Raw genomic sequence first — 55,053 nt, forward strand, 5'->3', positions numbered from 1 at the left:
GAGTCGGTCGCTGCCAGGTCTGCTAAACGCAACATAAAATCTTCTCTGATCGAAACTTCGGCCCAGCCGAAAACATCGGGCCGCGCAAGCGGCCTTTTGCTTTTGCTGGTTCGAACATACAGAATGAAACTTAGACGCACCTGGCGTATAATGGTGCGTCCCTTACAGGAACAAAACCCAAAGGGTTTTGCACTTGGCGCGGGGTGGAGCAGCCCGGTAGCTCGTCAGGCTCATAACCTGAAGGCCGCAGGTTCAAATCCTGCCCCCGCAACCAAACTTTCTTTCCAACAAAGACAAAATATCTAGACCTGAACGGACACGATTGTATCGACCGACACCGTTCCCTCGACCACGCCTCGGCGTAAATCCCGCCGGCCGTGCTCGATCTCGATCACCGTATAGAGCTTGTCGTCGCGAAACGCGCTCGCCTGCGATGTCGTCACGTCTTCGGCGGGTGATGCGTCGACTTCCATGAAATCAAGCTCCCGGGACGCGGCAACGATGCGCGCGTCGCCGGTGGTGCGAGCGGCAACGGTAATGACGCCATGGCTGGGAGAATTGACCCAGCGCGGATCGTTGGGCGAGGCGATCGGTTCCAGCCGGTAGATGTTCATCGCTTCACCGGCTCCGACATCGGGCGCGCCCAGTTGCGCCGCATCGGCGATCTGCGCCTGGCTTTCCACGGACCGTCCGAACCGGTTCGACGTGGTTGCAGTGTTGGCGGCATCCTCGCCCGTTCGCACGACATTGGACATTGCTCGTCCTCCTCGACCTTGCATGTTCCTGATCATGACATGTTGCTGATCATGTATCGGAAAACGAACATCGTGCGATGTCGTTCCAATATCGGTGAGGATGGCGGCGCTCAGTTGCCGGTGGAGATCAGGGACTGCTGCTGGAGATCGCCCTGCAGCGTCTGATCGGCCGTGGCCGGCTTCTTCTTCTGCGGATGCATCATCGGCGCCTCGATGATCGTCGCCGGGACCGCCACCGCGGTGGCCGCCACGGTACCGATATTGGTCACCGTCCCCCCAACCACCGCCGTGATGCCCTGGCCGAGCGTGACATTGCTGTCGGTGAGCGGCTGGCCGGTCATCAGGCGTTGGCCGATCAATTGCACGATCTCGGGGCTCTCGGCGAACTTGCCGTGGTTCAGCCGGTCGTTGCTGTTGACCTTGGTGAGGTCGATCGCGGTGATGCCAGCCTCTTCCAGCTTGGTGCGATAGGGTTCGACCGTTGGGTCGATCGCGCCCAGGCGCGAAACGCGGCCGGTGATGAAGCTCGAGAAAGCCAGCGCCCGGTCGTCCTGCGACACGAAGATCGTGAACTTCGGGCGCGGCGTGCCCATCTCGGCATATTGCTTGGCGAAGACCTGGATGTCGATATCGGGCGAGGCCAGGATGACGTCGCGGATCTTGCTGTTCAGATGCCCGTCGCGAATGCCCATCTGACGCAGCGATTCCATCGTCAGCCACGTGCCCATCGAATGCGCGAGAATGGTGATGTCCTTGACATTGGGATCGTTGACCAGCGTCCGCAGCGCCTGTTCCAGCGCCGTCCGGGAATAGTTGGTGCTTTCCTTGTCGTATTCATAAGCGGTGATCTGCGCGCGCGACGGCCAAGTGAAGAGGATCGGCGTGGCGTCCATGCCGCTGTCGTTGACGATCTGCGCCAGGCGGAAGACCGAATCCTCGTACTTATTGTTGAAGCCGTGGATGAAGACCAGCGCGTGGCCGTTGTGCATGTGCTGGCTGAGCCAGGCGCGGCCTTCCTTCACAGTGCCGATCTGCTGGACGCCGGTGACGGCGAAGTCGGTGGCCGGGTTCGGCGGCAGGCGCTTCGGCCACTGCACGGTGCCAGATTTGCGGTTCGGCGGAATGGAGACTTCAACGGCTGTCAGCGATGGCTTGGGACTGCGCTCGCCGTTAAACAGCGTCGCCGGATCGCCCGAGGGTTCGCGTGTGGTCGCGACCAGCATGTCGACGCGGGTCGTCTTCGGGGTTGCCGCCGTCAGCGCCACGGGCGTCATCACGCCGCTTGGGTGGCCACAACTGGTCAGCAGCAGCATGACAACGAGAAACCGTACGCGCATGAACCCCTCCGGTCTGATAGAGGCACCATAGAGCAACTCGCGCCGGAGGGAAGCCCGCAAGACTACGCAACGGCCACAGTATGGTGCCTGAGCATGTGATGATATGCGCGCTGTTGCAGGACTCACACGCTTTGCGGGAGGCGGGCGGCCACGATAACGGTCGTGGCCGCCCTTATATCAGCGCTCGATATGGTAGCAGGCGGCCGTCTGGCCGGGCCTGACCTCTTCGCTCGGTGGCATCTCGGTTCGACAGATGTCGGTCGCCTTCCAGCAGCGCGGGGAGAAGACGCAGCCCTTTGGCGGGTTCAGCGGCGATGGCGGATCACCCTGCAGTCGGATGCGCTGGCGCCCGCGCGCCAGTTTCGGATCCGGGATCGGTGCCGCTGAAAACAGCGCCTGCGTATAGGGATGCGCCGGCCTGTCGAACACCGTCGCGCAGTCGCCGGCTTCGACGACCTTTCCGAGATAAAGCACCAGCACGTCGTCGGAGATCAGCCGAACGACCGAGAGGTCGTGGCTGATGAAGATCAACGTCAGGCCGAACTCCTTGCGCAGCTTGCGCAGAAGCGTGATCACCTGGCCCTGGATCGACACGTCGAGGGCCGAGACCGGCTCGTCGCAGATGATCAGCTTCGGCCGTGTTATCACGGCCCGGGCAATGCCGATGCGCTGCGCCTGCCCGCCCGAGAACTCGTGCGGATAACGGTTGATCATCTCGGGCACGAGGCCGACGGCGGCCATGATCTCCTGCACTCGCTCGGCGCGCTGAGCGCGGTTGAGCTTCGGTTCGAACACGGTCAGAGGCTCGGCGATGATGTCGCCAACCGTCATGCGCGGGTCGAGCGACGCGATCGGATCCTGGAAGATGATCTGCATGTCGCGTCGCGCCGCCCGCATCTCCTCGTCCGAGAGGTCGAGCAGGTTGCGGCCCTGCCAGAGGATGCGGCCCTTCTGCGCCTTCAGGAGCCTGAGGATCGAGCGCCCGAGGGTCGACTTGCCGCAGCCCGATTCCCCGACGATACCGAGCGTACGGCCCTCGCTGAGATCGAAGCTGACATTGTTGACTGCCGTCAGCGTCAGCGGCGGCTTGAAGAAGCCCTTGGAGGGCACGTCGAATTGGGTCGTCAGGTTCTCGACCCTGAGAAGTGATCGTTCAGCCATTGGTCAGAACCTCCTCGAGGCGTGGAAAGGCATGGAAGCAGGCCGCGAGATGGCGCGGCGCCTGCACGTCGAGGCGTGGCGCGGCGTCGATGCAGTCGTTCTGCACGAGCGGACAGCGCGGCGAGAAGCTGCATCCTCTAGGCAGATGCTGCAGGTTCGGCGGCCTACCGGGAATGACGGCGAGCTGGTCGACATCCTGGTCCGGGCGCGGGATCGAGGCGTGCAGTGCTGCCGTATAGGGGTGCGCCGGGTTCTCGAAAAGCTCGTCCACCGGTGCTTCCTCGACGATGCGCCCGGCATACATGACGGCCACCCGGTCGGCGAGACCGGCGACGACGCCGAGATCGTGGGTAATCATCACAAGCGCCGTGTTCATCTCGGCCGTCAGATCGTTGAAGAGATCAAGGATCTGCGCCTGGATCGTCACGTCGAGCGCGGTGGTCGGCTCGTCGGCGATCAGGAGCTTCGGCTTCGTCAGCAGCGCCATGGCAATGACAATGCGCTGGCGCATGCCGCCGGATAGCTCGTGCGGATAGAGATTGAAGCGTCTGGATGGGTCGGGGATCCCCACGCGCTTCAGCATGTCGAGCGCCTCGGCAGAGGCCGCGCGCGCGGTAAAGCCGCGATGCACTTCCAGCTGCTCCGTCAGCTGTCGGGAGATCTTGAGCGAGGGATTGAGCGCGGTCATGGGGTCCTGAAACACCATGGCCATATCCTTGCCGCGCACATGATCGAGCTCGCGCGGTTTCAGCGCCAGCACGTCGCGCCCTTCGAGAAGCGCCTGCCCGCTGGTCCGGCCGTTCTTCGCCAGCAATCCCATGATCCCGAGAAAGGTCTGGCTCTTGCCCGAGCCGCTCTCGCCGACGATCGCGATGCGCTCGCCGCGCTTGACGGTGAGGTTCATGTTGGAAACGGCCTTCACCTCGCCCTCGGGCGTGCGAAAGCTGATCGAGTAGTCCTTCAGTTCCAGAAGGGTGTCGTTCTTGATGTCTTTTTGCATGTCAGCGATCCCTTCAACGGTCCCTTGGGTCGAATGCATCGCGCAGCCCATCGCCGATGAACAGCAGGCTGAGCAGCAGGGCGACGAGGAAGCCGGCCGGGAAGACGAGCAGCCAGGGCATGCTCTCCATGGCATCGGTGCCCTCGGAGATCAGCGTTCCCAATGAGGTCAGAGGCTCCTGCACGCCGAAGCCGAGATAGGAGAGAAAGCTCTCCGTCGCGATGATTTCGGGCACGGTCAGCGCCGCGAAGATGACGACAGGACCGACGAGATTGGGAATGATGTGCCGGGTAATGATCTTCAGCGGCTTTTGGCCGGAGGCACGCGCCGCCTCGATGAATTCGCGCTGCTTCAGCGACAGCGTCTGCCCACGCACGATGCGCGCCATGGTCAGCCACTCCAGCGCGCCGATCGCGGCGAAGAGCAGATAGACATTGCGGCCGAAGATCACCATCAGCAGGATGACGAAGAGGATGTAGGGAAAGGCGTACATGATGTCGACGAAGCGCATCATGACGGCATCCACACGTCCACCCATATAGCCGGAGATGGCGCCATAGAGCACGCCGATAACGACGGAGACAAGCGTCGCCGTCAGTGCCACGGCCAGCGATACGCGGGTGCCGTAAAGCACGCGGGCAAGCAGGTCGCGGCCATTCGGGTCGGTCCCGAAATAATGGCCGTCGGCGAAGGAAGGCGGCGAGCGGAAGGCGGCCCAATCCGGATCTTCATAGCCGAAGGGAATGAGGTAGGGGCCGATAAAGGCGACAAGCACGAGCAGCGTCAGAACGATGATCGAGGCCACGGCCGCCTTGTTGCGACAGAGGCGTCGCAGCGCGTCGCGGGTGAGCGACCGGCTGACGGGGCTGAGACCCTCGGCCTCCAGCAGTTCGGCGGCGAGCAGCTCTCTCTTTGCGGGGTTGAGGATCATCGGTTTCTCACTTTCGGATCGAGCCAGGCATAGGCGATGTCGACGAGAAGGTTCAGGAACACGATCAGCACCATGTAGAAAATGACCGTGCCGAGAACCATGCCGTAGTCGCGGTTCAATGCGGCGTTGACGAAGTAGCGGCCGATACCGGGCAGGCCGAAGACGCTTTCGACGACCAGCGAGCCGGTCAAGAGATAGCTGGCCGCCGGGCCGAGATAGGAGACGACGGGCATCATCGCCGGCCGCAGCGCATGGCGCATGACGGTCAGCCGCGGGCCGATGCCCTTGGCCTTGGCGGTGCGAATGAAGTTTTGTCCCATCACCTCGATCATGGACCCTCGGGTAATGCGCGAGATGCGGCCGGCATGCGGCAGCGCCAAAACGACCACGGGCAGCACAAGGAATTTGAGCGATCCATTGCCCCAGCCGCCGACAGGCAGCCACTGCAGGTGAATGCCGAAGACCAGCTGCAGGATCGGCGCGATCAGGAAGTTCGGCAACACGACGCCCACCAGGATCAGCGCGCCCAGAATATAATCCGGCGCCTTGTTCTGGTAGAGCGCCCCAAGACAGCCGACGGCGACGCCGATGATGATCGCGAGCAGAAAGGCCGCGGTACCGATGATGAAGGTGTAGGGCAGGCCGATCATGATCTGCTGCGCGACGGTGAAGTCCTCGGACGCGAAAGAGGGACCGAGATCGCCCTTCAAGAGATCGCCGACGTAATAGAGATATTGCAGGATCAGCGGCTTATCGAGATTGTAGTGGGCCGCCAGATTCTGGAGGATCACGGGTGGCAACGGCCTTTCGCCATCGAACGGCCCGCCAGGGGCCAGTCTCAGAACGAAGAAGCAGGCTGTCACGGCGATCCACATAACTGGGATCGTCGACAGCAATCGACGGAATGCATAATTGATCATGGTGGTGACGGTCTTTCCTGCGCCGGGTCTTTCGCATCATCGCGACCAGTCGAAACTGGTTCGGGCGGATGCGAAGGCAATAGTGTGGGACAAGACCCCTCCCAACCCTCCCCACAAGGGGGAGGGCTTAACCCAGCCGATCCGCCGAAGCGTGATTGGGGCAGGGTTGGCGCGGCAGGTCTTCTCCCCCCTTGTGGGGGAGATGGCCGGCAGGCCAGAGAGGGTCTTTCTCAAGGTGCAATCACCCCCGGGCAGGGTGAAGACAATGCCTCTCTTTATTCCTTGATGGACAGCCAGCGGGTACGGTGGATGTCCTGGATGTTGTCGACGAAGCCTTCGATCTTCGGCGAGACCACGTTCTTGGAAACGTAGTAGTAGATCGGCAACGCGGCGCTGTCGTCGAGTGCGATCTGCTCGGCCTTCTTGAACATTTCCGCCCGCTTCGTCAGATCGGTTTCGGCATTGCCGTCCTTGATCAGCTTGTCGTAGTCGGCATTCGACCAGCGGCCATAGTTCATCTGCACGCCGGTGACGAGCAGGTTCAGGAAGTTGTCCGGATCGTTGTAGTCGGCGAGCCAGCCGGCGCGGCCAACCTGCACGTCGCCGCGCTGCAGCTGGTCGTAATGCACCTTGGTTTCGGCGTTGATGAGTTCGACATTCACGCCGAGCGGCTTCCACATGGCGGCGATCGCAACGGCGATGCGCTTGTGGTTGTCGTTCGTGTTGTACTTGAGCTGCAGGGTGAGCGGCTTGTCGGGTCCGAACCCGGCTTCCGTCAAGAGCTTCTTGGCCTCTTCGACCTTCTGCTTGTAAGGCTCATCCTTCCAGGAGATGTAGGCCGGCTCGCCGTAATTGGCGGTGCCCGGCGGCACCCAGGAGTAAGCCGGCAGTTCGCCGGTGCCGAGGATCTGCGGTCCGATGACCTCGCGGTTGATCGCCATGGAGAGCGCCTGGCGTACACGCTTGTCGGCGGTCGGGCCCTTCTGCGAGTTGATGACGTAGTAGTAGAGGCCGGAGAACGGCGCGACATGCGCCTGGCCCGGCAGGTTCTTCTTCATCCACTCATACTGGTCGGTCGGGAAGTCGGTGAGGATGTCGAATTCGCCGGCGCGGTAGCGCTTCAGCGCGGCTTCCTGGTCTTCAAGCACGAAGAACTTGGCGCCATCGATCTTGACGTTCGCGGCATCCCAATACTTGTCGTTCTTCTTGGTCGTGACGTGCGAGCCTGGAATCCATTCCGTCGGCGTGTATGGACCGTTGGTGACGATGTTGCCGATCTTCACCCAATCGGCGCCCTTGGCGTCCACGACGTGCTTGGGAAGCGGATAGGCCGTGTAGTGCATCAGCGCGTTGAGGAAGTAGGGGGTCGGGTTTTCAAGCGTGATCTCGAGCGTCTTGTCGTCGATCGCCTTGACGCCCAGCTGGTTGAAATCGGTGATCTCGCCCTTGTTGATCTTCTCGGCGTTCTTGATGGTGAACTGCAGATAGGCGTAGTCGGCGGCGTTCTTCGGGTCCATCAGGCGCTGGAAGGCGAACACGAAGTCGCCTGCGGTCACCGGGTGGCCATCGGACCACTGGATGCCTTCGCGCAGCTTGAAGGTATAGACCTTGCGGTCGTCCGAGATCGTCCAGCTCGCGGCCTGGCCTGCGACAGGATTGTCATGCGCATCCTCGGTCACCAGACCTTCGAAGATGTCGCCGGCAATGCGGTTTTCCCAGTCGCCGGAGAGCTTCTGTGGATCCAGCGATTGCGGGTCACCGCCATTGTGAATGTTGATCGTCGCCGCGTGGGCGGAGAATGCCAGCAGCGAGCCAAGCACTGCGGAGGCAAGAATTTTCTTTGTGGGGAAGTTCATGTGGGGGCCCACCTTTCTAGGCTTTTTAGCGCCTTTTATTCGTCGTTGTTCCCTTGGTGACCTGTTACGTGCAAGTCAACGCGCAACCTATCGTAAAGGTCGGCCGTTGCAAGCCCCAAAACGAAAGCTGCGAATAGCGGGGAAAACCGGGTGAAAAGACTGCTTATTAGCCGGTTAAAAGTCGATATATCGCGCCCGTCATAGCGTCGGCACGAAAGATTACCCTCGTCTTCGCCGGTATCTGAATGGCGAGAACTACAATCAGTGATTGAAAGTGGATTCGTTGCGGTAGCAGCATGCCTGGGTTCAAATCTGTCGCCGATGCGATAGATTATTTCGCGTTTTCAAGGGGGCCAAATAACCGCCGGCGACGCGGCGATCTTGTCCTGCAAGTTGAGAGCGCGCCACAAAGCCGCATTTATTCCACCGATCCCCTTCATCTCCGCCCGCCGGGCGCTATCATCTCAACCGGAATCAGGGAGATAGAGATGAGCCAGTTGAATTTGCCGAGCGAGGGTGGCTGCCGCTGCGGTCGCGTGCGATTGAAGATCAGCGCCAAGCCGCTTTTGACCATGGCCTGCCACTGCAACGGCTGCCAGACCATGTCCTCAAGCGCCTATTCGCTGAGCGCCGCGATCCCCTCCGAAGGCTTCGAGATCACCAGCGGCGAACCGGTCATCGGCGGGCTGCACGGCGCCATGTCGCACCACTATTTCTGCCCGCACTGCATGACCTGGATGTTCACGAAAACGGAAGGCATGGAGTGGTTCGTCAACCTGCGCCCAACCATGCTCGACGACGCCAGCTGGTTCACGCCCTTCATCGAGACCTGGACCCGCGAGAAGCTCCCCTTCGCCGAAACCGGCGCGACGCACAGCTACGAGGCGCTGCCGGAGATGCAGGATTACGAAAAGCTGACGAAGGATTATATGGCGAGCACCGTCTAAAAGCCCTGGAAGAGAAAGTCGAGTGCGGCGGTGATGCGGTGGCTTTCCTGCGTGAGATCGGCGACGGCATACCCAAGATCGCTCAGTGGGGCCACGCCGATGAATTGAGTGGCCATCACATAATGTGCGTTGTCGATCGTGAATTGCGGATTGAGCTGACGCACGGTGGTGGTCAGCTCTCTTGGCAATAGCAGCGGCGCCACCATTCGCGTCGTCAGTTCATCAAGTAGGTTCGATTGCAGGTCTAGGACCAATGTCTGTTCATGTCTGAGGCGATAGACATGAAACCGCGCCATCAGAATTGCCGGTACTTGGCCAGAGGCAATCCGTTTTTCTCGACATAAGCGTTGGAAGCCGCGATAGCATCGGCATTTTCGATCCGCCAGAGGCGTTCCCGCTCGGCTTTGACGGCTTTCGCGATGCCGTCTTCAACGGCCTGTGAAATATCGATCTTCAGTTCACGGGCTGCCGCGAGAAGTTCCTCATCGACCGGCAATGTGGTCGGCTTGCGTAGAGATTGCGACATGACAGGTCTCCATCCATGCGCAAATCATAGGCGCATGGATGTCGGCTGAAAAGCCCTCAGTCGTCCTTCATCTTCAGCGCGGCAATGAAGGCTTCCTGCGGAATGTCGACCTTGCCGAACTGCCGCATGCGCTTCTTGCCTTCCTTTTGCTTGTCGAGCAGCTTGCGCTTGCGTGATGCGTCGCCGCCGTAGCACTTGGCGGTCACGTCCTTGCGCATCGCCGAGATCGTCTCGCGGGCAATCACGTTGCCGCCGATCGCAGCCTGGATCGGGATCTTGAACATGTGCCTCGGGATCAGGTCCTTCAGCTTCTCGCACATGTCGCGACCGCGCTTTTCGGCAGCCGTGCGGTGCACGAGCATGGAGAGCGCGTCGACCGGCTCGCCATTGACCATGATCGACATCTTCACGAGGTTGCCCTCGCGGTAATCGGCCAGGTGATAATCGAACGAGGCATAGCCCTTGGAGATAGACTTCAGGCGGTCGTAGAAATCGAACACCACTTCGTTGAGCGGCAGCTCGTAGGTGAGCATTGCGCGCTTGCCGACATAGGTGAGTTCCGTCTGGATGCCGCGGCGATCCTGACAGAGCTTCAGGATACCGCCGAGATAATCGTCAGGCGTCAGGATGGTGGCCTTGATCCAGGGTTCGCGGATCTCGGAAATCTTGACGACGTCGGGCATGTCGGCCGGGTTGTGCAGCTCGCGCTCCGAGCCATCGGTCATCGTCAGCTGATACACGACCGAAGGAGCTGTGGCGATCAGATCGAGATCGAACTCGCGCTCAAGGCGCTCCTGGATGATCTCCAGATGCAGCAGGCCGAGGAAGCCGCAGCGGAAGCCGAAGCCGAGCGCCGCCGAGCTTTCCATTTCGAACGAGAAGGACGCGTCGTTGAGGCGCAGCTTGCCCATGGCAGCGCGCAGATCCTCGAAGTCGGCCGCATCGACAGGGAAGAGACCGCAGAACACGACGGGTTGAGCCGGCTTGAAGCCCGGCAGCGCCGTCGCCGTCGGCTTCTTGTCCTCGGTAATCGTATCGCCGACGCGGGTATCGGCCACTTCCTTGATCGAGCCGGTGAAGAAGCCGATCTCGCCCGGGCCGAGTGAATCCACGGCCAGCATCTTCGGTGTCAAAACGCCGACGCGCTCGACCTGATACTTGGCGTCCGTGCCCATCATGCGGATCGTCATGCCCTTGGAGAGTACGCCGTCCAGAATGCGCACCAGAACCATGACGCCGAGATAGGTGTCGTACCAGCTGTCGACGAGCAGCGCCTTCAGCGGGCCCTTCTCGCCGGCTTCGCTCTTCGGCGCCGGCAGCTGGTGCACGATCGCCTCAAGCACGTCGGGAATGCCGAGACCGGTCTTGGCCGAAATCAGCACGGCCTGGGAAGCGTCGATGCCGATCACTTCCTCGATCTGTTCCTTGATTCGGTCGGGCTCGGCCGCCGGCAGGTCGATCTTGTTGAGGACCGTGACGAGTTCGTGGTTGTTGTCGATCGCCTGATAGACGTTGGCGAGCGTCTGTGCCTCGACACCCTGGGAGGCATCGACGACGAGCAGCGAGCCCTCGCAGGCCGACAGCGAACGCGAGACTTCATAGGCGAAGTCGACGTGGCCGGGCGTGTCGATGAGGTTCAGGATATAGGTTTCGCCGTCATTGGCCTTGTAGTGCAGGCGAACGGTCTGTGCCTTGATGGTGATGCCGCGCTCGCGCTCGATATCCATCGAATCCAGCACCTGCTCCGACATGTCGCGCTCGGCAAGGCCACCGGTCGACTGAATCAGGCGGTCGGCCAGCGTCGACTTGCCGTGGTCGATATGGGCCACGATCGAGAAGTTGCGGATATGGTCGAGGGGCGTGCGGGTCGAATTGGTGCTCATGCGCCGCATATAGCAGCGCATCCCCTTGCCGCAAAGCGGAAAAGCAGGGTTTCGTTTACGATAAGTCGCGCCATCAGGCGGCGAAAATAGCGCTTGATTCCATGATTGAACCATGCATTTCTATTATAGTGGAAATCTGGATCGGATAATGGAACAGGAACTCGAAACCGCGATCGGCATCAGGATTCGCAGGCTGAGAAGCGATAGAAACCTGAAGCTCGACGATCTTGCCACCGCCTCGGGTGTCAGCCGGGCGATGATCTCGCGCATCGAGCGTGGCGAGGCGAGCCCGACCGCAGCCCTGCTCGCCCGCGTCTGCGCCGCCCTCGGCCTGTCGCTCTCGGCCTTCTTCGCGGAAGAGGGCGAGGCCGCGCCGCTGCTGCGTCGGCAGGACCAGCAGGTCTGGCGCGATCCCGAGACCGGCTACATCAGGCGCGCGGTCTCGCCGCCGCGCACCAGTTCCGATGTCGATATCGTCGATGTCGAGTTCCCGGCCGGCGCCCGCGTCAGCTTCCCGCCGCATGCGGCGGCCAGCGGCATGACCCAGCATATCTGGATGTTCGATGGCGAGATGGAGATGACGACAGGCGACAACACCGTGCATCGCCTGCTTCCCGGCGATTGCCTGTTCATGCCCGTGGCCGAAGGCCATGTCTTTCATAATCCCGGCCCGGCGCCGGCCCGCTATTGCGTCGTGCTCGATCGCCGCCGCCACTAATTGATCTCAGGAGCACCCATGACCACCATCCGCCTGCTCGACGCGACAGAGGCGCGCGCCGCGATACCCGATCTTTGCGATGTGCTCGTCGATTGCGTCGAAGGCGGCGCCTCCGTCGGCTTCATGCAGCCCTATACGCGTGAAGACGCCGAACCCTACTGGCAGGCCGTTGCCGAGAGTGTCGCCACCGGAGCCACCCTGCTTTTCGCGGCCGAGATTGAGGGCAAGGTGCTCGGCACCGTGCAGATCGGCGCCGCCCAGATGCCGAACCAGCCCCACCGTGCCGATCTGAAGAAGCTCCTCGTCCATCGCGCCGCCCGCGGCAAGGGCCTGGCGCGCCTTTTGATGCGCGCCGCCGAAGCGGAAGCCGCGCGCCGCGGCAAGACCATTCTCGTGCTGGATACCGCGACCGGCAGCGATGCCGAGGCGATCTATCCGCGATTGGGCTGGGAGCGCGTCGGCGTCATCCCGGATTACGCCTTGTGGCCGGAAGGCGGCTTTTGCGCCTCGACCTTCTTCTACAAGCGCATTGCCTGATCTCGGGCAGGCCCGGCGATCTCAGCCCTTCTTCAGCCGGGGATCGTCGAGCGCGGGATTATAGAACAGCGACAGCGTCAGGCTCCTTGCGATCCGCTCGGCCGTCGCCATGAACCAGGCCTTCGCCTCGTCGGAGGGAGCGATATCGTCAAGCGTCGCGGAAAACAGCGCCAGCCATTGCGGAAAGAGCTCCGGCGTCATGTTGGCCACGCCGACATGCGCCTGCACCGGCTTGCCGCCGTAAGCGCCGCTGCGAAAGGCGACGGATGACCAGAAGCTCTTCATCTTCTCCATATGCTCCGGCCACCGCCCGGAAAGCCTGGCGTCAAACACCGGCCCAAGCGTGGGATGTGCAAGGACACGCCCATAAAACGTCTCGACCAGACGATCGATAAACGCCGCATCGACCCCCATGCCCGCCATCTCCGCCTCGGCCCGCTCCTTGATCGCCGCCGAATGCGCCGCCCGTCCCTGTATCTCGCTATCCATCGCAAAATCCGTTCCGCCGCTTCTTGCGGCATGCCTCATATAAGCGCTTGCCGGCTGCCGCGAAAGCCGCTGCGACGCAATGCCCTCGCCGTGAATGATGCGGCTCCTCGAGCGAGGGAATGTCGGAGATGATGCTAGTATTGACGATCAACCACTTATACAAAATCCAGGCGCTGATTTTCCCCGCCTCGAAAACCCCGCCCTACACTATCGGCGTCCCGTCATCGGATGCACCGGCAGGCGTGCCGGCGAGGCGGGATCGGCGCGGAGCGTGAGGGTGAGACGCAAAACCTTACGATCCGGGTCCGCGGAAAATGATCTCCCTCCGGTGACGGCGGTTTCCCTCGCAAGAGGGGGCCGAGTTGAGCCCGGACGTGCCTGTGAGGCACACATGGTCTCGCCGCGAAGTTGGGCGAGAAGGCAGAGAGATCGGAGTCGCGGACAAAAACCGCCGAACGGGGCGCTGGGAAGCGCCATATCTTACTTACTCAATCGAGGTGATTTCCAGCGCCCCGTCCGAGTGAAGTTTGCAGGGTGGAGACACGGGTGAGAGCCTCGTGGGGTTTTGGCGTGGCTAGATGTGATGATCGAGGTTGTGCCGTGTGTTACCCCCCTCTGCCCTGCCGGGCATCTCCCCCACAAGGGGGGAGATCGACCCGTGGCTTGCTTGTCGCCAAACAATGAAGGTGGAGCGAGCGGCCGCGCCCAGCCAATCTCCCCACCTGTGGGGGAGATGCCCGGCAGGGCAGAGGGGGGTATCCCACGGCACGACGCTCAATACCTGATCGCGACACCGCAGACCGCTAACACTCATTCCGCGCTACACATTCGCAAGCCTCACACTCCCCAACCACCCCCACCCTTGCCATCCGCGCCCATAGCGCTTAGCTCTCAGCCGTCACGAATCCGGATAAAGCATGCCCCACAAGGTTTCCCTGTCCCGTCTCAAGCTCACCGACTTTCGCAATTATGCGTCGGCCGGTTTGCAGCTGGATGGCCGGCATGTGGTGTTGGTGGGGGATAACGGGGCCGGCAAGACCAATCTCATGGAGGCGGTGTCGTTTCTGTCGCCGGGCCGGGGCATGCGTCGCGCCACCTATGGCGATGTCACCCGTGTGGGCGCCCATGGCGGCTTCACGATCTTCGCGGCCCTCGACGGCATGGACGGCGAGGTCGAGATCGGCACCGGGGTCGACGGCAACGACGAGAGCACGTCGCGGCGGCTCCGCATCAACGGCACGCCGGCCAAGACCGCCGATGAGCTCACCGATCACCTGCGCCTTCTCTGGCTGACGCCGTCGATGGACGGCCTTTTCACCGGCGGCTCGTCCGAGCGTCGGCGCTTTCTCGATCGCCTCGTGCTGTCGCTCGATCCCGCCCATGGCCGCCGCGCCGGAGATTTCGAGCGCGCCATGCGCAGTCGCAACAAGCTACTCGACGAGCGCCGCTTCGATCCCTCCTGGCTCTCGGGCATCGAGGAGCAGATGGCAACGCTCGGCATTGCGATGGCCATGGCCCGCCAGGAGATGCTGGGCCTCCTCGTCCGCCTGATCGAGGAGACGCGCGAGACCTCGCCGTTCCCCTCGGCCTCGCTCGATCTCGCCGGCTTCATGGATGGCCAGTTCGATCGTCCCGCTGTCGATCTCGAGGATGAATACGCGGCACAGCTCGCCGAAAGCCGCTACCGCGACGCCGCCGCCGGCCGAACGCTGGAGGGCCCGCACCGCGCCGACCTGCTCGTCCGCCACCGCGACAAGCGCATGGAAGCGGCGCGCTGCTCGACTGGCGAGCAGAAGGCGCTGCTGGTCGGCCTCATCATGGCGCACGCCCGCCTCGTCGCCAATCTCACCGGCCACGCGCCGATCCTGCTGCTGGACGAGATCGCCGCTCATCTCGACGAAAACAGGCGCGCAGCACTTTTCGATCTGATCGACGCGCTCGGCGGCCAGGCCTTCATGACCGGCACCGACCGGTCGATGTTCGCAGCACTCGGCGATCGGGCTCAGTTCTTCACCGTTGCCGATGGAAAGATATTCGAATGACCGACACTTTCCCCGCCGCCAAAGGCCATGCTAGCATCGCGCCCATGGAACCGTTGAGCCCGGAAGAAATCGCCCGCTACCAGCGCCACATCCTGCTGCCGGAGATCGGCGGCGCCGGCCAGCAGAAGCTGAAGGCGGCGCGCGTGCTTGTCATCGGCGCCGGCGGCCTCGGCGCTCCCATCCTGCAATATCTCGCGGCAGCCGGCGTCGGCACGCTCGGCATTTCAGACGACGACCGTGTGTCGCTCTCTAATCTGCAGCGCCAGGTCATCCACGATTCCGGCACGATCGGCGAATTGAAGACGGAAAGTGCCGCCTTTGCCATCGCCAGGCTCAATCCGCATGTCCGCGTCATCCGCTTCGAGGAACGCTTCTCCGCAGACAGCGCCCGCCGGCATCTCTCGGGCTTCGATCTCGTCATCGACGGCTCGGACAATTTCGACACCCGCTACACCGCTGCCGATGCGGCGGAAACGGCAAGGCTGCCGCTGGTAACCGGCGCTGTCGGCCGCTTCGATGGCTCGGTGACCGTGCTGAAGCCCTATGAGACATCGGCCGATGGCGCGCTCAACCCGGCTTACCGCGACCTCTTCCCGGAAAAGCCGCCGGAGGGCCTGATCCCCGTCTGCGCCGAGACCGGCGTGATCGGCGCTCTGACTGGCGTCATCGGCACGCTGATGGCGATGGAGGCGATCAAGGTGATCACCGGCACCGGCGAGCCGCTGGTCGGCCGGCTGTTGCTCTATGATGCGCTGTCGGCGCGCTTCGATACCATCCGCTACAAGCGCCGCCGTCCGAAGCCGACCCCGGCAGCATGATCATCCTGCGCCTCGCTTCCGATTTCGCGCGCTGGGATGAGCTTCTCGCGCTCATCCTGTCGTCTTTCGCTTACATGAACCACCGCATCGACCCGCCATCCTCGGCGCTCGGATTGACGGTCGAATCGCTGGCCGCCAAGGCGCAAGCCGAGATCGCCTATGTCGTGATCGAAGATGGCGCGCTTGTCGGCTGCATCTTCCTGCGGCCGGAGGCGGATTGCCTCTATGTCGGCAAGCTGGCGGTAGCGCCGGCTTCCGAACGGCGCGGCATCGGTCGGAAACTACTTGGTATTGCCGAGGACACGGCGCGCACACTCTCGCTGCCGGCGCTGCGGTTGGAAACGCGCATCGAGCTCACCGAAAACCACGCGGTCTTCGGCCGCTGGGGCTTCGAGAAGACCGCCGAGAACGCCCATCCGGGCTTCACCCGCACCACATCTATCGAGATGCGCAAGCGTCTCGCGTCTTAACGTCCCGGCAGCACCCGGTTCGGCGGGCGGTGGCCGTCCATGAAGGCGCGGATGTTGATGATCACCTTGTCGCCCATGTCGATCCGACCCTCGATCGTGGCCGAGCTCATATGCGGCAGAAGCACCACCTTGCCCTCGTTGGCGAGCTTGATCAGCTTCGGATTGACCGCCGGCTCGTTCTCGAACACGTCGAGCCCGGCGCCGGCAAGCTTGCCTTCCCTGAGCGACTTGATCAGCGCTGCCTCGTCGATCACGTCGCCGCGCGCCGTGTTGACGAGATAGGCCGTCGGCTGCAGCAGCGCCAGGCGCCGTGCGGAAAGCAGATGGAAGGTCGCCGGCGTCGACGGGCAGTTGACCGAGACGATGTCGACGCGCGCCAGCATCTGGTCGAGGCTTTCCCAATAGGTCGCCTCAAGCTCGTCTTCCGTCGTCGCCGTCACCCGCTTGCGGTTGTGATAGTGGATGGAGAGGCCGAAGGCCTTGGCGCGGCGGGCAACGGCGGTGCCGATCCGGCCCATGCCGACAATGCCGATCCGCTTGCCGTGAATGCGTCGTCCGAGCATCCAGGTCGGCGACCATCCGGCCCATTCGCCGGGCCGGTCGGTCAGCACGCGCGCACCTTCGCCAAGTCGGCGCGGCACGGCGAGGATCAGCGCCATCGTCATGTCGGCGGTATCCTCGGTGAGCACGTTGGGTGTGTTGGTGACGGTAATCCCCTTGCGGGCGGCTGCCTCCACGTCGATGTGGTCGGTGCCGTTGGAGAAGCTGGCGATCAGCTTCAGTTGCGGCCCCGCCTCGTCGATCAGCGCTGCGTCGATCCGGTCGGTCACTGTCGGCACCAGCACGTCGGCGCTCTTCATCGCAGCAGCCAGCTGTGCTGCGGTGCGCGGCGTGTCGTCGATATTGAGCTCGGCGTCGAACAATTCGCGCATGCGCGTTTCGACGGCATCCGGCAGCTTGCGGGTAATGTAGACCTTCGTTTTTTTCTTTGTCGTCATATCCTGGAGCTGCTGCCTTGTTCAGAGGTCCTTAACCAAGACGCGGGATAATTTTCCCGTTCCGGGGAATTTCTACCAGACCCGTACGCGAAGACAAACAAAACTCGTTGAGCGTACGCGGGAATGTCGAGGTCCGGAAACCAGGCGGAGGAACCGCCTGGGGTTTAGCGAACGGAAATCGTCATGCGCAGCACAGTCCTGAAATCATGCCTCGCCCTCGCGTTGGGCTTTGTGCTTTCGGCCGGCACCGCCGAGCTTGGCTATGCCCAGGCGGCGAAGGGTCCGAGCGGCCTGCCGCTGCCGCGCTTCGTCACGCTGAAATCCAAGCGCGTCAATCTGCGCATCGGCCCCGGCACCGATTATGCCGCGTCGTGGATGTATCTGAAAGCCGGCCTGCCGGTGGAAATCATCCAGGAATATGACAACTGGCGCCAGGTGCGCGATGCCGACGGCACCGAGGGCTGGGTCAACCAGTCGCTGCTATCTGGCACCCGCGCCGCCATTGCCGCCCCCTGGATGAAGGGCAAGGGCAAGAGCGTCTTCGTCAACGTGCGCCGCGAGGCCCAGCCATCCGCGACTGTCGTCGCCAAGCTGGAGCCCGGTGTGATGATGAACATCGGCGAATGCACCGGCGACTGGTGCCTGGCCAAGATCGACGGCGCCGAAGGTTGGGTGGCGCAGTCGGAAATCTGGGGTGCCTATCCCGGAGAAGCCTTTAAGTAAGAGAAGCCTTCAACGGATTGAAGGCTTCCAGATAAGTCAGACGTAAGTCAGGCCTTAGACAAGACCGGCCTGCTTGCCGGCTTCAGCAAGCGACTTCATCGGACGCGGTCCGATCTGCTGGATGACGATGCCGGCAGCCAGGCAGCCGAGCTTGCCGCAATCCTCGAGCGTCCGCCCCTGCGTGTAGCCGTAAAGGAAACCCGCCGCGAACAGATCGCCGGCGCCGGTCGTGTCGACAAGCTCCTTGATCTCGATGGCGCTGACATAGAAGCGCTCGCTGCCCTTCAATATGACGGCACCCTCTTCGCTCATCGTTACCGCCGCAATCTTGCAATCCTGCGCGATCTTGACGAGCGCCTCTTCGAAATCCTCGGTCTCGTAAAGCGCCAGCGCCTCCTGCTTGTTGGCGAAGACGATGTCGACGGTGCCTGTCCGCATCAGGTCGAGAAACTCGTCGCGGTAGCGGCCGACGCAGAAGCTGTCGGAAAGCGTCATCGACATTTCGCGGCCGTTCTCATGGGCGATGCGGGCGCAATCGCGGATCGCTTCCTTGGCGCGCGGCGGATCCCAGAGATAACCTTCGAAATAGGTGACCTTAGACTGCGCCACGACCTCGGGCTCGACATCCTCGGGTCCAAGTTCGACGCAGGCGCCGAGATAGGTGTTCATCGAGCGCTCGCCATCCTCGGTCACGAAGATCATCGAGCGGGCGGTCGGCGGGAACTTGCCCTTCGGCTGCGTCTGGTAGTGAACGCCCTGGGCGCGGATGTCGTGCGCGAAGATCTCGCCGAGCTGGTCTTCGGCGACCTTGCCGAAATAGGCGGCCTTGCCGCCGAAATTGGCGATACCGGCCGCCGTGTTGCCGGCGCTGCCGCCCGAGGCTTCCAGCGCCGGGCCCATGTGGTTGTAGAGCAGTTCGGCGCGCTCGGCATCGATCAGGTTCATCGCTGCCTTGGTGATCTTGTGATCAATGAGGAACTGGTCGTCGCAACGCGCGATAATATCGACGATGGCGTTGCCGACAGTCAGTACATCGAATTTGGTCATGAAATGGGAGGTCCCGGTTTTGGTGATAGCCGGTAGTCGGTCTTAGCGGATTTTCAGCCCATGGGAAGCAGAAATGCCGGATTTGCGGCCAATCCTTTCGCAAAAATGCCGCGCGGACGTCATTCGCCTGTCATTTTGGCTGGCTATATCTCTCATCAACAAGATCGGCATGGACGGCTTTAGGGCAGTCGCCGATCGAGAAGGGCCCGATAAATAAAATCATGCCCTTCGACGATACCGGTGCGACGCTGACCACGGATGAACTGGCAGCATGACCAACCGGCAATCCGGCAGGACCGGATGCGGAAAAGCGGGCCGAACCCCGCTTTTTTTGCGTTTGCGCCTTGGCCCGATGTCATTCCGGTTTGTCAGCGCGAACGGTTTGCTGTTAGACCTTTGATATTCCATGCAATAGGCAATCCGTCCCCGATGTCCGCCATCTTTCTCGACGTTCTTCCCATCTTCGTGATGATCCTGATCGGCTGGCTGATCGTCAAAGTGGGATTGATGAAGGCCGAGGTCGGCGATGCGCTGAGCGACTTCGTCTTCAAGATCGCCGTGCCTTTGCTGCTCTTCCGCACCATCGCCGAAGCGGACTTCAAGGGCGCGTCGCCCTTCCGGCTTTGGATCGCCTATTTCTCCGGCGTCGCCATCACATGGACCGCCGCCCATATCGCCGCCACGCGTTTCTTCGGTCGCGATGACCGCATCGGCGTGCTCGCCGGCGTGTCGTCGGCCTTTGCCAATACCATCTTCATCGGCCTGCCGCTCGTCCAGCGCACCGTCGGCGACAAGGGCCTCGTGCCGCTGTCGATCCTGATCGCCGTGCACCTGCCTGTTATGATGATCATCGGCACCATTCTGATGGAGCGCGCCGAGCACAAGATCGCCGGTGGCAAGGGTCGCAGCATTGTCGCGGTGCTGCGCCAGATCGCCAGCAATCTCGTGCGCAATCCGCTGGTCATCGGGCTAGCCGGTGGCGCCCTCATGCATCTGCTCGGCTGGACGATGCCGATGCCGGTCGAACTGGTGGTCGATCAGATCGCTGGCGTATCCGGCCCTGTCGCCCTGATCTCGCTCGGAATGGCGCTGCAGCAATACGGCACCTCGGGCAATGTCGGCATCGCCAGCGTCACCTCCGCCTTCAAGCTGCTGCTCCTGCCTGCCTGCGTCTGGACGACCAGCCATCTGCTCGGTCTCGAAAGTGATTGGACGGCAGCACTGGTACTGATCTCGGCGGTTCCCACAGGCGTCAACGCCTGGCTGATCGCCAACCGCTTCGGCGTCGGCCACAGCTTGGCCGCCTCGACGATCACGCTGACGACCGCGCTCGGCGCCATCACCGTCTCCTTCTGGGCCTACCTGCTCGGATAATCGAGATACCCGAAACGAAAAAGCCCGGCGCATCGGCCGGGCTATCGTAGTTCATGCGATGGATGATCTTACTGCGTCGCCGAATCAGGTGCGCTCGGATCGGGCAGCGGCACCGGCGAATCGGCCAGCGTGTGCAGATAGAGGATCACGTTGGCGCGGTCGGTGTCCTTCTGGAGGCCGGCAAAGCCCATCGCCGTTCCGGCAATGTACTTCTTCGGCGCGGCCAGGAAGTGGTTCAGGTGATCGAAGGTCCACTTCTCGCTGGCGCCCTTGGAAAAATCCTTCATGGCGGCGGAATAGGCGAAACCTTCATGCGCGCCGATGGGACGATCTACGACACCAAAGAGGTTCGGCCCGACCTTGTTCGGTCCCCCTTTCGTGCCGTCATGACAGGCCTGACACTTCTTGAAGACCGTTTCGCCGGCCTTGGCGTCGGCCTTTGCAAGCAGCTGCGCGATCGGCACGGCGGCAGCCGGAGCAGCGCCACCGGCATCGGCGGCCGAAGCTTCGTCGGCTACAATGGCAAAGCCCTCTTTCTCCGGATTTTCCGAATGAAACAGGCTTTCCGAAGCGATGGATACGGACATCAGGACGAAAACCGTCCCAAGTAGCGCTCCCACCGCCGTATTCACGTAAGAATTCATCTGTGATGCTCCCCCCTCACAGCCGGCAGACATAAAACCGGTCTGTCACTTGAAATCGAGCGAAACCTATGTCTTTTGGCTAGTTCTTGCAACAGCCGAACGCCTCGGCAGCATGAGACTTTTTGACACCTTTCCGCCCGGAAATGAAGGCCTGAGCAATGGCAAGTCCAAATTTAGACAACGTACTCGTCCTCATTCCGGCCCGCATGGCATCCACCCGACTGCCCGGAAAGCCGCTCGCAGACATCTGCGGCAAGCCAATGGTCATCCAGGTGGCTCTTCGAGCGAAGGAGGCCGCGATCGGCCGCGTGGTCGTTGCCGTCGACGAGCAGGAGGTGTTCGACGTGGTCGCCGCCGCCGGTTTCGAGGTGGTCATGACCGCCAAGGCGCACCAGTCCGGCTCCGACCGCATTTACGAAGCGCTGACCAAGGTCGATCCCGAAGGCCGCATCGAATATATCGTCAACGTCCAGGGCGACCTGCCGACGATCGAGCCGGAAACGGTGCGCGCATCGCTGCGCCCGCTTGAAGACGCCGCCGTCGATATCGCCACGCTGACCATCGCCATCGACAACGAAGAAGACAAGACGGCGCCGCATATCGTCAAGGTGGTCGGCTCGCCGCTGTCGGAGACCCGCATGCGGGCTCTCTACTTCACGCGGGCAACGGCACCCTATGGCGAAGGCCCGCTCTATCATCACATCGGCCTCTACACCTATCGCCGCGCGGCGCTGGAGCGCTTCGTCTCGCTCGGGCCCTCCACGCTCGAAAAGCGCGAATCGCTTGAGCAGCTGCGGGCGCTGGAAGCCGGCATGCGCATCGATGTCGAGATCGTTGACACCGTTCCGCTCGGTGTCGATACTCCCGCCGACCTTGAAAAGGCGCGGCGCATTCTTTCCGCACAATTGAAGTAACGGATCTCCCATGAGCATCAAGACCAACAAAATCGCCTTCCAGGGCGACTTCGGCGCCAATTCCGACATGGCCTGCCGCGACATGTTTCCTGATATGGATCCGCTGCCGTGCCAGACCTTCGAGGATGCCTTCGTGGCGCTCGAAAGCGGCGATGCAGACCTGGCGATGATCCCGATCGAAAACACCATTGCCGGCCGCGTCGCCGACATTCACCACCTGCTGCCGGAATCGCGCCTGCACATCATCGGCGAATATTTCATGCCGATCCGCTTCCAGCTCATGGTGCTGCCCGGCGTCACCAAGGACGAGGTCCGCACCGTCCATAGCCACATCCACGCGCTCGGCCAGTGCCGCAAGATCGTCCGCGCCAATGGCTGGAAGGCTGTCGTTGCCGGCGATACGGCGGGCGCCGCCAAGCTGGTGCAGGAAACGGGCGACCGCTCGATGGCAGCCCTTGCGCCGCGTCTGGCAGCCGACCTCTACAAGCTTGATATCATTGCCGAAAACGTCGAGGACACCGAAGACAACGTCACCCGCTTCGTCATCCTCTCCCGCGACGAGAAGTGGGCCGAGCGCGGGGCGGCCGAAGAGAAGCTGGTCACCACCTTCGTCTTCAACGTCCGCAACATTCCGGCCGCGCTCTACAAGGCGCTCGGCGGCTTTGCCACCAACAGCATCAACATGACCAAGCTGGAAAGCTACCAGCTCGGCGGCAAGTTCGTCGCCACCCAGTTCTACGCCGACATCGAAGGCCACCCCGGCGACGCCAACGTCCGCCGCGCGCTGGAAGAGCTGCAGTTCTTCTCCGAGAAGGTGCGTATCCTGGGCGTCTACAAGGGCCACCCGATGCGGGGCCTGCTGCAGAAGTAACGACAAAGGGCGCCGAGGCGCCCTTTTTAATGCTCTGCAATGACGCTTACTTATCCGGCTCACAAACCCGCAACCGATGCCCATCGGGATCGAGCACCACGAAGGTCGGGCCGAAGTCTAGGTCGGTCAGGTCCTGGGCGATCGGCAGATGGCGGTCGCGCCAGTCGCGGTAGAGGTTGGAAACGCCGTTTTCGCCCGGCACCATGAAGGCGATCTCGGCGCGGCTGCCGATCGCCGATGGCTGCGGCACGACGCTGCTCAGTCGCCACAGCCCGAGCGTGAAGCCGCCATCGAGCGCGAAAGCCACGAAATTGGGAGCGTCGGCAACCGGCTCGCGGTTCAAGAGCGCCTTGTAGAAACTGGCGCTCGCGGCGGGATCGCGGACATAGAGAATGATGAGATTGGGGCTATTCATGGTGGTGTCCCTCTGCGTGAAAATGACGTGATGATGCGAACGCCGCCGGGTTCTCCGGCAGCGGTCAAAAGCGTGATTGAAATGTGAAAGTGTGGTCTGTTACCGCTCGCGGTCGCGGCTGCCCCAGTCGATGACGCCGATATCGCGCCTCAGATTCTCAGACATCGATTGCGGATCGAGACGCGGAGCGCCCGTTCGCCCAAGATTGCGGCCCATGCTATGCGCCATGCTGCGCGATGCATTCTGCATCATCCTGAGCATCAGCGATTGCGGATACCAGGTGTCGGAGCTGGCCTCGTCGGAACGGTGGTTGCCGCGCGTCGTCTGGCCCATGGTCTGGCCCATGGTCTGGGACGTGTTCGGGCTCGTCATGGCAGGTCCTCCTGTTTCGATAGGACCCATACTAGACTCATATGCTGTCAGTTTATGGCAGTAGTGTTTTCTGTTCCCGCGGTGCGACTTCGCGGTCGCTCCACTCCTGCAGCAGCACGGCGCGGCGGCGCGGATAGCGCGTCTCCTGCGGGATCATTTCCACGATGCGATCGGTGCGGAAATGGCGGTAATCCTGTCTGAGCTCGCACCATGCAACGATCATCCGGACCTGTTCGGTATAGCTGATGGCAAACGGCCAGACATTGCGGATGGAGACGGCGCCGCCCTCGTCGGTATAGGTGAGCTTCAGCACCCGCTCGCCGCGGATCGCCTTGCGGATCACGCCCATGTCGGCCTTGCTTGATATCGGCGGGCGCATGTGGATGAGGAGAGGGGACGTCTCGATCTCGTCGCGGATCTCGCGCGGCAGCACGTCGGCGATCTTGGCGAGCGCGTCGGCGCCCGCTGCCGCCAGCCTCGGATCGGCCGCCCGCGCCACCCAGCGCGATCCCAGCACCAGCGCCTCGATCTCGTCCTGCGAAAACATCATCGGCGGCAGCATGAAGCCGGGCCTGAGGATATAGCCAAGCCCCGGCTCGCCCTCGATGTCAGCGCCCTGCGCCTGCAGGCTGGCGATGTCGCGGTAGAGCGTGCGGATGCTGACGCCGGTCTCCTCCGCCAGCACCGCGCCGCTCACCGGCCGCCTATAGCGACGTAGCGTCTGCAGCAATGTAAGCAAGCGTTCTGAGCGAGCCATGGTGTTGGCCTACTTCTTCCACTCCACCCAGTCGCGCATCAGGCGGTGAGCGATCGCGCCCTTCGGCGGCGGCGCCTTGCCGGTCGTGCCGGGGCGCTCGAGCATCTCGATCGTCTCCTCGCGGGTAAACCAGCGGCAATCCTCGAGCTCCTGCTCGTCGCGGGTGATGTCGCGTGACTTGGCCTCGGCGTAGCAGCCGATCATCAGCGTGTGCGGCATCGGCCAGGGCTGCGAGGCGTGGTAGCGGACGCGGCCGGTGCGGATGCCGGATTCTTCCAGCGTCTCGCGGCGCACGGCGTTCTCGATGGTTTCGCCGGGCTCCACGAAGCCGGCGAGACAGGAATACATGCCGGGTGCGAAATGCGGACCGCGCCCGAGCAGGCAGAGATCGCGCTCCTCGTCGATGGTGAGCATGATGACGACAGGGTCGGTGCGCGGGAAGATCGTGTGCTGGCAGGCGGAGCAGACGCGCTTGTAGCCGCCGATATGCATCTCCATCGCGGAGCCGCAGCGCCCGCAGAACCGGTTGTCGCCGTTCCAGCGGATCAGGCTGGCGCCCTGCGCGAACTCGCCGAGCAGCACGTCGTCGAGCAGCATGTCGCGATAGAGCGACCGGCCGTCGGCGGGCTTGTATTGGCTCGAAAGCTCCTCTTCGGGAACGGCGACCGGCACCGCCAGTCTCGGCTCGCCGCTCTTGCGGTAGCCGAGCAGGATCGTCTCGTCCCAGTTGGGCTTGAGATCGGTCAGCTCGTAGCGCGCAAACAGCGGATCGAGCACCTGGCCGTCATGCTTCAGGACAAGCTTGTCGCCGGTGAAGGCGAAGATATGGGTTCCATCCTTGGCGAGCGCCTCGTTCACCGAGTTTTCGTTGCGATGCTCGGAATCGCGGATCAGGTCGTTGGCGGCGAATGCCGTCAGATTGCTGGGCTCGGGATGGGGTACATCCGTCTCGAAAAGCGAACGGCTCATGATGAAAGGGCTTCCCGCATCGTCTCTATGAATTGGTCTCGTTTCGCGTCCTCATAGGCCTCCGCCTTGCCGTAGCCCCAGATCGGACCGGGCCAGTTCGGATCACCTTCGAAGCGCGCGACGACATGAACATGAAGCTGGCGGACGATATTGCCAATAGCCGCGACATTGATTTTTGTCGCCCCGGTCACCTTCTTCAAGGCGGTCGAGGCCAGCTCCGTCTCGAAGGTCAGCATCACCTGGTCGAGCGGCGTCAGCTCGAAAATCTCGGTGATATCGGCGCGCTGCGGCACGAGGATAAGCCATGGCCAGCGACAGTCCCTGGCCAGCCGGAAGTCGCAGAGGCCCGTTTTCAGGATACTGATGCTGTCATTGGCCAGCCGGTGGTCGAGTTTGAAAGCGTCCAACGGGTATTCCTCCAGAGTTTTCCATAGGCTAGCAGTTTTTTCGGAGCTTGGCTTGCTTTTGATCGCGATATTGCCGATATGTGCCTTCGGGAGGTTGGTGGTGGACGAGCCACTCGCCAACCGGGTCAGGTCCGGAAGGAAGCAGCCCTAACGAGCCAGGCACGGGTCATCGTGCCAGCCTCCCACCCTTCTCTCCATCCTTTGCCCGAAGAGTTCGGGCGTTAAGCAGGGCGATGAGCGACACCGAGCGACAATCACAAGATGCCGCCTCGACGGGCACCGGATACCGGGTGCTGGCACGCAAATACCGCCCCAAGGATTTCACGGATCTGATGGTCGGCCAGGAGCCGATGGTCCAGACCCTGACCAACGCCTTCGAGACCGGCCGTATTGCGCAGGCCTACATGCTGACCGGCGTTCGCGGGGTCGGCAAGACGACGACCGCCCGAATCCTGGCGCGCGCGCTGAATTACAAGACAGCCGAGATCGACAAGCCGACGATCGATCTGCGCATCCCCGGCGACCACTGCCAGGCGATCATGGAAGGCCGCCATGTCGATGTCATCGAGATGGACGCCGCCTCGCATACGGGTATCGACGATATCCGCGAGATAATCGAGCAGGTGCGCTACCGCCCGGTTTCGGCGCGCTACAAGGTCTACATCATCGACGAAGTGCACATGCTCTCGACGCAGGCCTTCAACGGCCTGTTGAAGACGCTCGAGGAGCCGCCGGAGCATGTGAAGTTCATCTTCGCCACGACTGAAATCCGCAAGGTGCCGATCACGGTCCTGTCGCGCTGCCAGCGCTTCGATCTGCGCCGCATCAGCGCGTCCGATCTCGTCGGCCTGTTCACCACGATCGCATCGAAGGAAGGCATCGAGGCGGAGCCCGATGCGCTGGCGATGATCGCCCGTGCTGCCGAAGGCTCGGCGCGTGACGGCCTGTCGCTGCTCGACCAGGCGATCGCCCATGGCGGCGGCGCGGTGCTGGCCGAATCGGTGCGCGGGATGCTCGGCCTCGCCGACCGCGCCCGCATCGTCGATCTCTTCCAGCACGTCATCAAGGGTGATGTCGCCGCAGCCCTTGGCGAATTCGAGAGCCAGTACGAGGCCGGCGCCAATCCGGTGGCGGTGCTCACCGATCTTGCCGATTTCACCCATCTGGTAACACGTCTGAAATACGTGCCGGATGCGGCAAACGATCCCTCGCTCAGCGAAATCGAGCGCACCAAGGGCGCCGAATTCTCGCAAGGCGTCGCCGTCACGGCACTGTCGCGCATCTGGCAGATGCTCTTGAAGGGCATTCCCGAGGTCGAGGCATCCTCGCGCCCGTCGGGTGCCGCCGAAATGGTGCTGATCCGGCTGGCGCATGCCGCCCATCTGCCTGCCCCGGAGGACGCGGCCCGTCGGCTCGCGGAATTCTCTGAAAACAACGGTGGCGCGCGTTCGCCTTCGCCATCCGGCAATGGTGGTGGAAACGGCGGCGCGACCGTCAGTTATCAGGGCAATGTCATGGCCCGCGCCGCGGAAGCCACGGCACCACGCCCGCAGCCCGCCGGTCCGACCGCCATGCTGCGCGTCGTCCAGAACTCTGATCCTCAGAGCCTGGCCGTCGGACGCACCGAGGCGAAGGCCGCCGATGCGCCGCAGCCGCTGGTGCGGGTCAATTCGGTCAGCGATATCGCCAACCTCGCCGGCGAAAAGCGCGATGTGAAGATCAAGGCGCTGGTGCGCAATTTCGTGCGCCCGGTTCGCGTTCAGCCCGGCATCCTGGATGTCAACCTGACGGAAGGCGCGCCGGGAACGCTGCTCAACGAACTTGCGCTGAAGCTCAAGGAATGGACCGGCATCCACTGGATCGTCAGCCTCAGCCGCGAGGCCGGCCAGCCGACCATGGTGGAGGCCGAGGCCAACGCCAAGGCGCAGCAGGTGAGCGACGCCAGGCAGGACCCTGACGTGGCGGCGATCCTCTCGCAGTTTCCGGGCGCCAAGATCATCGACGTTCGCGTCCGCGCGCCGGAACCGGAAGAAGAGGAAGGTCCCGTGCAGGCGCCGGCGACAGCCGAATCCGAAGAGGGCGATATCCTGCCCGGCGACGACATAGAATTCTGAGACACCAAGAAGGAGCAAGACGATGCGCGACATCATGGGCATGATGGGCAAAGTCAAGGAAATGCAGGCCAAGATGGAGCAGATGCAGGCGGAAATCGCCACGCTCACGGCCGAAGGCAAGTCTGGTGGCGGTCTCGTAACCGTCGTCATCACGGGCAAGGGCGAAATGCAGAGCCTGAAGATCGATCCGTCGCTCTTCAAGGAAGACGACGTCGAAATCCTCGAGGATCTGATCGTCGCCGCTCACAAGGATGCCAAGGAAAAGGCTGACGCGGTCGCCGCCGAAAAGACCAAGGCGCTGACGGCTGGCCTGCCGATCCCGCCCGGCTTCAAGATGCCGTTCTGATCATCAGATCGAATGTGAATGTGAGAGCGCCGGCGCCCATCGGGTGGCCGGCGCTTGTCGTTTGAGAACGCCTATTTCGTGTGCTTTTGCGTGTGGTGCTTGGCGGGCTTCGCCTTCGGCGGCGGAACGAAGGTCAGCTTCATGTTGGCGATGCCGGCCGCGACGTTGAGGCCGGACGTGCCCTCGACAGACAGCGGCTGCAGCGCCACCGATCCCTCCAGGCCGCCCACCAGCGCATTCGCCCCGAGCCCGAGGCCGACGGTCGCATTGGCCGCCACGCCGGAATAGCTGCCCTGCAGCGCGCCCTCCGGATGGTTTGCCGGCGCATAGACGTACCAGATCAGCGTTCCGCCTTTCAGCACGCCGATATCGACGCCGATCTTGGTGATCGCGCCGCGATAATGCTCCACATGCCCGGGCTGCGAGGGCGTGAACATGCAGTCCACCTCCCGTTTCGAGCCGATGATCATGCCGATTCCCGCCGAGATGTCGCAGGTCAGCGACCCCGCATGCACATTGGCCGCCGCCGCCGGCTGGGGAGCGGAAAGGGCCGTCGCGGCGGCAACCGCAAGGGCGATCGAGGTAAACTTGAAGACGGACATGCAGGCCTCCTTGGATTGGCACACCGTCCGAAGGAAATTAGGAGACGTCCTGATATCAGCAAGTGATCATAAAGGCGGAATCTCGGTGCCGCGACCCGCGCGGGCTTACCTCTCCGCGAGAAGGCTGTCGCGCAGCTTGTAGTGGATCGGCGCCGCCAGATAGCGGGCGCGGTCTTCGGCTGACAGCCGCCTGCCGAACGTCGCCATCATCTCCGGCATCGTCACCCGCGCTCCCTCGAACCGCTGCCATTCCACTGGCTCGCCTGCTGTCACCGTGCCCGGCTCGATCACCCGGCAATAGATGCCCGGCCGGCCGGCGCGGGTGTAGCGCTTGACGAACAAGGGATCGCCCATGCGCGCCGCGAAGGTGGCGCACGGGATACGCGCGGAGGTGACCTCAAGCACAAGATCGCCGGCTATGAATCGATCGCCGACCGCGACCATGGTATTGTCGAGCCCTTCGATGACGAGGTTTTCGCCGAAGGTGCCGGGGGTGATCGTCTGCCCGAGTTCCGCCGACCACCAGTCGAGCGTCAGCGATCCCTCGACATAGACCGCCTGGTCGACGCCGCCATGGTGCTTGCGGTTGCAGATCGCGTCGCCGAGCAGCCCTTCGGCGTCGACGAGCACGCCGCCGCTGATCGCGTGCTTGTTGATGCCGGTCTTGTAGCTCTTGCCGGGAAGCCTCTCGGCGTTGCCGATGCAGACGGCGAGGATTTTCATAAGGCCCGCTTTTCTGTCCGTTTCCGTTTTTCAAACATATGGGCTAAGAACCCGATATGGCAAAGCGAGTCACCGGCCCCGAAATCGAAAAACTCATCCAGCTGCTGGCGAAGGTGCCGGGCCTCGGCCCCCGCTCCGCGCGCCGCGCCGCGCTGCACCTGATCAAGAAGAAGGATCAGCTGCTCGGGCCTCTCGGCAGCGCCATGGGCGAGGCCTATGACAAGGTCAAGATTTGCTCGCGCTGCGGCAATGTCGATACCTCCGACCCCTGCACCGTCTGCACCGACGATCGCCGCGACCAGTCCGTCATCATCGTCGTCGAGGATGTCTCCGACCTCTGGGCTCTGGAGCGTGCAGCCGCCTTGAACGCCGCCTACCACGTGCTCGGCGGCACGCTCTCGCCGCTCGATGGCGTCGGCCCTGACGATCTCAACATCAAGGGCCTGATCGAACGCGTCACGGCCGGCGGCATCAAGGAACTGATCATCGCCGTCAACGCCACCGTCGAGGGGCAAACCACAGCACACTATATAACCGACCAGCTGGCCGGGCTCGATGTGAAGATCACGCGCTTGGCGCATGGCGTGCCTGTTGGCGGCGAGCTTGATTATCTCGACGAGGGCACGCTGACGGCAGCGCTTCGGGCGCGGACGACGATATGAGGGGAGATGAGGTGAGGGGAAATTTGATGCCGTCCGAGATCCGAGTTACCCCCCTCTGCCCTGCCGGGCATCTCCCCCACAAGGGGGGAGATCGACTCGTGGCGGGCTTCCAGTCATACAATGAGAGTGGAACGAGTGGTCGCTCCCAGCCGATCTCCCCCCGTGTGGGGGAGATGTCCGGCAGGACAGAGGGGGGTATCGCACGACGCGCCCTCGCTATTCTCCTCAGCTTCCTCGCCACCACCAGCATCGCCCACGCCGCCCCCTCGAAAGCCGAAGTCGAAGCGCAGTTCGAGCGCTGGGTGCAAGCCGACCTCTGGCTGGAAGCGCAAAAGAGCGGCATATCCGAAAAGACCTTCAAGGCCGCATTCGCAGGCGTCACGCTCGATTGGTCGCTGAACGATCTCGCCCCTCCCGGCTTCCCGAAGCCGAAGGAGCAGAAGCAGACGCAGGCCGAGTTCTCCTCGCCGGCGCCCTATTTCAACGATGACCGGCTGAAGCGCCTGGCCGTCACCGGCCGAAGCTTCCAGACGCAGTACGCCTCGACGCTGAAGAAGATCGAGAAGACCTATGGCGTGCCCGGCTCGATCGTGCTCGCCATCTGGGGTCGTGAGACCGGCTTCGGCGCCGCCAAGATCCCGAACTCCGGCATCGAGGTGCTGGCCACCAAGGCCTTCATGTCCACCCGCAAGGAGATGTTCCGCACCGAACTGATCGCCGGGCTGCACATCATCGACGGCGGCGATGTCACGGCGGCCGATTTCAAGGGATCGTCGGCGGGCGCGCTCGGCCAGCCGCAGTTCATGCCGACGAGCTATCTGAAATACGCCGTCGATTTCGATGGCGACGGGCATCGCAATATCTGGACCTCGGTTCCCGATACACTGGCCTCGATCGCCAACTTCCTGGTCAAGAAGGGCTGGCAGGCGAACCGTAGCTGGGGCTACGAGGTGACGATCCCCGAAAACGTCTCCTGCGCGCAGGAAGGCCCCGATCTCGGCAAGCCGATCGCCCATTGGAATTCGCTCGGCATCGACCGCATCTCCGGGAAGGCCTTTCCGTCAGGTGAGAAGAACGCCACGGGCATGATGATGGTGCCGGCCGGTCGTGACGGCCCGGAATTCCTGGTGACGCCGAATTTCTACGTCATCAAGGAATACAACAATTCCGATCTCTACGCGCTCTATATCGGCAATCTGGCGGACCGCATCGCCTATGGCTCCGGCGCGTTCGAGGGCGCCTGGGGAGATGTCGGCAAGATGCTGCGCTCGGATGTCGCCACCATGCAGAAGGCGCTGGAGAAGAAGGGCTACGACGTCGGCGGCTCCGATGGCCTGCCCGGCTACAAGACGCGCCGCTCCATCGGCCAGTGGCAGGAGAAGAACGGCATGAAGCCGACCTGCTATCCCGAGGCCCACATGATCGGCAAGCTGAAATAGACGCTAGTGGTGCAGGTCGATATGCGCCTTGAAGAATAGGTCGTCGCTGGGCGGAATGGCCTGGCGCTCGATCATCCGGTGCACATGCGGCCCCGCTTCGCCGCGATGCAGCGCCCTTAGCCGGTCAGTGTTTTCGCCGTCCACCTGGGTTCGCCGCTGGTTGTGGCGGATATACTCGACCCAGGTCGGCGTGTGGTAGGTTTCGGTCCACGAGCCCGGTTTTTCCAGGTCGCGCATCAGCGCCCAGTTGCGGGCCCCGTCGCGGATGCGGATACGCCGCCGCTCGCCCATCAGTTTCAGGAACTCCGGCACGTCGAGGTCGTCGATCTCGTAATCGACCTGGATGACGACAGGCCCGCTGCGCGGGGTGATATCGAGGCCGAGCGCCGGCTCGGTGAAGCGGTTGAGTGGATCGAGATTGAGTGTCTCGAACGCCGGCATGGCGAATTTCAGGCCGACGACGATACCGAACAGCATGACCACGGCCGACATCAGCAGCGCGTTGGCGACGCCGTAATTATCGGCGGCGATACCCCAGATCCAGCTGCCCCCGGCAATCCCGCCGAAGGTCACGGTCTGGTAAAGCGACAGCGCCCGGCCGACCACCCAGCGCGGCGTCGAGAGCTGCACGATGGTGTTGAACAGCGACAGCGCCAGAACCCAACAGGCGCCCGAGATCACCAATCCCAAACAGGTGATCGCCGAAATCGGGCTGAAGGCGGCGATCGCGGCGCTGAGCGCGAAGCCCGCAAACGACAGCCGCACGATCGTCTCGCTGGAGAAGCGCTCGCGCAATCTCGCGTTCAGCACCGCGCCGCCGATGGCGCCGATGCCGAAGGAGCCGAGCATCAGGCCGTAGGTGAGCGGCCCGCCGACCACCAGTTCCAACGCCACGATAGGCAGCAGCGCGAGGATCGAGCTGGCGCTGATGCCGAAGATCAGCCCGCGCAGCATGACTTTCTGCAGGTTGGGCGACATGGAGATGTAGCGCAGCCCGGCGAAGATGGCGCTGCCGAGCGCTTCGCGCGGCAACGTGGTCGCGGGGTAAGTCGGCTTCCAGCGCATCAGCGCGTAGATCAGCGCGAAATAGCTCATCGTATTGACGGCGAAGGCGGCTGCAGCACCGGCGGCCGCCACGATGATGCCGCCGATCGCCGGCCCGACGCTGCGGGTAATGTTGAAGCCGACGCTGTTCAGAGTGACGGCGCCGGGCAGATCGGCGCGCGGGACCATGTCTCCCACCGAGGCCTGCCAGGAGGGATTGTTGAGCGCCGTGCCGCAGCCGAGCAGGAAGGTGAAGAACAGGAGCAGCCAGGGCGAGAGGATACCGAAGAAGGCGAAGATGCTGAGGAGTGCCGAGACCGCCAGCATGAAACACTGCGCCGTCAGCATCACCCGCCGCCGGTCGAAGCTGTCGGCCAGCGCGCCCGAAACCAGCGAGAAGAGCATGATCGGCAGCGCGGTGGAGGTCTGCACCAGCGCCACCATGTCGCCCGACGCGGTGATCATGGTCATCATCCACGCGGCACCCACCGCCTGGATGAGGCCGCCGAAATTGGAGGCGATGCTGGCGAACCAGATGGTGCGGTAGGTCTCGTGCCTGAGCGGTGCCAGTGTCGATGAAGTATAGGCCACGATTCCTCCCGTCGAATGCCATGCGCTGCGCCAAGCTATATAAGCGAAACGGCGATCAAGGCCACCGACCGCCTGCCGCAACCGCGCCGTACCGCCGATGGAGCTTGCTATTTCGCGGAAACGGGCCTATATGGCTCTCAAATCTTGATCGCATTGATGAGGAGTGGGCCGCAAGGACCCGCTCTTTTTTATTACCGCGATCGCCCGAAAATATCGCTTAGGAGCGCATCGCTTGTCGGATTCGACGAACGCAGACAATCAACTTGAGCCGCGGCTGATCACCGAGACTGGCCTCGACCAGCGCCTCGCCGCCATCATCGAGCCCGTCCTCATCGACCTCGGCTACCGCCTGATCCGCGTGCGCATGCTCAACCAGAACGGCGCCACCATGCAGATCATGGCTGAGCGCAATGACGGAACCATGGACGTCGAAGGCTGCGAGGAGGTCTCGGTGGCCGTTTCTCCGGTTCTCGATGTGGAAGATCCGATCGATAAAGAGTATCATCTGGAAGTGTCGTCGCCCGGCATCGATCGCCCGATGGTGCGCAAGTCCGATTTCGCGCGCTGGCAGGGCCATCTCCTGAAGTGCGAGACCTCGATCATCGTCGGTGGTCGCAAGCGCTTCCGCGGCAAGATCGTTTCCAGCGACGTCGATGGCTTCACGCTCGAGCGTGACGAGGCTCCGGCCGGCGAGGAAAAGGCGATCGTCATTCCGTTCACGGCGCTTGCCGATGCGAAACTCATTCTGACCGACGATCTGATCCGTGATGCCCTGCGCGCCGACAAGCTGGCGAAGGCAGAGGCCGCGAACCAGAACGAAGCGGAAGACGAAGAATAAACCGATCAACTTGTGGCGCCGGGCAAGGGAAGCCTCAGCGCCTAGACGGAGACAAAACACATGGCAGTCAGTGCGAACCGGCTCGAACTTCTGCAGATCGCAGATGCAGTCGCCCGCGAAAAGGTCATCGACCGCGAGATCGTGCTCGCCGCGATGGCGGACGCGATCCAGAAGGCGGCGCGCTCGCGCTACGGCACTGAATCCAACATCCGCGCCGACATTAACCCGAAGACCGGCGAAATCCGCCTGCAGCGTCTTCTCGAGGTTGTCGAGGCTGCTGAAGACTACTCCACGCAGATCCCGCTCGAACTGGCCCGCGACCGCAACCCGGACGCAGCCCTTGGCGATTTCATCGCCGATCCGCTGCCGCCGATGGATTTCGGCCGTATCGCCGCCCAGTCCGCCAAGCAGGTCATCGTCCAGAAGGTTCGCGAAGCCGAGCGTGATCGCCAGTTCGACGAATTCAAGGATCGCGTCGGCGAAATCGTCAACGGCACCGTCAAGCGCGTCGAATACGGCAACGTCATCGTCGATCTCGGCCGTGGCGAAGGCATCATCCGTCGCGACGAAATGATCCCGCGCGAAAACGTCCGCTATGGCGATCGCGTCCGCGCATACGTATATGACGTACGTCGCGAACAGCGCGGCCCGCAGATCTTCCTGTCGCGCACGCATCCGCAGTTCATGGTCAAGCTCTTCACCATGGAAGTGCCGGAAATCTACGACGGCATCATTCAGGTGAAGTCGGTTGCCCGCGATCCGGGTTCGCGCGCCAAGATCGCCGTGATCTCGAACGATAGCTCGATCGATCCGGTCGGTGCCTGCGTCGGTATGCGTGGTTCGCGCGTTCAGGCCGTTGTCGGCGAGCTTCAGGGCGAAAAGATCGACATCATTCCCTGGTCGCAGGACCCGGCGACCTTCGTCGTCAACGCCCTGCAGCCGGCTGAAGTCGCCAAGGTCGTTCTCGATGAAGATGCCGAGCGCATCGAAGTCGTGGTTCCGGACGAGCAGCTGTCGCTGGCCATCGGCCGCCGCGGCCAGAACGTTCGCCTCGCATCGCAGCTGACCGGCTGGGATATCGACATCATGACGGAAGCCGAGGAATCGGAACGCCGTCAGAAGGAATTCAACGAGCGCACCAACCTGTTCATGGATTCGCTCGATGTCGACGAAATGGTCGGCCAGGTTCTGGCCTCCGAAGGCTTCGCGGCTGTTGAGGAACTGGCTTACGTCGAACTCGACGAAATCGCCTCGATCGACGGTTTCGACGAAGACACCGCGCAGGAAATCCAGACCCGCGCCCGCGAATATCTCGAAAAGCTCGAAGCCGAGATGGACGAGAAGCGCAAGGCGCTCGGCGTATCGGACGAACTGCGTGGCATCGACGGCATGACCGCCCAGATGATGGTTGCCCTCGGCGAAGACGGCATCAAGACGATGGAAGACTTCGCCGGCTGTGCAGCCGACGATCTCGTCGGCTGGAGCGAGCGCAAGAACGGCGAGACCAAGAAGTTCGAGGGCCTGTTCTCGAAGTTCGACGTTTCGCGCGTCGAAGCTGAACAGATGGTCGTTCAGGCCCGCCTCGCGGCTGGCTGGATCACCGAAGAGGACCTTGCGAAGGAAGCGGAAGCTGAAGAAGCTCCCGAGGCCGAGCAGGAAGTTTAATGTCTGCGCGTGAGCCTACCGTTTCTCCTGAGGACGACGATCTTGCAGGTTATGACGTGAATGGTCGCATGTGCATCGTGACGCGCGAAAGCGGATCGCCGGATGAGCTGATCCGCTTCGTCGCCGCTCCCGATGGGACGGTGGTGGCCGACCTGAAGCGTCAGCTTCCGGGTCGCGGCTGCTGGGTGAAGATCGACCGTGCTCTGGTCGACAAGGCGGTGGCGAAGAAATCCTTCGCCCGCGCCCTGAAAACGGATGTGAAGGTGGCCGCCGATCTCGGCGAGACCGTCGACAAGCTGCTGATGCAGCAACTGATGCAGATGATGAACATGGCCCGCAAGGCCGGACAGTTCATCACCGGCGCCTCGAAGGTGGATGCCGCGATCCGCAGTGGCGCGGCACTTGCGGTGTTCCATGCAACGGACGCGGCGGCCGACGGCGTGAGAAAGATCGACCAGGCCCGCAAGGCCTGGCACCTCGGAATGGAGACCGAGGAGGAAATACCTTCCTACAAACTCTTCTCGGAGAGCGAAATGGAAGGCCTGATGGGTCAGAACGCTTTTATCCATGCTGCAGTGCTTGCAGGGCAGGCGGGTGAGGGTGTAGTGAAGCGCGCAAAGATGCTCGAACAGTACCGCAATGGCGGTCAGTCCCGGGCAGCGGGCGGCGCTGGCCGGCAAAAACAATGATACGGTCACCGGACTTGTCCGGCCCGATGTCATTGATCGACATTTTGATTGACAGGGACTGATGACGTCATCGCTCCCTGTCCGAAGGAACGGGAACGAATGACCGATAGCAATGACGACAAGACACTGAACGGCCCGGGCAAGAAGACTCTGACCCTGAAACCGTCGGGCGTAAGCCAGGGCACCGTGCGCCAGGATATGGGCCGCGGTCGCACCAAGGCGGTCGTTGTCGAGACCCGCAAGCGGCGCCCGATGCGCCCGGAAGACGAACAGCGCCCGATCACCCCGGTGGCAGCACCGGCAGCGCCCGTACGCGCCGCCGAGCCCGCTCCTGCGCCCGCAGCACCGGCAGCGGCAGCTCCGGCTCCGGCGCCTGTTCAGCAGGCCCGCCCGCCGCAGCCCCAGCAGCCGCAGCGCTACAATCAGCCGAGCGGCCAGCAGTATAACCGTCCGCAATCCCAGCAGCCTTCGCGCCAGCAGGATCGTCCGCGCCCGGTGGTTCTGAACCATCTGTCGCCGGAAGAAATGGATGCGCGCCGCCGTGCGCTCGCCATGGCCCAGGTTCGTGACGCCGAGGATGCGGTTCGCCGCGCCGAGGAAGAAAAGCGCCGTGCCGCCGAAGAGATCGCACGCCAGGCCGCCGCCGCTGAAGAAGCCAAGCGCCTTGCCGCCGAGGAAGCAGAACGCGCCGCTGCGGCCGCTGCCGCTCCGCCGGCACCAGCCGCTCCCGCTCCGGCTGCCGCCGAAGCACCGCGCACGCAGGCTGCGGCACCCGCCGTTCGCCGCACCGATGCGCCGTCTTCCGCCCGTCCGGCTCCCGGTGGCGCACCGACTGCTCCCGGCGTCCGTCGCCGCGAAAATGATGAGGATGATCGCGGTGGTGCACCGCGCGGTGGCGCTCCGGCGCGTGGCCGCGTCGTGCGTCCGGAACCGGCAAAGCCGGTTACCGCGCGTCCGAAGGGTGACGATGGTCGCCGCCAGGGCAAGCTGACGATCACGGCTGCAAGCACGGATGACGACGGCAACAACCGTGGCCGCTCGATGGCCGCCATGCGCCGTCGCCAGGAAAAGTTCCGCCGCAGCCAGATCCAGGAAACCCGCGAAAAGGTTGTTCGCGAAGTCATCCTGCCTGAGACCATCACCATTCAGGAACTGTCGCAGCGTATGTCTGAACGCGCCGTCGACGTCATCAAGTACCTGATGAAGGAAGGCCAGATGATGAAGCCGGGCGACGTCATCGACGCCGACCTCGCTGAACTCATCGCCGGCGAATTCGGCCACACCGTCAAGCGCGTTTCGGAATCCGACGTTGAAGAAGGTATCTTCGACCGGGCCGACGATGCCGGCGAAATGGTGTCGCGTCCGCCAGTCGTCACGATCATGGGTCACGTCGACCACGGCAAGACCTCGCTGCTCGACGCCATCCGTCAGGCAAACGTCGTCTCGGGCGAAGCCGGTGGCATCACCCAGCACATCGGTGCCTATCAGGTCGAACAGAACGGCCAGAAGATCACCTTCATCGACACCCCCGGCCACGCCGCCTTCACGGCCATGCGTGCCCGTGGTGCGCAGGCGACGGATATCGCGATCCTCGTGGTCGCGGCCGACGACAGCGTCATGCCGCAGACGATCGAATCCATCAGCCACGCCAAGGCGGCCGGTGTTCCGATCATCGTGGCGATCAACAAGATCGACAAGCACGAAGCCAACCCGGACAAGGTCCGTCAGCAGCTTCTGCAGCACGAAGTCTTCGTCGAATCGCTCGGCGGTGAAGTGCTCGACGTCGAAGTGTCGGCGAAGAACAAGACCAACCTCGACAAGCTGCTCGAAGCCGTCCTGCTGCAGGCCGAAATCCTCGACCTCAAGGCCGACCCGACGCGTACTGCCGAGGGTATCGTCATCGAAGCCCAGCTCGACCGTGGTCGTGGCGCGGTTGCGACCGTCCTCGTCCAGAAGGGCACGCTGAAGCCCGGCCAGATCATCGTTGCCGGCGATCAGTGGGGCCGCGTTCGCGCGCTCGTCACCGACAAGGGTGACCATGTCAAGGAAGCGGGTCCGGCCATGCCGGTCGAAGTGCTCGGCCTGTCCGGCACGCCTGCTGCGGGTGACAAGTTCGCCGTCGTCGAAAACGAGAGCCGTGCGCGCGAGATTTCCGAATATCGCCAGCGTCTGGCCCGCGACAAGGCGGTTGCCCGCCAGACCGGTCAGCGCGGTTCGCTCGAACAGATGATGAGCAAGCTGCAGAACACCGGCTTCAAGGAATTCCCGCTGCTCATCAAGGGCGACGTGCAGGGTTCCATCGAAGCGATCATCGGTGCTCTCGACAAGCTCGGCACCGACGAAGTGCGGGCACGTATCGTCCATTCGGGCGCCGGCGCCATCACGGAATCGGATCTGGCGCTTGCCGAATCCTCCGACGCCGCGATCATCGGCTTCAACGTCCGTGCCAACGCACAGGCACGTATCGCCGCCGAACGCGCAGGCATCGAAATCCGCTACTACAACATCATCTACGATCTGGTGGATGACGTGAAGGCAGCGATGTCGGGTCTGCTCACGCCGGAGCGCCGCGAAACCTTCCTCGGCAATGCCGAGATCCTCGAGGTGTTCAACATCACCAAGACCGGCAAGGTCGCGGGTTGCCGCGTTACCGAAGGCAAGGTCGAACGTGGTGCTGGCGTCCGCCTCATCCGCGACAACGTCGTCATCCACGAAGGCAAGCTCAAGACGCTCAAGCGCTTCAAGGACGAAGTATCGGAAGTTCCTGTCGGTCAGGAATGCGGTATGGCCTTCGAGAACTACGAAGACATCCGCGCGGGCGATGTCATCGAATGCTTCCGCGTCGAGCATATCACCCGTACGCTCTGATCGTGCGAGACTAGAGTTGTGGACGGGCGCCGGATCATATGAGGCCGGCGCCCGAACCTTTTGAGGCCTCGGACTTTTGAGGCCCCAGATTTTTGAGGCAAAGAACAATGGCAACAAAAACCTCGACAGCACAGTCGCAGCGCATGCTGCGCGTCGGCGAGCAGGTACGCGCCGCGATCACCCAGGTCCTGCAGCGCGGCGAAGTGCGCGACGACCTCCTGGAAAAGACCGTCATCTCCGTGTCCGAAGTGCGCATGTCGACCGACCTCAAGGTCGCGACCGCCTTCATCACGCCGCTCGGCGTGTCGGATCATGAGACGGTCATTACGGCGCTCAACCGCCACGCCAAATTCATCCGCGGCCGTCTCGGCCCGCATCTCAGGCAGATGAAATTCATGCCCGAGATCCGCTTCCGCGACGATACGAGCTTCGACAATTACAAGAAGATCGACGAGCTGCTGCGCTCGCCCGAGGTCATGCGCGACCTTGAAGACGGCGATACCGACGAAAAGTAACAGAAGAGCCTTATGTCCAAACCACGCAAGCCCAAAGGCCGCCCGATCTCGGGCTGGCTTATCCTTGACAAGCCCGTCGACTTCGGCTCGACCGAAGCCGTCTCCAAGATCAAGTGGCTGTTCAAGGCGCAGAAATGCGGCCATGCCGGTACGCTCGATCCGCTGGCTTCGGGCATGCTGCCGATCGCGCTTGGCGATGCGACCAAGACCGTTCCCTACGTCATGGACGGCCGCAAGATCTACGAATTCACCGTGACCTGGGGCGAACAACGCTCGACCGACGACCTCGAGGGCGAGGTTATCGAGAGCTCCGACAAGCGTCCGACCGAAGACGAGATCCTGGCGCTGCTGCCGAACTACACCGGTGTCATCAGTCAGGTCCCGCCGCAGTTCTCCGCGATCAAGATATCAGGCGAGCGCGCCTATGACCTCGCCCGCGAGGGTGAGACGGTCGAGATCCCCTCGCGTGAGGTCGAAATCTATCGCCTGACGCTGCTCGAATGCGAGAATGAGAATACAGCGCATTTCGAAGTCGAGTGCGGCAAGGGCACCTATGTCCGCGCGCTCGCCCGCGATTTCGGCCGCGATCTCGGCTGCTTCGGCCACATCTCCGGCCTGCGCCGCAGCTTCGTGGCGCCCTTCGCCGAGGAGACCATGATCCCGCTTGCCGAGCTCGTTGCGCTGGAAGACATTCAGGATGACGAAGAACGCCTGGCGGCACTCGATGCGCTTCTGATCGACACCAGCGAGGCGCTCTCCTCACTGCCGCATCTGATCGTCAACGACGACCAGGCCCACCGCCTGAAGATGGGCAACCCCATCCTGGTGCGCGGCCGCGATGCGCCGGTGGAAGAAAGCGAAGCCTATGCCACGGCCCGCGGCAAGCTGATCGCCATCGGCGAAATCGGCCAGGGCGAATTCCGCCCGAAGCGCGTCTTCGGTTGAGGCCGTTTACGCGGAAGAGGCGTCCCTGGCATGGCTCTTCCCTTTGCTGCCTGAATGGTTTATAGGCAGCGCCAGCATCAGGCATTGCTTGAATGCATTCGCGGCCAAAGCTGGACGACATCCCGGCTTTTGGCGACCTTATCTCCTCTCATCGAAAGGAACATCCGATGTCGATTACTGCTGAGCGCAAGACGGCACTTATCAAGGAATACGCAACGTTCGAAGGCGACACCGGTTCGCCCGAAGTTCAGGTTGCGATCCTCACCGAGCGCATCAACAACCTCACGGAACACTTCAAGGGCCACAAGAAGGATAACCATTCCCGCCGTGGCCTGCTGACGATGGTTTCGAGCCGCCGCTCGCTTCTTGACTACCTCAAGAAGAAGAACGAAGGCCGTTACACCAAGCTGATCACCAGCCTGGGTATCCGCCGCTAAGGCTTTTCGGCGGGCGCTCCTTATGGACGCCCGCCGCATTTGTTTCCGGGGAACGTTTCTCCGACCACCGCAGGACGCCCTAGGCGTTTGCGGGACTGCCCGCGGACCCGGATGGGCCGGATCCGCAAAACCAACCGTTGACCTGTCATGGGGCAGGATTGCCGGATGCTTTCGGCCAAGGCGCACACCTTGGCCCGATTTTCTCGACGAGGAAATCGAGACCACAAAGCCTCCCGTTGTCTTGCCCATGATGCGTCATCAACAATTGCGGTCGTCTGCGCCGTGCCCCAGGGCCAATGGCGCGCCTCCGCATTGAAGGACAAGACATATGTTCGACACTCATTCCGTGGAAATCGAGTGGGCAGGCCGCCCGCTGAAGCTCGAAACCGGCAAGATCGCCCGTCAGGCTGACGGCGCCGTTCTCGCGACCTACGGCGAAACCGTGGTTCTCGCCACCGTCGTTTCCGCCAAGGCGCCGAAGCCTGGCCAGGACTTCTTTCCGCTGACCGTCAACTACCAGGAAAAGACCTACGCAGCCGGCAAGATCCCCGGTGGCTACTTCAAGCGCGAAGGCCGTCCGTCGGAAAACGAAACGCTGGTTTCGCGCCTGATTGACCGCCCGATCCGCCCGCTCTTCCCTGAAGGCTACAAGAACGACACGCAGGTCGTCGTCACGGTCGTCCAGCACGATCTGGAAAACAACCCGGACGTTCTGTCGATGGTTGCCGCTTCGGCTGCTCTGACGCTCTCTGGCGTTCCCTTCATGGGTCCGGTCGGCGGCGCACGCGTCGGCTACATCAACGGCGAATACGTCCTGAACCCGCATCTCGACGAGATGGACGAGTCGATCCTCGACCTCGTTGTCGCCGGTACGCACGACGCCGTTCTGATGGTTGAATCCGAAGCCAAGGAACTGAACGAAGAAGTCATGCTCGGCGCCGTCATGTTCGGCCATAAGGGTTTCCAGCCGGTTCTCGACGCGATCATCAAGCTCGCCGAAGTGGCTGCCAAGGAGCCGCGCGACTTCCAGCCGGAAGACTTCTCCGAACTCGAAGCCGAAATGCTGAAGCACTTCGAAGCCGAGCTGCGCACCGCCTACAAGAACACGCAGAAGGCTGAACGCTACGCTGCCGTCGACGCCGTCAAGGCGAAGGTCAAGGCGCACTTCTTCCCTGAGGGCGAAGAGCCGAAGTACAACGCCGAAGTCATCGGCGCGATCTTCAAGCACCTGCAGGCCAAGATCGTTCGTTGGAACATCCTCGACACCAAGAGCCGCATCGACGGCCGCGACCTCGAGACCGTTCGCCCGATCGTATCGGAAGTCGGCCTCCTGCCGCGCACCCACGGTTCTGCTCTCTTCACCCGCGGTGAAACGCAGGCGATCGTCGTTGCCACGCTCGGCACCGGCGAAGACGAACAGTACGTCGATAGCCTGACGGGCATGTACAAGGAGCGCTTCCTGCTCCATTACAACTTCCCTCCCTACTCGGTTGGCGAAACCGGCCGCATGGGCTCTCCGGGCCGTCGCGAAATCGGTCACGGCAAGCTCGCTTGGCGCGCTATCCGCCCGATGCTTCCCTCGGCTGAACAGTTCCCCTACACGCTGCGCGTCGTCTCTGAGATCACCGAGTCCAACGGCTCGTCCTCGATGGCAACCGTCTGCGGCACCTCGCTCGCTCTGATGGACGCCGGTGTTCCTTTGGCTAAGCCGGTTGCCGGTATCGCCATGGGCCTGATCCTCGAAGGTGACCGCTTCGCCGTTCTCTCCGACATCCTCGGCGACGAAGACCACCTCGGCGACATGGACTTCAAGGTTGCAGGTACTGCCGACGGCATCACCTCGCTGCAGATGGACATCAAGATCGCCGGTATCACCGAAGAGATCATGAAGGTCGCTCTCGGCCAGGCACAGGGCGGTCGCACGCACATCCTCGGCGAAATGTCGAAGGCGATCTCCGAAGGCCGTTCGCAGCTCGGCGAATTCGCTCCGCGCATCGAAGTCATGAACATCCCGGTCGACAAGATCCGTGAAGTCATCGGCTCCGGCGGCAAGGTCATCCGCGAAATCGTCGAAAAGACCGGCGCGAAGATCAACATCGAAGACGACGGCACCGTGAAGATCGCCTCTTCCTCGGGCAAGGAAATCGAAGCGGCCCGCAAGTGGATCCACTCGATCGTTGCCGAGCCTGAAATCGGCGTGATCTACGAAGGTACTGTTGTGAAGACCGCCGACTTCGGCGCCTTCGTCAACTTCTTCGGCGCCCGCGACGGCCTCGTCCACATCTCGCAGCTTGCTTCCGAGCGTGTTGCCAAGACCCAAGACGTCGTCAAGGAAGGCCAGAAGGTTTGGGTCAAGCTCCTCGGCTTCGACGAGCGCGGCAAGGTCCGCCTGTCGATGAAGGTTGTCGACCAGGCAACCGGCCAGGAAATCCCTGCCGACAAGAAGAAGGAAGAAGCAGCCGAGTAAGCTGCGCCTTCCCTAGACTTCATGGGCGCGGGAATCTTCTCGCGCCCTTTTTCTATTCAGGATCGAGATAAAACGATGAGCAGCGAGACGCTGAAGACACTGTTCCACCCCTTTGTAAGCGGCACCGTCGAGGCGCCCGGCGAGGGCGAGCGCGTGCTCTTCCTCGGCGCCGAGGCAGGCTTCGCCCTGCCGCAGGGCTTTGCCGCCGCGCTGAGCGCCGTACAGGGCTTCCGGCCGCTGTACCGGCAGCTGCTCGCCCAGCGCATCGAAACCGCGCCTGAGGTCGAAGGCGAGGATTATGATGCCGTTCTGGTTCTCTGCAACAAGCACAAGGGCGAGAACGAGGCGAATATCGCCGAAGCACTCACGCGCGTGAAGATGGGCGGTCTCGTCGTCATCGCCGGCGGCAAGGAAGACGGCATCCAGCCGCTGCGCAAGCGCATGGAAGCCTTCGGCCTGTCGCTCGAGCATATGCCTAAGTATCACGGCGTCGCCTTCTGGTTCGGTGCGCCGGCCGATCCGTCCGAAATCATCGCCAAGTTCGCCAAGCCGGCTGTGCGCGTCGACGGCCGCTTCGAGGCCGCCGCGGGCATGTTCTCCCACGACCGCATCGACGACGGCTCGGAGCTGCTCGCCTCGCGCCTGCCCACCGATTTCACCGGCGATGTCGCCGATTTCGGCGCCGGCTGGGGCTACCTCTCCGTCGAGATGGCGGAACGCTCCCCGGGTGTGAGCCGCCTCGACCTCTACGAGGCGAATTACGCCGCGCTGGAGGCCGCCAAGGCCAACATCGAGGAGAACTGCCCGAATGTGCCGGCACGCTTCTTCTGGCACGATCTGGCGGGCGAGCCGGTCAAGGACAAGTACGACCTCATCATCATGAACCCGCCCTTCCACGAAAGCCATGCCGCCGAGCCGGCGCTCGGCCAGGCAATGATCAAGACCGCGGCGGCTTCGCTCCGCTCCGGCGGCCGCCTCCTGCTGGTCGCCAACCGTGGCCTGCCCTACGAGCCGGTGCTAGCGACTAGCTTCCGCGAAAGCGGCGAAACTTGCCGCAACGCTCGCTTCAAGGTCTTGTGGGCGAAGAAATAAGGCCTAGGGTACCTCGGTCCGCACACTCGCGTCCGAGGTCACCTTGCCTGTTTCAGAGCGTCATCATGACACTGTCGTTCACCTTGAGCGGCAGCTTCTGCGCAATATCGTTCTGCTGAAGCAGCTTTCGCTCTTCCCCGAAGATACCATTGCGCATCGCGTCTCGGATCGCACGGGATCGGGATCTCTCGTGCTCCTCAATGTCTCCGCCAGCCCCTATGATCGGGACGTCTATCCCGAGGCGGATTGGGTCGCTTTCATCTCAAGCGACGCTCCCGCCCTTACAGAACGGCTTCTCGAGCACGTGCCAGAGAATATCGGCGTCGTGTTCAAGGTGGCCAATGATGCCGACCGACGGCTCATTTCAACGCGCTACGCAACAGAGCAGAAAGCCTGCTATCTATCCTACACCGGGCAGGGCAGCGTCGGGCGCGATATCGACGTGGCTGTCACCGTCGCACCTGGAAACGCCGTTCTCGACGCGCTTGAGAAGCAAGGGCACGCCTGCAACTGGCTGCAAGCCCTGCTCGATGCCGATGAGGCTTTCGTCTGCATCCTCGGTCCCGAGGACGAGCCGCAATCGCTGTGCTTCGTCTTCCGGAACTATGCGGCGGTCTGGGAGATTGGCGGCGTCTATACCGCCGAGAATTCGCGGGGTCGAGGTTTCGCGGGTAAAGTCGTCCGCACGGCCCTGGCCGAACTTGCCAAGAGAAACATGCTCTCGCGCTATCAAGTCAGCGCCGACAACGGCGCCTCGATTCGCGTTGCCGAGAAGCTTGGCATGCAGCGCTTCATGACGCTTACACACCACCTGCGCTTGCCGACCGCTTAGCCGTAAACGCGTTACCGGCCCGAGGCCGGGAAGTGAGCGGCATCCATTGCTCCCCGGTCGTCCGAAGATATACGGGAGCGGTAGAAACGAAAAAGGCCATGCGCAATATAATGCGCATGGCCCTGCATTCGGTTCTGGCTGGCTGCCGCTTACTCGGCGTCGGCCTTGCGCAGCGTATCGAGTGCCGGCATCGAGGTGATGTTGAAGCCGGCGTCGACGAAGTGGATTTCGCCGGTGACGCCTGCCGCCATGTCGGAGAGCAGGTAGAGCGCCGAGTTGCCGACGTGATCGATCGTCACGGTCTTGCGCAGCGGCGAGTTCTGCTGGTTCCACGACAGGATGGCGCGGGCGTCCGAAATGCCGGCGCCGGCGAGCGTGCGGATCGGGCCGGCGGAGATCGCGTTGACGCGAATGCCGCGCGGGCCGTAATCAGCCGCCAGATAGCGTACAGAGGCCTCAAGAGCCGCCTTGGCGACACCCATGACGTTATAGTTCGGGATGACGCGCGTCGAGCCGTTATAGGTCAGCGTCAGCATCGAGCCGCCTTCGTTCATCAAAGGCGCCAGACGCTTGGCGATTTCGGTGAACGAGAAACAGGAGATCACCATCGTGCGGCTGAAATTCTCGCGCGTGGTGTCGGCGTAGAGGCCCTTGAGCTCGTTCTTGTCGGAAAAGCCGATGGCGTGCACGACGAAATCGAGCGTGCCCCAGCGTTCCTTGATCGCGTCGACCGTGGCGTCGACGGACGCGATATCCTCGACGTCGCATGGCAGCACGAAGTCGGAGCCGACTTCGGCGGCAAGCGGCTTGACGCGCTTGCCCAGCGCATCGCCCTGGTAGGTGAAGGCAAGTTCCGCGCCCTGTGCCGCCAGCGCCTTGGAGATACCCCAGGCGATGGAGTGGTTGTTCGCGACACCCATGATAAGCCCGCGCTTACCCTGCATGATTCCCGTCATGTTATTATCCGTTGTAGCGCTGGAAGACGAGCGTGGCGTTGGTGCCGCCGAAGCCGAAGGAGTTGGAAAGCGCGATGTCGATCTTGGCGTCGTCGATGCGCTTGCGCACGATCGGCACGCCGTCGAACTCAGGGTCAAGCTCGGTGATATGAGCGCTTTCGCCGATGAAACCGGCCTGCATCATCAACAGCGAATAGATCGATTCCTGCACGCCGGCAGCGCCCAGCGAGTGGCCGGTCAGCGACTTTGTCGACTGGATGTGCGGGATCTTGTTGCCGAACACTTCGCGGATCGCGCCGATTTCCTTGCTGTCGCCAACAGGCGTCGAGGTGCCGTGCGTGTTGACGTAGTCGACATCGCCCTTCACCGTCGAGAGCGCCTGGCGCATGCAGCGGATCGCGCCTTCGCCCGACGGAGCGACCATGTCGTAGCCGTCGGAAGTGGCGCCATAGCCGACGATTTCGGCGTAGATCTTGGCGCCGCGGGCCTTGGCGTGTTCCAGCTCTTCGAGAACCAGAACGCCGGCGCCGCCGGCAATGACGAAGCCGTCGCGGGTCGCGTCATAGGCGCGCGATGCGGTCTCTGGCGTGTCGTTGTACTTCGAGGACATGGCGCCCATGGCGTCGAACAGGTTCGACATCGTCCAGTCGAGATCCTCGTGGCCGCCGGCGAACATGATGTCCTGCTTGCCCCACTGGATCATCTCAGCGGCATTGCCGATGCAATGCGCCGATGTCGAGCAGGCGGACGAGATCGAGTAGTTGACGCCGTGGATCTTGAACCAGGTCGCGAGCGTGGCCGATGCCGTCGAAGACATTGCCTTCGGCACGGCGAATGGGCCTATACGCTTCGGGCTGTTGTTCTTGAGGGTGATCTCGGCGGCTTCGATCAGCGTGCGGGTCGAAGGACCACCCGAGCCCATGATGATGCCGGTGCGCTCGTTTTCGCTGTAGTCCTTTTCCTCAAGACCGGAATCGGCGAGCGCCTGCTTCATCGCGACGTGGTTCCAGGCGCCGCCCTGCGACAGGAAGCGCATGGCGCGACGATCGACCAGATCCGTCGGATCGAGCGAAGGGCGACCCCAGACCTGGCACTTGAAGCCGTGCTCGGCGAAATCGTTGGAAAAGGAAATGCCGGACTTGGCATCGCGCAGCGAAGCGGTGACCTCGGCGGCGTCATTGCCGATCGAGGAAACGACGCCCAGACCCGTGACAACTACCCGTCTCATGTGTTTCGACCTTTTCGTTTTTTCTAACTTGGAAAACCGGGCATGGATGCCCGGTGCAATCAGGCGTCTTTGTCCTTGGACAGGCCGACGCGCAGGTCGGAGGCCTGGTAAATGGTTTCGCCATCGGCCTTCAGCCAGCCGTCGGCGGTGCCGAGCACCAGGCGGCCGCGCATGACGCGCTTGAAGTCGATGCCGTATTCGAGGAGCTTCGTGGTCGGGCGGATCATGCCCTTGAACTTCACTTCACCCGTAGACAGCGCCATGCCGCGGCCAGGCTCGCCGAGCCAGCCGAGGAAGAAGCCGGTCAGCTGCCACATGCCGTCGAGGCCGAGGCAGCCCGGCATGATCGGGTTGCCCTGGAAGTGGCAGGGGAAATACCAATCGTCTGGCTTCACATCGTACTCGGCGCGGATATAGCCCTTGTCGAAGGCGCCGCCGGTTTCGGAGATGTCGGTGATGCGGTGAACCATGAGCATTGGCGGCAGAGGAAGCTGCGCGTTGCCGGGGCCGAAAAGCTCACCGCGGCCGCATGCCAGGATTTCCTCATAGTTGAAGCTGGATTGTTTCGTCGCCATGAAAACTCTAATTCCCCCCGCAACTAAGCTGATGGATGTGAACGTTTAATCCAAGTTCGACGGAAAATGAAGCATAAGCATGACTGAGCTTCACCCACGTCCAAGGACCGGCTGCGCGCCTTATTTGGTGGTCGCATACAGGAAGGCCAAGCCCCCGGCCAGCACTAATTACGCAAAAAGCCCGATTTCGCGGCGCTTTGACACCTGTTGTCCCCATTGAAACTATTGAAAGCCATTCGTGCAAAAGTTATATGGCTAAGGGAAACCTGATTGCGGGACGCTAGATTAGCTGGAGTTTATTGATGGCGGCTGAAGCCCCTCTTACCATTGAAGCAAGGTTGCGGGGCGCTGGCCTCAGGCCGACGCGCCAACGCGTCGCGCTCGGCGACCTGCTCTTTGCAAAGGGCGATCGGCATTTGACCGTCGAGGAACTGCACGAAGAGGCCGTTGTCGCCGGCGTGCCGGTATCGCTCGCCACCGTCTACAACACGCTGCACCAGTTTACCGAGGCCGGCATGATCCGCGTTCTCGCGGTCGAAAGCGCCAAGACCTATTTCGACACCAATGTCTCCGATCACCACCACTTCTTCGTGGAAGGCGACAATGACGTGCTCGATATTCCTGTCAGCAACCTCACCATCGACAATCTGCCGGAGCCGCCGGAGGGCATGGAAATCGCCCATGTCGACGTGGTGATCCGCCTGCGCCCCAAGCGCAGCTGATCAGCACCTGATCCAGATCGATTTTTACATTACATCGTCGGGATGTCGCCCGGGCTTTGCCTTGTAGGTCGGAAACGTCCAGCCGTAGTAGAGCGCCCCGCCGCGCACCGCGAATGCCGCAAGCACGCCCGCGGCTGATGCCGCATAGAGCGGTAGCCCGAACTCATTGGCACCGGTGAAGATCGCCGCGCCGACCAGTGCCGCGCTGATGTAGATTTCCGGCCTCAGCAGCACCGAGGGCTCGTTGGCGACAAGATCGCGCAACACGCCGCCGAAGGTCGCCGTCAGCGTGCCGGTGACGATCGCGATGGTCGGCGAGCCGGTGGCGGCCAGCCCCTTGGCCGCACCCATGGCGCAATAGGCCGAAAGCCCGACCGCATCGAGCCAGATCAGCAGCCGGTAGCGCGATTCCACCATATGCGCGGTGAAGAACACCAAGACGCCGGCGGCACAGCAGACCAGGATATAGGTGGGGTTCAGAACCCAGAAGACCGGCACGCGACCCAGGACGATGTCGCGCACCGTGCCGCCGCCGATGCCGGTGATGACCGCGAAGAACAGGAAGCCGATGAGATCGAGCTGCTTGCGCGAGGCGGCAAGCGCGCCCGTTGCCGCAAACAGGGCAACGCCGGCATAGTCGAGATAGACGAATGGCGACATCGCGTGCTCCAATGGCGATCTTTCCCTCGAATAATCATGGCCGCAAGGGCGGCGCAAGGCGGATCAGCCAAACTCACGAACCAATGGCGTCCTTATCCGACGAAAAGAGAACCTGTGAAAACGCTGCTGATCGCCTTGAACCTCGTTGCGGCCCTGACCGTATCCTCCGCGGCCTACGCCCAGCAGTCGCTGCTTCCCGATCCTGAGATTTACGAGAAGGATCATTTCAAGCAGCAATGCACCGAGGTCGAGTTCTCCGACGGTTTCGTCACCCATCAGGACATCAACAATGACGGGCTGGTCGACGTCGTCGTCAACGAGGGCGAAATGACCTGCGACGGCACCAAGGGCCCGCAGTGCGACGAGGACGGCTGCGTCTACAATTTCTATCTGCAGGTCGCCGAGGGCGGCTACTTCATGATCGCCACCGCCAAGACCTATGGCTATGATTTCGTGCAGCGCTTCGGCAACAAGGTGCTAGCAATGAAGATGCACCCGCGCTTCTGTGACCGGCCCGACGGCGATCCGAAGACCGATCCCTGCGTCATCACAACCCGCGTGCGCGGCACCAAGTTCGTCACGATCTCCAAGAAGTAGCCGGAAGCAGCCGGGCTCAGCGCGGATAAAGCTCCGAGGTGCGCCCGGCGAAGTAATATCCGACAAGGCCGAACCATTCGCGGATCGCCGTTGCCATGTTCTGCGCGTTCCGGCTCGGCTGGGTGAAGTCGAGCCCCAGGCGCTCGTGGCCGTCTGTCCGGTAGTCCGTCGGCCACGGCGTCACGTCGATGCCGAGCTTGCGAAAGATCCCGACCGAGCGCGGCATGTGATAGCCGGAGGTGATCAGCAGGCAGTTGGAAAGCCCCTGGCCCGCCAGCAGGTCCTTGGTGTTGACGGCGTTTTCAAAGGTGGTCCGCGAGGTTGTCTCCTGGACCAGCCGCTCCTTCGCCACGCCGAACAGCGGGAAGAACCGCTCCGCCATGGCCGCGTCGCCTTCATAGATACCAGACATCGACCCATCGCCGCCCGAGACGAGAATGCGCGACTGCGGATATTTCTGCGCCAGCCTTAGCGTCTCGATGAACCGGTCGCCGCCGGCATTCATCTCGATCCCGTGGCGCGATGTATTGACCTCATTCTCGAAGCCGCCGCCAAGCACGATCATGCATGTGAGCTCAGCCGGATCCTGCGGCTTGGCGAAGCGATCCTCCAGCCCTTGCAGCAGATAGTTGCCTGATGTCGTATAGAGCGTGAGGAAGAGCACCAGCGTGGCGCAGGCGGTCGCGAGCAGGCTGATGATGCGAAAGCGGATCAGCCCCGCGATCAACGCGACGAGGACCAGCAGGAAAGCCAGCGACAGGGGCTGGCCGAAAATCCAGACGAGTTTCGAGAAGACAAACACGCGGGGGCCTCCGTTCCTGCATCGGTTCTGGAACGACGTCTAGCTGATTCGCGCTGACGATGATGCGACGATCACTTCGCGCGCTGAACCGACGCGCGCGTGGTAGCCGACTGGTTGAACCGCCGCTGCAGCGGCTTCGGGATGAGAAGCGCAGCCAGCGCGATCAACATCGCGAAGCCGGCGACCACCCACAGCGCCGACGCACCCGCAACCTGCGTCAGCAGCGCGCCGGCTATGGCGCCGAGCAGCATGCCGAGCCAGGGAACGATCTGGATCGTCCAGTCGAGCCGCCGGTCGCCGATCAGAAAGCGGCCGATGCCGCGCCCGAAACGCGACAACGCCCCGGTCACATAGGTGAGCCCGATCGGCAGCCCCTCGATATGCTCCACCGCGGCATTCACCATCCCCATGGAGGCGACGATCAGGTAGAAGCGGGGGAGCGCAAGGCCGGGCTCGCTCATCAGCGAGGCGCCCGCCAGCATCAACCCGACGCAGCCGAGCACCACGAAAACCCGTCGCTCGGCGAAATGCGCAAGCACGATCCCGGTGGCATTGCTGAGCACGAAGACGGTGATCGCCGCGATCAGCACCGCCGCATGTCCGAAGTTGCCTGCTCCAAGCGAAAGTGCCGCGCGCGTCGTATTCCCGGTCATGAACGACACGAAATCACCGCTCAAAACCAGTCCCGTCGCATCCGTCATCCCCGCCAAGAACGAGATCGAGCCCGCGAGCACCAATCCGGTCGCGGTGCGCCTGGTGTGAATGATCCGCCTGCGTCTTTGTCGTGTCATGGGTGGGGTCCGGGGGCGCTGAAATGGTGCCGGAGACCGTGAGCCTCGCGGCGTAAAAAGGGCTGTTTGAAAACTGTCCGCAGAGCATACGCCCGAGAGGGCGGGGAAGGCAATTATGGTAGGTTGTGTAGACTGCTATTCAGATCGGTGCAGTAGTAGAGAAGACACTCACGTTGATTCGAAGGTGCTGAATTGGAGTTTGGCGAATACATAGTATACGTCGACGAAAGCGGCGATCACAGCATGACGTCGATTGATGAGAATTATCCCATATTCTCGCTTGCGTTCTGCATATTCAAGAAGACCGACTACGTCCGCATCGCCGTACCTGCGATGCAGGAATTCAAGTTCAGATGGTTCGGCCACGATACTGTCGTCATGCATGAGTCTGACATCGTCAAAAAGCGCGGCCCATTTCATTTCCTGCAGTATGACAGGCTAAGAGCGCGCTTCATGGAGGACTTGACGCAGATCATCGAGCAAATGCCGATGACGGTCATTGCGTCGGTTATCCGGAAGGAAAACTTGAAACGAAAATACGCCCGTCCGGACAACCCTTACCAACTCGGCCTCCTGTTTTGCATGGAAAAGACACACGCTTTCATCAAGCACAACGGAGATCACGAACAGCAGTGCCATATCGTTTGCGAGTCGCGTAGTCCTAAGGAGAAGGCTGGGCAAGGCAAGGAAGACGCGGCATTGGAACTTGAGTTCCGCCGAATCGTAGCGGGAGATCATTACCTGCAAGGCGGACGCGAGGAATCGAAGATGCCATGTTTTGACATCGTATTTGCCTCGAAGCAGGCAAATTCCACCGGTTTACAGATCGCCGATCTCATCGCCCGCCCAATCGGCCTACGCATATTGAAAGGCAATCAGCCCAACAGAGCTTTTGATGTTATTCGGGAGAAACTTTGGAAGGGCCCTGCCGACAAGAGTTTCTCATCAGGCTTGAAGGTATTCCCTTAAAAGCGAAAGGCCCCGGTAAACCGAGGCCACGACGCCGACCAGGAACGAACCCCAATCCATTTAGCTACAACATACAAGGATTTTAGAAAAAGTCAAGTCGATTCAATGGGTTGGCGGAAATTGCGCTAAGTGTATGTAAAGACTCGTCTATTGGATTCTCTTTATTGCGTAGCCTTCAGTCCTTCGATGATCGGGAGCTTTAACCGCAGCTTACATGCCACGGGATCGGACCGGTAATTCTAGTCGACAAACTGATTGGAAAAAATTGGTGGAGCTAAGCGGGATCGAACCGCTGACCTCTTGCATGCCATGCAAGCGCTCTCCCAGCTGAGCTATAGCCCCATCAGGGTGGACCGGTTTGTGCCGGGCCTGGGATGCTTCGCGAAGCGCTTGTCCTCGGGAAGTGGCGGCTTAATACGTGCGGTTTTCGCAGATGGCAAGCCTAAAAAAACGGCCCGGTGAATTTTTCTCGCCCGGGCCGATCCTTGTTCGAAATCAGACGTCTTCTTCGTCGCCGGTCACGCCGATGATGTCGCTCATGTCGTCATCGTCGTCGTCTTCGTCAGCTTCCAGGAAGGTATCGTCGTCGTCATCGCCTTCGATTTCGACGTCATCGTCGCCCATGTCAGGGATATCGTCGCCGGATGCATCGCCGTCTGCGTCCTCGAGCGAGACCAGTTCGACTTCCGTGCTTTCGGTATCGACTTCTGCCACTTCTTCCTCTTCCTGCGCGGCTTCAGCAGCGGCTGCAGCCGAGCTTTCGACGAAGAAGGAGAGCGGGTAGGTCTTGCCCGTGTAAGGAGAAACGATCGGGTTCCGGTTCAGGTCGTAGAATTTCTTGCCGGTTTCCGGATCGGTACGCTTGGTTCCAAGTTCAGCTTTCGCCACTGTTGAGCCTCGTGATCGTGAGAATGGCCGAACCTGAGTTCGGCAAATGCCGTTGAAACCGGCGTTCTGTTCGGAATTTATAAGCCGGTCCCCATAATCGTTGCGGGCCGCCATGTCAAAGCCTAACTTCATGTGCCGCCACCGCAAGCGCCATGCGCCGCGCCGGATGACCGGGCCGACGCTTTGTGCTAGTGAGCCGCGAATACTCGATGGGCAACGTGACGCCGGCAGGTTCCGGCTGCAAGACGGATGGGCGACATGTATCAGCCACCGCATTTCAGGGAAGACGATCTTGGCATCCAGCAGGCGCTGATCAGGGCGCATCCGCTCGGCCTTTTGATCACGACCGGCGCCTCCGGCCTGATGGCCAATTCCGTGCCCTTTCATCTCGATGCGGCGGCGTCCGAAAAGGGTACGCTTCGGCTGCATCTGGCTAGGGCCAATCCGCAGTGGCGCGATCTCCAAGATGGCGCCGAGCTGCTTGTCGTCTTCCAGGGGGCCGACAGCTATGTCACGCCCTCCTGGTACGAAACCAAGCGCGAGACCGGCAAGGTGGTGCCGACCTGGAACTACGCTGTCGTGCAGGTCCGCGGCACCGCCCGCGTCATCGACGACGCCGATTGGCTCTTGGCGCAGATCACCGCGCTGACCACGCAACACGAGACGCCGCGTGAACAGCCATGGGCCGTCAGCGATGCGCCGGATGCCTATGTGAAGGCGCAGATGAAGGGCATCGTCGGCGTCGAGATCGAGATCACCGCCATCGAGGGCAAGTGGAAAGTCAGCCAGAACCGGCCGAGCGCCGACCGCGAAGGTGTCGCGGCGGGGCTCGGCGAAACGGCGGGGCAGGGCGAGATGACGGATCTCGTGCGCCGCTATGGCGACCTCGCTGACGCCGGCAAAGAGAATTGAGACACCGGCCGATCGATATCGGCCGACAGCAATGCCCTTAGAATATCGGGCGGGATAGAAAGACGAGCATGCCGACCAGTTCAGACCATTTTGTCATCGCCATCGATGGACCGGCCGCCGCCGGCAAGGGCACGCTGTCGCGCCGCATCGCCGAGACCTTTGGCTTCCACCATCTCGACACCGGCCTGACCTACCGCGCCACC

The 55,053-nt window shown here is 62.3% G+C and carries 58 protein-coding genes, 2 tRNA genes and 1 other RNA gene (1 of these 61 only partly in view); 31 read left to right on the top strand and 30 right to left on the bottom strand.

The genetic code is table 11. The features are described from left to right. Positions 1-197 precede the first annotated feature (197 nt). A tRNA-Met gene (locus ACODTZ_RS07010) sits at positions 198-274 on the top strand. Positions 275-302: 28 nt separating this feature from the next. Here ACODTZ_RS07010 and ACODTZ_RS07015 read toward each other — a convergent pair. From ACODTZ_RS07015 to ACODTZ_RS07045, 7 genes are all read right to left on the bottom strand, one after another. Then, positions 303-755: a hypothetical protein gene (locus tag ACODTZ_RS07015; RefSeq protein ID WP_489024842.1), complete on the bottom strand. Its 453-nt coding sequence runs from the start codon at positions 753-755 to the stop codon at positions 303-305. A gap of 110 nt (positions 756-865) precedes the next feature. Next, positions 866-2,092 carry an alpha/beta hydrolase gene (locus ACODTZ_RS07020; RefSeq protein ID WP_489024843.1) on the bottom strand — a complete coding sequence of 409 codons (1,227 nt, stop codon included), beginning with the start codon at positions 2,090-2,092 and terminating at the stop codon, positions 866-868. A gap of 177 nt (positions 2,093-2,269) precedes the next feature. Beyond that, on the bottom strand, positions 2,270-3,253 hold the full coding sequence (locus tag ACODTZ_RS07025) for an ABC transporter ATP-binding protein (protein WP_489024844.1): 984 nt from the start codon (positions 3,251-3,253) through the stop codon (positions 2,270-2,272). Continuing rightward, the gene (locus ACODTZ_RS07030) at positions 3,246-4,253 is read right to left on the bottom strand and encodes an ABC transporter ATP-binding protein (protein WP_489024846.1); all 1,008 of its coding nucleotides are present in this window, start codon (positions 4,251-4,253) and stop codon (positions 3,246-3,248) included. Before ACODTZ_RS07030 ends, ACODTZ_RS07025 begins: the two co-directional genes overlap by 8 nt. A 13-nt stretch (positions 4,254-4,266) precedes the next feature. Continuing rightward, positions 4,267-5,184 carry an ABC transporter permease gene (locus tag ACODTZ_RS07035; RefSeq protein ID WP_047506491.1) on the bottom strand — a complete coding sequence of 306 codons (918 nt, stop codon included), beginning with the start codon at positions 5,182-5,184 and terminating at the stop codon, positions 4,267-4,269. After that, positions 5,181-6,104, bottom strand: a complete 924-nt coding sequence (locus ACODTZ_RS07040; protein ID WP_112983149.1) for an ABC transporter permease subunit — start codon at positions 6,102-6,104, stop codon at positions 5,181-5,183. Before ACODTZ_RS07040 ends, ACODTZ_RS07035 begins: the two co-directional genes overlap by 4 nt. A gap of 275 nt (positions 6,105-6,379) precedes the next feature. After that, on the bottom strand, positions 6,380-7,960 hold the full coding sequence (locus ACODTZ_RS07045; protein ID WP_489024848.1) for a peptide ABC transporter substrate-binding protein: 1,581 nt from the start codon (positions 7,958-7,960) through the stop codon (positions 6,380-6,382). A 488-nt stretch (positions 7,961-8,448) separates the two neighbouring features. On the opposite strand from ACODTZ_RS07045, the gene ACODTZ_RS07050 reads away from it, so the two are divergent. After that, positions 8,449-8,907, top strand: a complete 459-nt coding sequence (locus ACODTZ_RS07050) for a GFA family protein (protein WP_489024850.1) — start codon at positions 8,449-8,451, stop codon at positions 8,905-8,907. Here the strand turns inward: ACODTZ_RS07050 and ACODTZ_RS07055 are convergent. The 3 genes from ACODTZ_RS07055 to lepA are packed head-to-tail and all read right to left on the bottom strand — an operon-like array spanning position 8,904 to position 11,325. Beyond that, a complete protein-coding gene (locus ACODTZ_RS07055; protein ID WP_489024852.1) occupies positions 8,904-9,203 on the bottom strand; it encodes a CcdB family protein in 300 nt (99 codons plus the stop codon). The two genes, ACODTZ_RS07050 and ACODTZ_RS07055, sit on opposite strands and share 4 nt — an antisense overlap. Beyond that, on the bottom strand, positions 9,203-9,433 hold the full coding sequence (locus ACODTZ_RS07060; RefSeq protein ID WP_489024853.1) for a type II toxin-antitoxin system CcdA family antitoxin: 231 nt from the start codon (positions 9,431-9,433) through the stop codon (positions 9,203-9,205). Before ACODTZ_RS07060 ends, ACODTZ_RS07055 begins: the two co-directional genes overlap by 1 nt. A 56-nt stretch (positions 9,434-9,489) precedes the next feature. Further along, on the bottom strand, positions 9,490-11,325 hold the full coding sequence (lepA, locus tag ACODTZ_RS07065; protein ID WP_026283110.1) for a translation elongation factor 4: 1,836 nt from the start codon (positions 11,323-11,325) through the stop codon (positions 9,490-9,492). A gap of 139 nt (positions 11,326-11,464) precedes the next feature. Between lepA and ACODTZ_RS07070 the strand changes: the two genes are divergently transcribed. Then, positions 11,465-12,034: a helix-turn-helix domain-containing protein gene (locus ACODTZ_RS07070; protein WP_489024856.1), complete on the top strand. Its 570-nt coding sequence runs from the start codon at positions 11,465-11,467 to the stop codon at positions 12,032-12,034. A gap of 18 nt (positions 12,035-12,052) precedes the next feature. Further along, positions 12,053-12,571: a GNAT family N-acetyltransferase gene (locus tag ACODTZ_RS07075; protein ID WP_489024858.1), complete on the top strand. Its 519-nt coding sequence runs from the start codon at positions 12,053-12,055 to the stop codon at positions 12,569-12,571. A gap of 21 nt (positions 12,572-12,592) precedes the next feature. Here ACODTZ_RS07075 and ACODTZ_RS07080 read toward each other — a convergent pair whose 3' ends face one another. Continuing rightward, positions 12,593-13,060 (bottom strand): group III truncated hemoglobin, encoded by a 468-nt coding sequence (locus ACODTZ_RS07080; RefSeq protein ID WP_489024860.1) that lies wholly within the window; start codon positions 13,058-13,060, stop codon positions 12,593-12,595. A gap of 917 nt (positions 13,061-13,977) precedes the next feature. Between ACODTZ_RS07080 and recF the strand changes: the two genes are divergently transcribed. The 3 genes from recF to ACODTZ_RS07095 are packed head-to-tail and all read left to right on the top strand — an operon-like array spanning position 13,978 to position 16,390. After that, positions 13,978-15,102: a DNA replication/repair protein RecF gene (gene recF, locus ACODTZ_RS07085; RefSeq protein ID WP_489024862.1), complete on the top strand. Its 1,125-nt coding sequence runs from the start codon at positions 13,978-13,980 to the stop codon at positions 15,100-15,102. Further along, on the top strand, positions 15,099-15,920 hold the full coding sequence (locus ACODTZ_RS07090; RefSeq protein WP_489024864.1) for a molybdopterin-synthase adenylyltransferase MoeB: 822 nt from the start codon (positions 15,099-15,101) through the stop codon (positions 15,918-15,920). Before recF ends, ACODTZ_RS07090 begins: the two co-directional genes overlap by 4 nt. After that, positions 15,917-16,390 carry a GNAT family N-acetyltransferase gene (locus ACODTZ_RS07095; protein WP_489024866.1) on the top strand — a complete coding sequence of 158 codons (474 nt, stop codon included), beginning with the start codon at positions 15,917-15,919 and terminating at the stop codon, positions 16,388-16,390. Before ACODTZ_RS07090 ends, ACODTZ_RS07095 begins: the two co-directional genes overlap by 4 nt. Here ACODTZ_RS07095 and ACODTZ_RS07100 read toward each other — a convergent pair. Continuing rightward, positions 16,387-17,388, bottom strand: a complete 1,002-nt coding sequence (locus ACODTZ_RS07100) for a 2-hydroxyacid dehydrogenase (RefSeq protein WP_047506511.1) — start codon at positions 17,386-17,388, stop codon at positions 16,387-16,389. The two genes, ACODTZ_RS07095 and ACODTZ_RS07100, sit on opposite strands and share 4 nt — an antisense overlap. Positions 17,389-17,571: 183 nt before the next feature. Between ACODTZ_RS07100 and ACODTZ_RS07105 the strand changes: the two genes are divergently transcribed. Next, on the top strand, positions 17,572-18,111 hold the full coding sequence (locus tag ACODTZ_RS07105; protein ID WP_111563034.1) for an SH3 domain-containing protein: 540 nt from the start codon (positions 17,572-17,574) through the stop codon (positions 18,109-18,111). Between the two features lie 54 nt (positions 18,112-18,165). Here ACODTZ_RS07105 and ACODTZ_RS07110 read toward each other — a convergent pair whose 3' ends face one another. After that, positions 18,166-19,158 (bottom strand): adenosine kinase, encoded by a 993-nt coding sequence (locus tag ACODTZ_RS07110; RefSeq protein ID WP_489024868.1) that lies wholly within the window; start codon positions 19,156-19,158, stop codon positions 18,166-18,168. Between the two features lie 429 nt (positions 19,159-19,587). Between ACODTZ_RS07110 and ACODTZ_RS07115 the strand changes: the two genes are divergently transcribed. Further along, on the top strand, positions 19,588-20,532 hold the full coding sequence (locus ACODTZ_RS07115) for an AEC family transporter (protein WP_047506515.1): 945 nt from the start codon (positions 19,588-19,590) through the stop codon (positions 20,530-20,532). 68 nt (positions 20,533-20,600) lie between these two features. On the opposite strand, the gene ACODTZ_RS07120 is transcribed toward ACODTZ_RS07115, so the two are convergent. Continuing rightward, the gene (locus ACODTZ_RS07120; RefSeq protein ID WP_489024870.1) at positions 20,601-21,176 is read right to left on the bottom strand and encodes a c-type cytochrome; all 576 of its coding nucleotides are present in this window, start codon (positions 21,174-21,176) and stop codon (positions 20,601-20,603) included. Between the two features lie 158 nt (positions 21,177-21,334). Between ACODTZ_RS07120 and ACODTZ_RS07125 the strand changes: the two genes are divergently transcribed. Both ACODTZ_RS07125 and ACODTZ_RS07130 read left to right on the top strand, forming a co-directional pair. After that, a complete protein-coding gene (locus ACODTZ_RS07125) occupies positions 21,335-22,090 on the top strand; it encodes a 3-deoxy-manno-octulosonate cytidylyltransferase (protein ID WP_112982897.1) in 756 nt (251 codons plus the stop codon). Between the two features lie 10 nt (positions 22,091-22,100). Continuing rightward, complete coding sequence (locus tag ACODTZ_RS07130) at positions 22,101-22,961, top strand: prephenate dehydratase (RefSeq protein ID WP_047506519.1); 861 nt, start codon at positions 22,101-22,103, stop codon at positions 22,959-22,961. A gap of 46 nt (positions 22,962-23,007) precedes the next feature. Here the strand turns inward: ACODTZ_RS07130 and ACODTZ_RS07135 are convergent, their stop codons facing one another. The 5 genes from ACODTZ_RS07135 to ACODTZ_RS07155 form a co-directional block, all read right to left on the bottom strand. Then, positions 23,008-23,376 (bottom strand): VOC family protein, encoded by a 369-nt coding sequence (locus tag ACODTZ_RS07135; RefSeq protein ID WP_047506521.1) that lies wholly within the window; start codon positions 23,374-23,376, stop codon positions 23,008-23,010. Between the two features lie 99 nt (positions 23,377-23,475). Beyond that, positions 23,476-23,748: a hypothetical protein gene (locus ACODTZ_RS07140; protein WP_489024873.1), complete on the bottom strand. Its 273-nt coding sequence runs from the start codon at positions 23,746-23,748 to the stop codon at positions 23,476-23,478. A 52-nt stretch (positions 23,749-23,800) separates the two neighbouring features. Continuing rightward, complete coding sequence (locus ACODTZ_RS07145) at positions 23,801-24,505, bottom strand: helix-turn-helix transcriptional regulator (RefSeq protein ID WP_489024875.1); 705 nt, start codon at positions 24,503-24,505, stop codon at positions 23,801-23,803. A gap of 9 nt (positions 24,506-24,514) precedes the next feature. Beyond that, complete coding sequence (gene nudC, locus ACODTZ_RS07150) at positions 24,515-25,474, bottom strand: NAD(+) diphosphatase (RefSeq protein ID WP_489024877.1); 960 nt, start codon at positions 25,472-25,474, stop codon at positions 24,515-24,517. Further along, on the bottom strand, positions 25,471-25,881 hold the full coding sequence (locus ACODTZ_RS07155) for an HIT family protein (protein WP_111563253.1): 411 nt from the start codon (positions 25,879-25,881) through the stop codon (positions 25,471-25,473). Before ACODTZ_RS07155 ends, nudC begins: the two co-directional genes overlap by 4 nt. An 89-nt stretch (positions 25,882-25,970) precedes the next feature. On the opposite strand from ACODTZ_RS07155, the gene ffs reads away from it, so the two are divergent. From ffs to ACODTZ_RS07170, 3 genes are all read left to right on the top strand, one after another. Next, an RNA gene (gene ffs / locus ACODTZ_RS07160) (signal recognition particle sRNA small type) lies at positions 25,971-26,067 on the top strand. Positions 26,068-26,114: 47 nt separating this feature from the next. Then, positions 26,115-27,995 (top strand): DNA polymerase III subunit gamma/tau, encoded by a 1,881-nt coding sequence (locus ACODTZ_RS07165; protein ID WP_489024879.1) that lies wholly within the window; start codon positions 26,115-26,117, stop codon positions 27,993-27,995. A gap of 22 nt (positions 27,996-28,017) precedes the next feature. After that, positions 28,018-28,341 (top strand): YbaB/EbfC family nucleoid-associated protein, encoded by a 324-nt coding sequence (locus tag ACODTZ_RS07170; protein ID WP_018899104.1) that lies wholly within the window; start codon positions 28,018-28,020, stop codon positions 28,339-28,341. A gap of 71 nt (positions 28,342-28,412) precedes the next feature. Here the strand turns inward: ACODTZ_RS07170 and ACODTZ_RS07175 are convergent, their stop codons facing one another. Both ACODTZ_RS07175 and ACODTZ_RS07180 read right to left on the bottom strand, forming a co-directional pair. After that, entirely contained in the window at positions 28,413-28,943 is a 531-nt protein-coding gene (locus ACODTZ_RS07175) for a DUF992 domain-containing protein (RefSeq protein ID WP_113009678.1), read from the bottom strand. Between the two features lie 105 nt (positions 28,944-29,048). Further along, on the bottom strand, positions 29,049-29,666 hold the full coding sequence (locus ACODTZ_RS07180) for an MOSC domain-containing protein (RefSeq protein WP_489024881.1): 618 nt from the start codon (positions 29,664-29,666) through the stop codon (positions 29,049-29,051). 56 nt (positions 29,667-29,722) lie between these two features. On the opposite strand from ACODTZ_RS07180, the gene recR reads away from it, so the two are divergent. Next, positions 29,723-30,328 (top strand): recombination mediator RecR, encoded by a 606-nt coding sequence (recR, locus tag ACODTZ_RS07185; protein ID WP_047506538.1) that lies wholly within the window; start codon positions 29,723-29,725, stop codon positions 30,326-30,328. Between the two features lie 173 nt (positions 30,329-30,501). After that, a complete protein-coding gene (locus ACODTZ_RS07190) occupies positions 30,502-31,767 on the top strand; it encodes a lytic murein transglycosylase (RefSeq protein ID WP_489024884.1) in 1,266 nt (421 codons plus the stop codon). A gap of 3 nt (positions 31,768-31,770) precedes the next feature. On the opposite strand, the gene ACODTZ_RS07195 is transcribed toward ACODTZ_RS07190, so the two are convergent. After that, positions 31,771-33,402, bottom strand: coding sequence for an MFS transporter (locus tag ACODTZ_RS07195; RefSeq protein ID WP_489024886.1), 1,632 nt, complete (start codon positions 33,400-33,402; stop codon positions 31,771-31,773). Positions 33,403-33,634: 232 nt separating this feature from the next. Here ACODTZ_RS07195 and rimP point away from each other — a divergent pair, with 232 nt between their 5' ends. From rimP to ACODTZ_RS07245, 10 genes are all read left to right on the top strand, one after another. Beyond that, positions 33,635-34,240, top strand: coding sequence for a ribosome maturation factor RimP (gene rimP, locus ACODTZ_RS07200; protein WP_489024888.1), 606 nt, complete (start codon positions 33,635-33,637; stop codon positions 34,238-34,240). Between the two features lie 60 nt (positions 34,241-34,300). After that, positions 34,301-35,905, top strand: coding sequence for a transcription termination factor NusA (gene nusA / locus ACODTZ_RS07205; RefSeq protein ID WP_018899111.1), 1,605 nt, complete (start codon positions 34,301-34,303; stop codon positions 35,903-35,905). Continuing rightward, on the top strand, positions 35,905-36,594 hold the full coding sequence (locus tag ACODTZ_RS07210; protein WP_489024890.1) for an RNA-binding protein: 690 nt from the start codon (positions 35,905-35,907) through the stop codon (positions 36,592-36,594). The genes nusA and ACODTZ_RS07210 overlap by 1 nt, the downstream gene beginning before the upstream one ends. 99 nt (positions 36,595-36,693) lie before the next feature. Next, complete coding sequence (gene infB, locus ACODTZ_RS07215; RefSeq protein WP_489024892.1) at positions 36,694-39,462, top strand: translation initiation factor IF-2; 2,769 nt, start codon at positions 36,694-36,696, stop codon at positions 39,460-39,462. 107 nt (positions 39,463-39,569) lie between these two features. Beyond that, a complete protein-coding gene (gene rbfA / locus ACODTZ_RS07220; protein ID WP_018899114.1) occupies positions 39,570-39,977 on the top strand; it encodes a 30S ribosome-binding factor RbfA in 408 nt (135 codons plus the stop codon). Between the two features lie 12 nt (positions 39,978-39,989). After that, a complete protein-coding gene (truB, locus tag ACODTZ_RS07225; RefSeq protein WP_489024894.1) occupies positions 39,990-40,922 on the top strand; it encodes a tRNA pseudouridine(55) synthase TruB in 933 nt (310 codons plus the stop codon). A gap of 167 nt (positions 40,923-41,089) precedes the next feature. Then, on the top strand, positions 41,090-41,359 hold the full coding sequence (rpsO, locus tag ACODTZ_RS07230) for a 30S ribosomal protein S15 (RefSeq protein WP_026283114.1): 270 nt from the start codon (positions 41,090-41,092) through the stop codon (positions 41,357-41,359). A 328-nt stretch (positions 41,360-41,687) separates the two neighbouring features. Next, a complete protein-coding gene (gene pnp / locus ACODTZ_RS07235) occupies positions 41,688-43,826 on the top strand; it encodes a polyribonucleotide nucleotidyltransferase (RefSeq protein WP_489024896.1) in 2,139 nt (712 codons plus the stop codon). 75 nt (positions 43,827-43,901) lie between these two features. Continuing rightward, positions 43,902-44,918: a class I SAM-dependent methyltransferase gene (locus ACODTZ_RS07240; protein ID WP_489024898.1), complete on the top strand. Its 1,017-nt coding sequence runs from the start codon at positions 43,902-43,904 to the stop codon at positions 44,916-44,918. A 43-nt stretch (positions 44,919-44,961) separates the two neighbouring features. Next, on the top strand, positions 44,962-45,750 hold the full coding sequence (locus ACODTZ_RS07245; RefSeq protein WP_489024900.1) for a GNAT family N-acetyltransferase: 789 nt from the start codon (positions 44,962-44,964) through the stop codon (positions 45,748-45,750). A 149-nt stretch (positions 45,751-45,899) separates the two neighbouring features. Here ACODTZ_RS07245 and fabI read toward each other — a convergent pair whose 3' ends face one another. From fabI to fabA, 3 genes are read right to left on the bottom strand one after another with little or no spacing between them, the layout of a single operon-like run. Continuing rightward, positions 45,900-46,706, bottom strand: coding sequence for an enoyl-ACP reductase FabI (gene fabI, locus ACODTZ_RS07250; protein ID WP_018899121.1), 807 nt, complete (start codon positions 46,704-46,706; stop codon positions 45,900-45,902). 4 nt (positions 46,707-46,710) lie between these two features. Further along, positions 46,711-47,934, bottom strand: a complete 1,224-nt coding sequence (fabB, locus tag ACODTZ_RS07255; protein WP_047506561.1) for a beta-ketoacyl-ACP synthase I — start codon at positions 47,932-47,934, stop codon at positions 46,711-46,713. A 59-nt stretch (positions 47,935-47,993) separates the two neighbouring features. Continuing rightward, positions 47,994-48,509, bottom strand: coding sequence for a 3-hydroxyacyl-[acyl-carrier-protein] dehydratase FabA (fabA, locus tag ACODTZ_RS07260; protein WP_018899123.1), 516 nt, complete (start codon positions 48,507-48,509; stop codon positions 47,994-47,996). A gap of 302 nt (positions 48,510-48,811) precedes the next feature. Here fabA and irrA point away from each other — a divergent pair, with 302 nt between their 5' ends. Continuing rightward, complete coding sequence (irrA, locus tag ACODTZ_RS07265; RefSeq protein ID WP_026283115.1) at positions 48,812-49,231, top strand: iron response transcriptional regulator IrrA; 420 nt, start codon at positions 48,812-48,814, stop codon at positions 49,229-49,231. A 24-nt stretch (positions 49,232-49,255) separates the two neighbouring features. On the opposite strand, the gene ACODTZ_RS07270 is transcribed toward irrA, so the two are convergent. Continuing rightward, positions 49,256-49,891: a trimeric intracellular cation channel family protein gene (locus ACODTZ_RS07270; protein WP_018899125.1), complete on the bottom strand. Its 636-nt coding sequence runs from the start codon at positions 49,889-49,891 to the stop codon at positions 49,256-49,258. A 114-nt stretch (positions 49,892-50,005) separates the two neighbouring features. Between ACODTZ_RS07270 and ACODTZ_RS07275 the strand changes: the two genes are divergently transcribed. Beyond that, the gene (locus ACODTZ_RS07275) at positions 50,006-50,488 is read left to right on the top strand and encodes a hypothetical protein (RefSeq protein ID WP_489024904.1); all 483 of its coding nucleotides are present in this window, start codon (positions 50,006-50,008) and stop codon (positions 50,486-50,488) included. 16 nt (positions 50,489-50,504) lie between these two features. On the opposite strand, the gene ACODTZ_RS07280 is transcribed toward ACODTZ_RS07275, so the two are convergent. Both ACODTZ_RS07280 and ACODTZ_RS07285 read right to left on the bottom strand, forming a co-directional pair. Further along, entirely contained in the window at positions 50,505-51,290 is a 786-nt protein-coding gene (locus ACODTZ_RS07280) for a YdcF family protein (protein ID WP_489024905.1), read from the bottom strand. Between the two features lie 71 nt (positions 51,291-51,361). Continuing rightward, positions 51,362-52,081 carry a YoaK family protein gene (locus tag ACODTZ_RS07285; RefSeq protein ID WP_489024906.1) on the bottom strand — a complete coding sequence of 240 codons (720 nt, stop codon included), beginning with the start codon at positions 52,079-52,081 and terminating at the stop codon, positions 51,362-51,364. A gap of 192 nt (positions 52,082-52,273) precedes the next feature. Between ACODTZ_RS07285 and ACODTZ_RS07290 the strand changes: the two genes are divergently transcribed. Further along, a complete protein-coding gene (locus ACODTZ_RS07290; RefSeq protein WP_489024907.1) occupies positions 52,274-53,050 on the top strand; it encodes a DUF3800 domain-containing protein in 777 nt (258 codons plus the stop codon). 266 nt (positions 53,051-53,316) lie between these two features. Here ACODTZ_RS07290 and ACODTZ_RS07295 read toward each other — a convergent pair. Both ACODTZ_RS07295 and ACODTZ_RS07300 read right to left on the bottom strand, forming a co-directional pair. Continuing rightward, positions 53,317-53,392 (bottom strand) — tRNA-Ala (locus ACODTZ_RS07295). Positions 53,393-53,545: 153 nt separating this feature from the next. Then, positions 53,546-53,938 carry a TIGR02300 family protein gene (locus ACODTZ_RS07300; protein ID WP_018899129.1) on the bottom strand — a complete coding sequence of 131 codons (393 nt, stop codon included), beginning with the start codon at positions 53,936-53,938 and terminating at the stop codon, positions 53,546-53,548. Positions 53,939-54,196: 258 nt separating this feature from the next. Here ACODTZ_RS07300 and ACODTZ_RS07305 point away from each other — a divergent pair, with 258 nt between their 5' ends. Together ACODTZ_RS07305 and cmk are read left to right on the top strand one after the other, a co-directional pair. Then, positions 54,197-54,850: an FMN-binding negative transcriptional regulator gene (locus tag ACODTZ_RS07305; protein WP_489024909.1), complete on the top strand. Its 654-nt coding sequence runs from the start codon at positions 54,197-54,199 to the stop codon at positions 54,848-54,850. 68 nt (positions 54,851-54,918) lie between these two features. Beyond that, positions 54,919-55,053: the 5' portion of a (d)CMP kinase gene (gene cmk / locus ACODTZ_RS07310; protein WP_489024911.1), read on the top strand. The gene runs 516 nt beyond the window's last position; the window shows 135 of its 651 coding nt (coding positions 1-135); the start codon lies at positions 54,919-54,921; the stop codon falls past the right edge of the window.

This window comes from Rhizobium sp. FG113 (assembly GCF_057809895.1).

Bases quoted from the DNA above. Each gene is read 5' to 3' on its own strand.
- ACODTZ_RS07015 (WP_489024842.1), bottom strand. From the start codon at position 755: ATGTCCAATGTCGTGCGAACGGGCGAGGATGCCGCCAACACTGCAACC.
- ACODTZ_RS07020 (WP_489024843.1), bottom strand. From the start codon at position 2,092: ATGCGCGTACGGTTTCTCGTTGTCATGCTGCTGCTGACCAGTTGTGGC.
- ACODTZ_RS07025 (WP_489024844.1), bottom strand. From the start codon at position 3,253: ATGGCTGAACGATCACTTCTCAGGGTCGAGAACCTGACGACCCAATTC.
- ACODTZ_RS07030 (WP_489024846.1), bottom strand. From the start codon at position 4,253: ATGCAAAAAGACATCAAGAACGACACCCTTCTGGAACTGAAGGACTAC.
- ACODTZ_RS07035 (WP_047506491.1), bottom strand. From the start codon at position 5,184: ATGATCCTCAACCCCGCAAAGAGAGAGCTGCTCGCCGCCGAACTGCTG.
- ACODTZ_RS07040 (WP_112983149.1), bottom strand. From the start codon at position 6,104: ATGATCAATTATGCATTCCGTCGATTGCTGTCGACGATCCCAGTTATG.
- ACODTZ_RS07045 (WP_489024848.1), bottom strand. From the start codon at position 7,960: ATGAACTTCCCCACAAAGAAAATTCTTGCCTCCGCAGTGCTTGGCTCG.
- ACODTZ_RS07050 (WP_489024850.1), top strand. From the start codon at position 8,449: ATGAGCCAGTTGAATTTGCCGAGCGAGGGTGGCTGCCGCTGCGGTCGC.
- ACODTZ_RS07055 (WP_489024852.1), bottom strand. From the start codon at position 9,203: ATGGCGCGGTTTCATGTCTATCGCCTCAGACATGAACAGACATTGGTC.
- ACODTZ_RS07060 (WP_489024853.1), bottom strand. From the start codon at position 9,433: ATGTCGCAATCTCTACGCAAGCCGACCACATTGCCGGTCGATGAGGAA.
- lepA (WP_026283110.1), bottom strand. From the start codon at position 11,325: ATGCGGCGCATGAGCACCAATTCGACCCGCACGCCCCTCGACCATATC.
- ACODTZ_RS07070 (WP_489024856.1), top strand. From the start codon at position 11,465: ATGGAACAGGAACTCGAAACCGCGATCGGCATCAGGATTCGCAGGCTG.
- ACODTZ_RS07075 (WP_489024858.1), top strand. From the start codon at position 12,053: ATGACCACCATCCGCCTGCTCGACGCGACAGAGGCGCGCGCCGCGATA.
- ACODTZ_RS07080 (WP_489024860.1), bottom strand. From the start codon at position 13,060: ATGGATAGCGAGATACAGGGACGGGCGGCGCATTCGGCGGCGATCAAG.
- recF (WP_489024862.1), top strand. From the start codon at position 13,978: ATGCCCCACAAGGTTTCCCTGTCCCGTCTCAAGCTCACCGACTTTCGC.
- ACODTZ_RS07090 (WP_489024864.1), top strand. From the start codon at position 15,099: ATGACCGACACTTTCCCCGCCGCCAAAGGCCATGCTAGCATCGCGCCC.
- ACODTZ_RS07095 (WP_489024866.1), top strand. From the start codon at position 15,917: ATGATCATCCTGCGCCTCGCTTCCGATTTCGCGCGCTGGGATGAGCTT.
- ACODTZ_RS07100 (WP_047506511.1), bottom strand. From the start codon at position 17,388: ATGACGACAAAGAAAAAAACGAAGGTCTACATTACCCGCAAGCTGCCG.
- ACODTZ_RS07105 (WP_111563034.1), top strand. From the start codon at position 17,572: ATGCGCAGCACAGTCCTGAAATCATGCCTCGCCCTCGCGTTGGGCTTT.
- ACODTZ_RS07110 (WP_489024868.1), bottom strand. From the start codon at position 19,158: ATGACCAAATTCGATGTACTGACTGTCGGCAACGCCATCGTCGATATT.
- ACODTZ_RS07115 (WP_047506515.1), top strand. From the start codon at position 19,588: ATGTCCGCCATCTTTCTCGACGTTCTTCCCATCTTCGTGATGATCCTG.
- ACODTZ_RS07120 (WP_489024870.1), bottom strand. From the start codon at position 21,176: ATGAATTCTTACGTGAATACGGCGGTGGGAGCGCTACTTGGGACGGTT.
- ACODTZ_RS07125 (WP_112982897.1), top strand. From the start codon at position 21,335: ATGGCAAGTCCAAATTTAGACAACGTACTCGTCCTCATTCCGGCCCGC.
- ACODTZ_RS07130 (WP_047506519.1), top strand. From the start codon at position 22,101: ATGAGCATCAAGACCAACAAAATCGCCTTCCAGGGCGACTTCGGCGCC.
- ACODTZ_RS07135 (WP_047506521.1), bottom strand. From the start codon at position 23,376: ATGAATAGCCCCAATCTCATCATTCTCTATGTCCGCGATCCCGCCGCG.
- ACODTZ_RS07140 (WP_489024873.1), bottom strand. From the start codon at position 23,748: ATGACGAGCCCGAACACGTCCCAGACCATGGGCCAGACCATGGGCCAG.
- ACODTZ_RS07145 (WP_489024875.1), bottom strand. From the start codon at position 24,505: ATGGCTCGCTCAGAACGCTTGCTTACATTGCTGCAGACGCTACGTCGC.
- nudC (WP_489024877.1), bottom strand. From the start codon at position 25,474: ATGAGCCGTTCGCTTTTCGAGACGGATGTACCCCATCCCGAGCCCAGC.
- ACODTZ_RS07165 (WP_489024879.1), top strand. From the start codon at position 26,115: ATGAGCGACACCGAGCGACAATCACAAGATGCCGCCTCGACGGGCACC.
- ACODTZ_RS07170 (WP_018899104.1), top strand. From the start codon at position 28,018: ATGCGCGACATCATGGGCATGATGGGCAAAGTCAAGGAAATGCAGGCC.
- ACODTZ_RS07175 (WP_113009678.1), bottom strand. From the start codon at position 28,943: ATGTCCGTCTTCAAGTTTACCTCGATCGCCCTTGCGGTTGCCGCCGCG.
- ACODTZ_RS07180 (WP_489024881.1), bottom strand. From the start codon at position 29,666: ATGAAAATCCTCGCCGTCTGCATCGGCAACGCCGAGAGGCTTCCCGGC.
- recR (WP_047506538.1), top strand. From the start codon at position 29,723: ATGGCAAAGCGAGTCACCGGCCCCGAAATCGAAAAACTCATCCAGCTG.
- ACODTZ_RS07190 (WP_489024884.1), top strand. From the start codon at position 30,502: ATGTCCGGCAGGACAGAGGGGGGTATCGCACGACGCGCCCTCGCTATT.
- nusA (WP_018899111.1), top strand. From the start codon at position 34,301: ATGGCAGTCAGTGCGAACCGGCTCGAACTTCTGCAGATCGCAGATGCA.
- ACODTZ_RS07210 (WP_489024890.1), top strand. From the start codon at position 35,905: ATGTCTGCGCGTGAGCCTACCGTTTCTCCTGAGGACGACGATCTTGCA.
- infB (WP_489024892.1), top strand. From the start codon at position 36,694: ATGACCGATAGCAATGACGACAAGACACTGAACGGCCCGGGCAAGAAG.
- rbfA (WP_018899114.1), top strand. From the start codon at position 39,570: ATGGCAACAAAAACCTCGACAGCACAGTCGCAGCGCATGCTGCGCGTC.
- truB (WP_489024894.1), top strand. From the start codon at position 39,990: ATGTCCAAACCACGCAAGCCCAAAGGCCGCCCGATCTCGGGCTGGCTT.
- rpsO (WP_026283114.1), top strand. From the start codon at position 41,090: ATGTCGATTACTGCTGAGCGCAAGACGGCACTTATCAAGGAATACGCA.
- pnp (WP_489024896.1), top strand. From the start codon at position 41,688: ATGTTCGACACTCATTCCGTGGAAATCGAGTGGGCAGGCCGCCCGCTG.
- ACODTZ_RS07240 (WP_489024898.1), top strand. From the start codon at position 43,902: ATGAGCAGCGAGACGCTGAAGACACTGTTCCACCCCTTTGTAAGCGGC.
- fabI (WP_018899121.1), bottom strand. From the start codon at position 46,706: ATGACGGGAATCATGCAGGGTAAGCGCGGGCTTATCATGGGTGTCGCG.
- fabB (WP_047506561.1), bottom strand. From the start codon at position 47,934: ATGAGACGGGTAGTTGTCACGGGTCTGGGCGTCGTTTCCTCGATCGGC.
- fabA (WP_018899123.1), bottom strand. From the start codon at position 48,509: ATGGCGACGAAACAATCCAGCTTCAACTATGAGGAAATCCTGGCATGC.
- irrA (WP_026283115.1), top strand. From the start codon at position 48,812: ATGGCGGCTGAAGCCCCTCTTACCATTGAAGCAAGGTTGCGGGGCGCT.
- ACODTZ_RS07270 (WP_018899125.1), bottom strand. From the start codon at position 49,891: ATGTCGCCATTCGTCTATCTCGACTATGCCGGCGTTGCCCTGTTTGCG.
- ACODTZ_RS07285 (WP_489024906.1), bottom strand. From the start codon at position 52,081: ATGACACGACAAAGACGCAGGCGGATCATTCACACCAGGCGCACCGCG.
- ACODTZ_RS07305 (WP_489024909.1), top strand. From the start codon at position 54,197: ATGTATCAGCCACCGCATTTCAGGGAAGACGATCTTGGCATCCAGCAG.